We start from the raw sequence: 57,026 nt of genomic DNA, 5'->3' as shown, positions 1-57,026 counted from the left end.
GCCGCCGATCAAGAAAAACGAGGTCAACGCCAAGGTCCTGGTCAACGATGGCGAGACCATCGTCATTGGCGGTGTTTTCTCAAATACTCAGAGCAAGGTTGTAGATAAGGTGCCATTTCTTGGCGATGTGCCGTATCTTGGCCGCCTTTTCCGGCGCGACGTGGTTTCGGAGAAAAAATCCGAGCTGTTGGTGTTTCTCACTCCGCGTATCATGAATAACCAGGCGATTGCTGTGAGTCGTTGATTCTGTGCGAAATTTGATACTTGTAGGACCGATGGGGGCTGGAAAAAGCACCATCGGCCGATTGCTGGCCAAAGAGTTGCGCTTGCCATTCAAAGATTCCGATAAGGAAATTGAATTACGCACGGGCGCCAATATCCCATGGATCTTCGACAAGGAAGGCGAACCGGGCTTTCGTGAGCGCGAGCAGGCAATGATCGCCGAGCTGTGCGATTACGACGGCGTGGTGCTGGCGACCGGCGGCGGGGCAGTCATGCGCGAAGCCAATCGTCGGGCGCTGCGCGCCGGCGGACGGGTGGTCTACCTGCATGCCTCTGTCGAGCAGCAGGTCGGCCGCACGTCCCGCGACCGCAATCGGCCATTGCTGCGCACGGCCGATCCGGCCAAGACCCTGAGGGATCTGTTGGCGATCCGTGACCCCCTGTATCGGGAAATTGCCGATCTGGTGGTGGAAACGGATGAACGACCGCCGCGAATGGTCGTGCTCGATATCCTGGAGCGTCTGCAGCAATTGCCGCCCCGTTAAAGCGCCGCCCGAAATGCGCTATCCTCGGCGTCCAGCCATGACCGCTCAAGGTTGTGGCGAACGGCCGACGAACGGCGTCACACAACAGTGGCCGTAGACATTCGTTAACTCAAGGCAGGTTGCCTGATTCCATCTTCACTGTGGGGACACATGCAGACACTCAAGGTCGATCTAGGCGAGCGCAGCTACCCGATTCATATTGGCGAAGGTTTGTTGGACCAGCCCGAGCTGCTGGCCCCGCATATTCGCGGACGGCAAGTGGCGATCATTTCCAATGAAACCGTCGCGCCGCTCTACCTTGAACGTCTGACCCGCAGCCTTGCGCAGTTCTCGGTGATTTCCGTGGTGCTGCCCGACGGCGAAGCCTTCAAGACCTGGGAAACCCTGCAGCTGATCTTCGATGGCCTGCTGACCGCGCGGCATGATCGACGCACCACGGTGATCGCCTTGGGTGGCGGCGTGATTGGCGACATGGCCGGTTTCGCGGCGGCTTGCTACCAGCGCGGTGTCGACTTCATCCAGGTTCCGACCACGCTGCTGTCCCAGGTCGACTCTTCGGTGGGTGGCAAGACCGGGATCAACCATCCGCTGGGCAAGAACATGGTCGGTGCCTTCTATCAGCCGAACGTCGTACTGATCGACACCGCCTCCCTCAATACCCTGCCGGCACGCGAGCTGTCCGCCGGCCTGGCCGAAGTCATCAAGTACGGGCTGATTTGCGACGAGCCGTTCCTCACCTGGCTCGAAGAAAACGTCGACCGCCTGCGCAATCTGGATCAGCAAGCCCTGACCTATGCCATCGAGCGCTCCTGTGCGGCCAAGGCGGCCGTGGTCGGCGCCGACGAGAAGGAGACCGGCGTGCGGGCAACGCTCAACCTGGGTCACACCTTCGGTCACGCCATCGAAACCCATATGGGCTATGGTGTCTGGTTGCATGGAGAGGCAGTGGCTGCTGGCACTGTAATGGCTCTGGAAATGTCCGCGCGCCTGGGATGGATCACCGAACAGGAACGCGATCGCGGCATTCGCCTGTTCCAGCGCGCCGGCCTGCCGGTCATCCCGCCGGAAGAAATGACGGAAGCTGATTTTCTCGAACACATGGCAATTGACAAGAAAGTGATCGACGGTCGTTTGCGCCTGGTGCTGCTGCGCCACATGGGCGAAGCGGTGGTGACCGACGATTATCCGAAAGAGGTTCTACAGGCCACGCTGGGAGCGGATTACCGCGCCCTGGCTCAGCTTAAAGGTTAATAAGAACGCGATGACTAGTTTGCATGCCGACGAGGCTTTCCTCGGCCACTACCAGTTGAGTCATGACCCTTTTGCTCCACGGGTTCCTGGCTTCAAATTTTTCCCAGCCCAGCGCAAGCCGGTGCTGGGGCAGTTGCACCATCTGGCGAGGTATAGCCAGTTGCTATTGGTGGTTACAGGTCCACATGGCAGCGGCAAGACCCTGCTGCGTCAGGCCCTGGTGGCCAGCACCAACAAGCAGACCGTGCAGAGCGTGGTGGTTTCCGCCCGTGGTGCCGGTGATTCGGCTGGCCTGTTGCACCAGGTCGCCCAGGCACTGAACGTTGCCCAGGCCGAGATCGGTGCAATCCTCAAACAGGTGGTGCAGCTGGCTCTCACCGGGCAGGAAGTCTATCTGCTGGTCGATGATGCCGAGCAGCTCGACGTGTCCGCGCTCGAAGCCTTGATGGCCCTGGCCGCGGGTGCGCCGGAAGGCCGTCCACATGTGTTCCTGTTCGGCGAGTCGTCGATGATCGCCCAGCTCGAGGCTTTGCAACTCGAGGAAGAGCGCTTCCACGTCATCGAGCTGCAGCCTTACACCGAAGAGGAAACCCGCGAATACCTCGACCAGCGGCTCGAAGGCGCTGGCCGGGGTATCGAACTTTTCACCGCAAATCAGATCTCTGATATTCACGAAAGCTCCGAGGGTTGGCCTGGCAACATCAACCAGGTTGCCCGCGATGCGATGATCGAAGCCATGATTGCCAGCCGCTCCGCGGTTAAGCGTCCAAGTATGGGGTTCAATATGCCGAAGAAACACGTATTGGCGATTTCCGCCGTCGTTGTGGTCGCGGTAGCTGCCGCCTGGTTGATGCCGGGTCGCAGCAAAGCACCGACCACGGGGGCGCCTGCCAACGAACAGGCGCAACTGCCGCTCGGCCAGGGTTCGCCACAAGCGGGTGGTGCTCCGGCCGTTGAATTCGCCGGCAACACGCAGCCAACGCCATTGCCGTTGGTCGGCAATTCGCAACCGGTCATGCGTGAGCCGCTGGCCGAAGCGGCGGGTGGCATCACCGAGGGCGATGACGGCGTGCCGGTCGAGGGTTCCAGCGCGACACCGCCGACCGTGACCACCATTGCACCGCCAGCAGGCGTTCCGGCCGGTCCTGCGCCAACGCCAACCGCCAAGCCGACGCCAGCGCCGACCCAGGTCGCTACCGCCAAGCCAGCGCCAGCACCGGCTGCCAAGCCTGCTCCGGCCCCAGCGCCGGCCAAGCCAGCCGCCGCTGCCGCCAAACCGGCCGAGAAACCAGCGACCGTCGCCAAGGCAGCCGGTGGCACCTGGTACACAGGTCAAGCGCCGGGTAACTACGTGGTGCAGATCCTCGGCACCAGCTCCGAAACGGCCGCGCAAAGCTTCGTCAAGGAGCAGGGCGGCGAGTACCGTTACTTCAAGAAAGTCCTCAACGGCAAACCGCTCTACGTGATCACCTACGGCAGTTTCGCCAATCGTGATGCAGCCGTTTCCGCCATCAAGGCCTTGCCAGCGAAGGTTCAGGCTGGTAAACCTTGGCCACGCTCTGTCGCCAGCGTCCAACAGGAACTGGCAACAGCTCGCTGAAGATTCGGCGGCCTTACCCAGGCCGCCTCTCCAAGCACCTCAATATTTCTGCACGGCATGCCGCCTCTACAGGCCGCGTGCCTTGTGGTGTCTGCGTCACAGTAGTCTTTGAGTCGTTGCGGTCAAAATTAAAAAAGTTTTGACTAGCACAGCGGATCGCTTTAAACCTTTCACAAATGCGACATAGATTTGCGACATTTCGTCGCCAAATTTGTGAGGCCAAGTGTCGGTGTGTACAATGACCTCCCTTTTGCCCCCGCAAAGCTGGCGTACGTTCGGCGCGGATGGTAAGTGGTTGAATTGAAAAGAAATTTGCCTCGACAAGAGGCAGCCTGGTGAGAAAGTGTCTATGAAAGCAGGTCTGTACCAACCAGATGAATTCAAGGATAACTGCGGTTTCGGCCTGATTGCCCATATGCAGGGCGAGCCCAGTCATACCCTTTTGCAAACGGCCATCGAGGCCCTGACCTGCATGACCCACCGCGGTGGGATTAATGCTGACGGCAAGACCGGTGACGGTTGCGGTCTGCTGATTCAAAAGCCGGACGTATTCCTGCGAGCCATCGCCCAGGAAACGTTCGGCGTCGAACTGCCCAAGCAATACGCGGTGGGCATGGTCTTCTTCAACCAGGACCCGGTCAAAGCCGAGGCTGCTCGCGAGAACATGAACCGCGAGATCCTGGCTGCCGGCCTGTCCCTCGTCGGCTGGCGCAAAGTGCCGATCGACACCAGCGTCCTCGGCCGCCTGGCCCTTGAGCGCCTGCCACAGATCGAGCAGGTGTACATCGGTGGCGAAGGCCTGAGCGACCAGGACATGGCCGTCAAGCTGTTCACCTCCCGTCGTCGTTCATCGGTGGCCAACGCCGCCGATACCGACCACTACGTCTGCAGCTTTTCGCACAAGACCATCATCTACAAAGGCCTGATGATGCCGGCGGACCTGACCGCCTTCTATCCAGACCTGAGCGATGAGCGCCTGCAAACTTCGATTTGCGTGTTCCACCAGCGCTTCTCCACCAACACCCTGCCGAAATGGCCGCTGGCTCAACCGTTCCGCTTCCTGGCGCACAACGGCGAAATCAACACCATCACCGGCAACCGCAACTGGGCCGTGGCCCGTCGCACCAAGTTCAGCAACGACCTGATGGACCTGGAAGAGCTCGGCCCGCTGGTCAACCGCGTCGGTTCCGACTCCTCGAGCATGGACAACATGCTGGAGCTGATGGTCACCGGTGGCATCGACCTGTTCCGTGGCGTGCGGATGATCATTCCGCCTGCGTGGCAGAACGTCGAGACGATGGACCCGGACCTGCGTGCGTTCTACGAATACAACTCGATGCACATGGAACCGTGGGACGGCCCGGCCGGCGTGGTAATGACCGACGGTCGCTACGCGGTGTGCCTGCTCGACCGTAACGGTCTGCGTCCGGCGCGTTGGGTCACCACCAAGAACGGTTTCATCACCCTGGCGTCGGAAATCGGTGTCTGGAACTACCAGCCTGAAGACGTGATCGCCAAGGGCCGCGTTGGCCCGGGCCAGATCTTTGCCGTGGACACCGAAACCGGTCAGATCCTCGACACCGATGCGATCGACAACCGCTTGAAGTCCCGTCATCCGTACAAGCAATGGCTGCGCAAGAATGCCCTGCGCATCCAGGCGACCATGGAGGACAACGACCACGGTTCGGCGTTCTACGACGTCGATCAGCTCAAGCAATACATGAAGATGTACCAGGTCACGTTCGAAGAGCGCGACCAGGTGCTGCGTCCACTGGGCGAGCAAGGCTACGAAGCCGTAGGCTCGATGGGCGACGATACGCCGATGGCCGTGCTGTCCCAGCGCGTGCGTACGCCGTACGACTATTTCCGCCAGCAGTTCGCGCAGGTGACCAACCCGCCGATCGACCCGCTGCGTGAAGCCATCGTCATGTCGCTGGAGATCTGCCTCGGTGCCGAGCGCAACATCTTCCAGGAGTCGCCGGAACACGCTTCGCGCGTGATCCTCAGCTCGCCGGTCATTTCCCCGGCCAAGTGGCGCTCGCTGATGAACCTCGATCGTCCGGGCTTCGAACGCCAGAAAATCGACCTCAACTACGACGAAAGCATCGGTCTGGAAGCTGCGATCCGCAACGTTGCCGATCAGGCTGAAGAAGCCGTGCGCGCCGGTCGTACGCAGATCGTCCTGAGTGACCGTCACATTGCCCCGGGCAAGTTGCCGATCCACGCCTCCCTGGCCACCGGTGCGGTACACCACCGCCTGACCGAGAAGGGCCTGCGTTGCGACTCCAACATCCTGGTGGAAACCGCAACCGCGCGTGACCCGCACCACTTCGCCGTGCTGATCGGTTTCGGCGCCTCTGCCGTTTATCCGTTCCTGGCGTATGAAGTGCTGGGCGACCTGATCCGTACCGGTGAAGTGCTGGGCGACCTCTACGAGGTGTTCAAGAACTACCGTAAAGGCATCACCAAGGGCCTGCTGAAGATCCTGTCGAAGATGGGTATCTCGACCATCACGTCGTACCGTGGCGCTCAACTGTTCGAAGCCATCGGCCTGTCCGAGGAAGTCTGCAACCTGAGCTTCAAGGGCGTACCGAGCCGCATCAAGGGTGCGCGTTTCGTCGATATCGAAGCCGAGCAGAAAGCCCTGGCCACCGAAGCCTGGAGCCCGCGCAAGCCGATCCAGCAGGGCGGCCTGCTGAAATTCGTCCACGGTGGCGAATATCACGCCTACAACCCGGATGTGGTCAACACCCTGCAAGCCGCTGTGCAGCAGGGCGACTACAGCAAGTTCAAGGAATACACATCGCTGGTGGACAACCGCCCGGTGTCGATGATCCGCGACCTGCTGAAAGTCAAAACCCTCGACACGCCATTGGATATCAGCGAGATCGAACCGCTGGAGTCGGTGCTCAAGCGCTTCGACTCCGCCGGTATCTCCCTGGGCGCCCTGTCGCCTGAAGCTCACGAAGCCCTGGCCGAAGCCATGAACCGCCTTGGTGCGCGTTCCAACTCCGGTGAAGGCGGCGAAGACCCGGCGCGCTACGGCACCATCAAGAGCTCGAAAATCAAGCAGGTTGCCACCGGCCGTTTCGGTGTAACCCCGGAATACCTGGTCAACGCTGAAGTGCTGCAGATCAAGGTCGCCCAGGGCGCCAAGCCAGGCGAGGGCGGTCAGCTGCCAGGGGGCAAGGTCAACGGTCTGATCGCCAAGCTGCGTTACGCAGTACCGGGCGTGACCCTGATCTCGCCGCCACCGCACCACGACATCTACTCGATCGAAGACTTGTCGCAGCTGATTTTCGACTTGAAACAAGTCAACCCGAAGGCGCTGGTCTCGGTGAAGCTGGTAGCGGAAGCGGGCGTCGGCACCATCGCCGCCGGTGTGGCCAAGGCCTATGCGGACTTGATCACCATCTCCGGCTACGATGGCGGTACCGGTGCATCGCCGCTGACCTCGATCAAATACGCGGGCGCTCCGTGGGAACTCGGCCTGGCCGAAACCCACCAGACCCTGCGCGGCAACGACCTGCGCGGCAAAGTCCGGGTGCAGACCGACGGCGGCCTGAAAACCGGCCTCGACGTGATCAAGGCGGCCATCCTCGGCGCTGAAAGCTTCGGCTTCGGCACCGCGCCGATGATCGCCCTGGGCTGCAAATACCTGCGCATCTGCCACCTGAACAACTGCGCCACCGGCGTCGCGACCCAGAACGAGAAGCTGCGCAAGGATCACTACATCGGTACCGTCGACATGGTGGTGAACTTCTTCACCTACGTCGCCGAAGAAACCCGTGAGTGGCTGGCCAAGCTGGGCGTGCGCTCCCTCGAAGAGCTGATCGGCCGTACCGACCTGCTGGAAGTCCTTGAAGGCCAGACCGCCAAGCAGCATCACCTCGACCTGACTCCGTTGCTGGGCAGCGACCACGTGCCGGCGGACAAGCCACAGTTCTGCGGCGTGGAGCGCAACCCGCCGTTCGACAAGGGCCTGCTGGCCGAGAAAATGGTCGACATGGCCACCTCGGCGATCAACGACAAGAGCGGCGCCGAATTCGCCCTGGATATCTGCAACTGCGACCGTTCCATCGGCGCGCGGATCTCCGGTGACATCGCGCGCAAGCACGGCAACCAGGGCATGGCCAACGCGCCGATCACCTTCCGCTTCAAAGGCACGGCCGGTCAAAGCTTCGGTGTGTGGAACGCCGGCGGCCTGAACATGTACCTGGAAGGTGACGCCAACGACTACGTCGGCAAGGGCATGACCGGCGGCAAGCTGGTGATCGTTCCGCCCAAGGGCAGCATCTACAAGACCCAGGACAGTGCCATCATCGGCAACACCTGCCTGTACGGCGCCACTGGCGGCAAGCTGTTCGCCGCCGGTACCGCGGGTGAGCGTTTTGCCGTGCGTAACTCCGGTGCCCACACGGTCGTGGAAGGCACTGGCGATCACTGCTGCGAGTACATGACCGGTGGTTTCGTCTGCGTCCTGGGCAAGACCGGTTATAACTTCGGCTCTGGCATGACCGGCGGTTTCGCCTACGTGCTCGACCAGGACAACACATTCGTTGACCGGGTCAACCACGAACTGGTGGAAATCCAGCGGATCAGCGGCGAGGCGATGGAAGCCTACCGTAGCCACCTGCAACGCGTGCTGAACGAGTACGTCGAGGAAACCGACAGCGAGTGGGGTCGTGAGCTCGCCGAGAACCTCGATGATTACTTGCGTCGTTTCTGGCTGGTCAAACCTAAGGCGGCGAGTCTGAAATCTCTGCTCTCCAGTACTCGTGCGAATCCGCAGTAAACGACGCAGCAGCAAGCGGCAAGCTTCAAGCCGCAAGTTAACAGCAGTGCGCGTTGTGCCTGCCACCGTGATTGTCTTGCAGCTTGAAGCTTAGAGCTTGAAGCTGTCGTGTAAGAGGTTTTGAAGATGGGCGAACGACTCAGCAACGACTTCCAATTCATCGAGGTCGGGCGCAAGGATCCGAAGAAGAAACTGTTGCGTCAACGCAAGAAAGAGTTCGTGGAAATCTACGAACCGTTCAAACCCCAGCAGTCGGCCGACCAGGCCCACCGCTGCCTGGGTTGCGGTAACCCGTATTGCGAATGGAAGTGCCCGGTGCACAACTTCATTCCCAACTGGCTGAAGCTGGTGGCCGAGGGCAACATCCTCCAGGCCGCCGAACTGTCGCACCAGACCAATACCCTGCCGGAAGTCTGCGGCCGGGTGTGCCCGCAGGACCGTCTGTGCGAGGGTGCCTGCACCCTCAACGACGGCTTCGGCGCGGTGACCATCGGTTCGGTGGAGAAGTACATCACCGACACCGCGTTCGCCATGGGCTGGCGCCCGGACATGTCCAAGGTCAAGCCGACCGGCAAGCGTGTCGCGATCATCGGTGCGGGCCCGGCGGGCCTGGGCTGTGCCGACGTGCTGGTGCGCGGCGGCGTGACTCCGGTGGTGTTCGACAAGAACCCGGAAATCGGCGGTCTGCTGACCTTCGGCATCCCCGAGTTCAAGCTGGAAAAGACCGTGCTGAGCAATCGCCGCGAAGTCTTCACTGGCATGGGCATCCAGTTCCGCCTCAACACCGAGGTGGGCAAGGACGTGACCATGGAGCAACTGCTCGAAGAATACGATGCCGTATTCATGGGCATGGGCACCTACACCTACATGAAGGGCGGCTTCGCCGGTGAAGACCTGCCGGGCGTGTACGACGCGCTGGACTTCCTGATCGCCAACGTCAACCGCAACCTGGGCTTTGAAAAGTCGCCGGAAGATTTCGTCGACATGAAAGGCAAGAAGGTCGTGGTACTGGGCGGTGGCGACACGGCGATGGACTGCAACCGAACCTCGATCCGCCAGGGCGCCAAATCGGTGACCTGCGCCTATCGTCGTGACGAAGCGAACATGCCGGGCTCGCGCAAAGAGGTGAAGAACGCCAAGGAAGAAGGCGTGAAATTCCTCTACAACCGCCAGCCGATCGCCATCGTTGGCGAAGACAAGGTCGAAGGCGTGAAAGTGGTCGAGACCCGTCTCGGCGAACCGGACGCCCGTGGCCGTCGCAGCCCCGAGCCGATCCCGGGCTCCGAAGAGATCATCCCGGCCGACGCCGTGGTCATCGCCTTCGGTTTCCGCCCAAGCCCGGCGCCGTGGTTCGAGCAGTTCAGCATCCAGACCGACAGTCAGGGCCGCGTCGTCGCTCCGGAACAAGGCCAGTACAAGCACCAGACCAGCAACCCGAAAATCTTCGCCGGTGGCGATATGGTGCGCGGTTCCGACCTGGTGGTGACGGCGATCTTCGAAGGCCGTAATGCGGCTGAAGGGATTCTGGATTACCTGGGCGTCTGATCAACTTCCAATCCTGGAATGCAATACCTGTGGGAGCTGGCCTGCCGGCGATGCAGGCACCTCGGTTTATCTGACAAACCGAGGTGTCTGCATTGCCGGCAGGCCAGCTCCCACAGTGTTTTGGGGTGCTGCAAAGCCTGCATTTCAGCGCGACAAATTGACCCGATAGACAAAAGGCTGACCTGCATCCGTGCCTTTTACGTCCGGCTCTGAGAAAATGCCCGCACTTTTTTTCCGGATGCCGACATGACTGCCCTGAAGAACGACCGTTTCCTGCGCGCCCTGCTCAAGCAACCCGTAGACGTCACCCCCGTGTGGATGATGCGTCAGGCCGGTCGCTACCTGCCTGAATACCGCGCCAGCCGTGCCAAGGCCGGCGATTTCATGAGCCTGTGCATGAACCCGGCGTTCGCTTGCGAAGTCACGATGCAACCGCTCGACCGCTATCCGCAGCTGGACGCGGCGATCCTGTTCTCCGACATCCTGACCATTCCCGATGCCATGGGCCAAGGCCTGTACTTTGAAACCGGCGAAGGTCCGCGCTTCAGGAAAGTCGTCAGCACCTTGGCCGACATCGAGGCCCTGCCGATTCCTGATCCGCACAAGGACCTGGGCTATGTGATGGACGCGGTCAGCACCATCCGCCGCGAACTGAACGGCCGCGTGCCGCTGATCGGCTTCTCCGGCAGCCCGTGGACCCTGGCCACCTACATGGTCGAAGGCGGCTCGTCGAAAGACTACCGCAAGACCAAAACCATGCTCTACGACAACCCGCAAGCCTTGCACCTGCTGCTGGACAAGCTCGCGCAGACCGTCACCAGCTACCTCAACGGCCAGATCATGGCCGGTGCGCAAGCGGTGCAGATCTTCGACAGCTGGGGTGGCAGCCTCTCGGCGGCGGCGTACCAGGAATTCTCCCTGGCCTACATGAAGAAAATCGTCAGCGGCCTGATCCGCGAGCACGAAGGCCGCAAGGTGCCGGTCATCCTGTTCACCAAGAATGGTGGCCTGTGGCTCGAAAGCATCGCCGACGCTGGCGCGGATGCACTGGGCCTGGACTGGACCTGCGACATCGGCAGCGCCCGTGAACGTGTCGGCAGCAAAGTTGCCCTGCAAGGCAACATGGACCCAACCGTGCTTTACGCCAAGCCGGAAGCGATCCGCGCCGAAGTCGGACGCATCCTCGCCAGCTACGGCAAGGGCAGCGGCCACGTGTTCAACCTCGGCCATGGGATCACCCCGGAAGTCGATCCGGAACATGCCGGCGCCTTCCTGCGCGCGGTGCATGAGTTGTCGGCGCAGTATCACGAATAATTGCGTTCAAATTGTATATAGCCCGTCCGGCCTGGTGCCGGGCGGGCTTTTTTATACTAAGTTTTTCTCTCCAATCTAATGGTTGCCTCTTGTAAGATTTTTTTCATTTTGTGTCAGATAAACAATTAAATGGAAAAGTCCTCGTGTAAGTAGCGATTTTCCCTACATATAAATCGCTTTCATCCAAGTAGATTTACAGATCAGTGCTCACCATTGTTGAGCTCAATTGCATTTAACGGCGCAAGCAATACGCGCCCTGATCTTCGATAAGCAGTCTGGAATTTATTGGATGAAAAATACTAACTACAAGGGAAGTGCATCGGCCGCCTGCACTTCTTCAATGATCCTGTTATCGGCAATGTTGGCGTCACAAAGTGTTTCCGCGCATGGCTATCTGGAAGTACCGCCTTCCCGTGCACTGCTTTGCCAAAAAGGCGTGAATACCAATTGCGGTGGCGCCCAATACGAACCTCAAAGTGTCGGTGAAACCTTCAAGGGTTTTCCTGCAGGTGTTGGCGGCGCGCCTCTGCAAGGGCCGGTCGATGGCAAGATCCCGAGTGGTGGTCACTCGTTGTTCTCGGCGCTGGACGCCCAATCGGCCACCCGTTGGCAGATGACGGAAATCAAGGATCGCAACATCGATTTCCAGTGGCGCTACACGGCTGTGCATCCGGCCACCAAACATGAGTATTTCATCACCCGCAACGGCTGGAACCCGAACGAAGCACTCAAGCGGGCAACGTTCGAAAGCACGCCGTTCTGCACCATCGATGGCAGCAACCAGAGGCCGGAGTCGGGTGCCAAACACAACTGCAACATCCCCAACGACAAAACCGGTCAACACGTCATCCTGGCGATCTGGACGGTCGGTGATACCGATGCAGCTTTTTATAATGCCGCGGATGTGAACATCCTTGCCGAGCCGGAACTTCCGGGCGGTTGGTCTTCCGTGGGCAGTATCGCGCCGTCAACCTCGTTGCTGGTCGGTGACAAGGTCAAGGCCCGCGCGTTCACCGCTAATGGCGAAAGCCCCGACTACAGCGTTGAAATCTCCATCAATAGTGCAGAGGAAGGCGCGCCAAACAACTGGTCGTTCAAGTTGGCAGAAGCCATCAACAAGGCTCATGCCCTTATCCGTGCGGGCGTCCGAGATGAAAACGGCACGATCGAACCGGTCAAGGGCAACAACAGCGTGTATGCGCAAAAAGACAGCGGCGTAATACGCTACGAAGTGCAGTTGAAGATGCAGGAAGATGCTGCGGCTCGACTGTCGGTCGCTTCCCGGCAAGCTGAGTATCTGTTGGAAAAAGGTGTGGCCAGGATCGATTTCAGTATCCTTTCCAATCGCAAGATGAACGTCGAAGCGACGCTGTTCGATGAGGGCAACAAGCCGGTAGGTTCCACTTCCGCGCAAGCGGACAGCGGCTCGTCCTGGCTGGCCATCGATGTTCGCAGCAACCCCGGCAAGCACACCCTGACGCTGGTCGGCACGACCCTGGATGGCCGGACCATCCGCCAGGATACCCAGGTGACCCAACTGACCGGTGAAGGCGCCGGTGCCGACTACGACTTCGTGTTCCCGGAAGGCCTCAGCGAGTACACCGCCGGTACCAAGGTGTTGCAGCCGAAGACTAATGAAGTCTTTGAGTGCAAGCCATTCCCCGCGTCCGGTTATTGCAAGCAGTACAGCCCGTCTGCCAATGGTTTCAAACCTGGTACTGGCATCGGTCCGCATTGGCACATGGCCTGGGACAAACTCTAAGTCCCTCGCAGTACTTCAGGTGACCTGAAAAGGTTGCCTGAAGCTTCACTTTTTTATCGAGTTGCAAATGACGGTTTCGGGTTATCGAACGGCTCGAGTGAGCCACTCGTGAAGAATTCGGGGAAGGTGATGAGCCGTCTTGGCCTGCTGGTCATGCCGCTGGGTTATGCAGCGCTGCTGATCTGGCAGGAGTGGCACTTTCGTGAGCGCCTCGCCTCGCCGCCGCTGCCGGTGGTGGCGCCAGCCTCTGTTCCCGCCCCTGTAGCGCTGGATGCTACTGCGGTGGCAGCGGTGCTGGGGCTGACGCAAGGCACCTCATTGCTGGCCAGTGCCGAGCCGCTGACCTTGCAGGCCAGTTTTATCCTCAGCAACGGTTTGTCCAAAGCGTTGCTCGCCGATGCCCAAGGCTCGCGTATGTACCTGGTGGGCGAACGCTTGCCCGGTGGCAGCGTCCTGCGTCGCGTCGAAGCCAATCAAGTGGTGCTGTGGAACAAGGGGCGGGAAGAGCGATTAACGCTGCAACCGCCTGTCGCGCGTTTCCTTCGCCGACTCGGGTCGCCAGGCGACAGCCAGGCTTCGGCTATTTCTACGCGTTATCTACGCCCGGTTTCCGGGCCGTCAGAGTGATCAACATCATGAACTGTTTCATTGGCGTGCAGGCCTTGCGCTCCATGCTTGTACTTGTCGTTCTGGCGAGCCTGGCCTTGTCGGGTACGTCGCAGGCGGCGCAAGAAAAGTGGCAGCTGGCGATGAACAACGCCGAGCTGCGCGACATCGTCGAAGAGATCTCCGGCATTTTGGGAACCACCGTGGTGCTTGATCCCAGGGTCTCCGGACGCATCACCGTCATGTCTCAACAAGCCCTTGATCGCGAAGGCGTCCGCCGCTTGTTCTACGGGGTGCTCGACGCCCACAACTTCACGGTGATCGATGAAGGTGACCGGATCCTGATCACGCCAGTAACCGAAGCCAGGACGCGCGCCGGCACCAGCCCTGCAAAAAACGCAACGCCCTCGCAATTTGTCACCCGGGTGATCGAGCTCAATAACAGCAGTGCCGCCGACATCGCCGGGCTGGTCCGGCCATTGGTCTCGGCCAACGGTTATGTCGGACCGTCCGTTTCGGCCAATGCGGTAGTGGTCACGGAGACGGCGGCCAACGCGCATCGCATCGTCCAGGTCATCCGCCAGCTGGATTCCGGACAAGGCAACATGCACGCGGTGGTGCAATTGCGCCACGCCCGGGCCAGTGACGTGGCCCCCGTGATGGAAGCTTCCCTGGGCAAGCGCACTGCCGAGAGCGCGATCCAGGTATTGGCCGACAGCAGAACCAACCGCCTGATCCTGATTGGCCCGTCAGCCGTTCGCCAACGCTTGGCCGAGTTGGCACGCGGTCTCGATGTTCCTGCCACGGCGACTACGGACAATGCCCGGGTGATCCGCCTGCGTCACAGCGATGCCAAGCAATTGGCGGAAATTCTGGAAAGCATGGGACAAGGCCGAAAAGCGCCTCCAGCCCTTGGCAGCAGCAAGGACACAGCGCCTGGCACGGCCTTCATGATCAAGGCCGACGAAAGCCAGAATGCGCTGGTGCTGATCGCCGAGCCGGAGCAGGTCAGGACCATCGAAAGCATCGTGCGCCAGTTGGACCAGCCGCGCGCGCAGGTACTGATCCATGCCGCCATCGTCGAGATTTCCGGGGACATCGCCGAGGCCGTTGGCGTGCAATGGGGCTTTAGTACGGGGGATGCGAAAGGCTTCATCAATTTTCCCGGCACCGATATCCCGATTGTTGGCGGCTTGAATTTCGACGAGAAAAAATCCGCACCCGAAGGCGCGATTTTGCGCCTGGGCAGTGATCGCTTTGGCGCGTTGATTTCGGCCCTGGCCAGCAACACACACAGCAACCTGCTTTCTACACCAAGCCTGTTGACCCTGGACAACCAGGAAGCGCACATCATCGTCGGCCAGAACGTCCCGTTCAAGACCGGCTCCTACGCCACCAACAGCAACGGTGCGGACAATCCGTTCACCACCGTCGAACGCAAGGACGTGGGCATCAGCCTGAAGATCAAGCCTTACATCAACGAAGGCTCGACGCTGCGGCTGGAGGTCGAGCAGGAAGTGTCGGACATCGCACCCTCGGTATCAGGCATCGACTCTTCGGACCTGATCACCAACAAGCGCGCCCTCAAGAGCACCATCCTGGCCGACGATGGCGAAATCATCGTGATTGGCGGGTTGATCAGGGACAGCGTCAGGACCCAGAAAAGCGGGGTGCCGCTGCTGCGGGATATTCCCTACCTGGGCGCTCTGTTTCGCTGGAACCGGGACACCCAGAGCAAAAGCAATCTCATGGTGTTCCTGCGGCCCACGATCGTGCGCAGCAAGGAAGACCTGAGCGGCATCAGCCAGCAACGTTACAACGCGCTGCGTGATTTGAGCCAGTCGGGGGCGCTGGATAACAACTCGTTGCTGCTGCCGGCGGATTCACGTCAGCTGTTCGAACCGGTTTCCGATGCGCCGATGTTCGACCTGCGCAAGCCGGCGCCGAACACGCCATGACCCAACTGCCCTTTGGTTTCGCCCGTCGGTTCGGTGTGCTGCTGGAGTGCGAAGGCGGCGAATCGAGCCTCGCGGTGCGGGCCGATACGCCGCTCACCGCTTTGGCGGAAGCCCGCCGGGTATGTGCTCGCGAGCTGCCGCTACGGGTGCTGGCCTCCGAGGTATTTGCCACACGCCTGGCGGCCGCCTACCGCGAGGGCCAGAGTGCCGCCGAGCAGGTGGCCCAAGGGCTCGACGAAGAGCTGGACCTGCTCAGCCTGGTGGACAAGGTGCCGCAAACCGCTGATCTGCTGGAACAGCAGGGCGACGCGCCGATCATCCGCTTGATCAATGCGCTGCTCAGCGAGGCCATGCGCGAGCACGCTTCCGATGTGCATCTGGAAACCTTCGAGCAGTACCTGTCGGTGCGCATGCGGGTCGACGGACAATTACGGGAAATGCTCCGGCCTCGACGCGAATTGGCGACGCTGCTGGTGTCGCGCATCAAGGTCATGGCGCGCCTGGATATCGCTGAAAAACGCGTGCCCCAGGATGGCCGGATGGCCTTGCGCCTGGCCGGGCATGAAGTCGATGTGCGGGTCTCGACCCTGCCCTCGGCACACGGCGAACGGGTGGTACTGCGCTTGCTCGACAAACAGGCCGGGCGCCTTGAACTGTCGCGGCTGGGCATGCCGGAGGACATCCTGCGCGACCTGCGTCACTTGCTGGGCAAACCCCACGGCATTCTGCTGGTGACCGGGCCCACCGGTTCCGGCAAGACCACCAGCCTGTACGCCGCGCTCAACAGTCTGAACGACCAGACCCGCAACATCCTCACGGTCGAAGATCCCATTGAGTACCACCTGCCGGGCGTAGGGCAGATGCCGGTCAACCCGAAAGTCGACATGACCTTTGCCCGGGGCTTGCGAGCGATCCTGCGTCAGGATCCGGACGTGGTGATGGTCGGCGAAATCCGTGACCGCGAGACAGCTGAAATTGCCGTGCAGGCTTCCCTGACCGGTCACCTGGTGCTCTCGACGCTGCACACCAACAGTGCGGTCGGCGCGGTGACGCGCCTGGTAGACATGGGGGTCGATGCCTACCTGCTGGCTTCGTCGCTGGTGGGGGTTTTGGCCCAGCGATTACTGCGCACCTTATGCCCTCATTGCAAGGCGCCTTATAGCGCGGATGCGACTGCCTGCCAGCGTCTGGGGCTGGGCGCGGCGCCGTTGCAACTGTTCCGCGCCGTGGGCTGTGAGCAGTGTCAGCACGGTTATCGCGGGCGCGTTGGCATCTATGAACTGATCAGCGTGACCCCGGCATTGGCCGCGCTGATTCACCAGGGCGCCAGTGAACAGGCCTTGGCCAACGAGGCGCGCCAGATGTCGCGCAGTCTGTTCCAGGACGGTCGCCAACGGGTGCTGGACGGGCTGACCAGTCTCGACGAGCTGCTGCGCGTGACTCGGGAGGACTAGTCAGTGCCGACATTCGATTACCGGGCCGATGACTATCAGGGCCGCCGGCGCAAGGGGCGGCTGGAGGCCGATAATCCCCGGCATGCGCGGCAACTGTTGCGTGAGCGCGGGTTGTGGCCGCGCGACATCAAGGAAATCCGCGTCGCTGCTGGCGACAACAGGCCTGGGCGGTTGAGCACCGCCGACCTGGCACTGCTGACCCTGCAGTTGTCCACGCTGGTGCAGGCCGGTTTGCCCCTGGAAGAGTCCCTTGAGGCCGTGGCTAAACAGAGTGCCAAGCGCCGGGTTGCCAGTCTGCTCTCAGCGGTCAGGAGCCGGGTCATGGAAGGTCATGCCCTGGCCACTGCATTGGAGCAGTTTCCCAAGGCGTTCCCCGAACTGTTCCGCGCCACCGTGGCCGCCGGCGAACGTTCCGGTCATCTGGGCCATGTACTGGAGCAATTGGCCGCGTATACCCAGGCCCGCCAGGCCTCACGGCAAAAAATCCAGATGGCGCTGGTGTACCCGTTGATCCTGATGTTGGCAAGCGTAGTCATCGTTGGCTTTCTGCTCGGCTACGTGGTGCCGGACGTGGTGAAGATTTTCGTCGACAGTGGCCAGGCGTTGCCGTGGTTGACTCGGGCGTTGATCCGCACCAGTGACGGCTTGCGCCACCATGGCCTGTTGTTGATCGTCGCGCTGGCGCTGTTGATCGCCCTCTGGCGCTGGAGTTTGAGGCAACGGGCCTGGCGCCTGCGCTGGCATCGCCTGGCGTTGAACCTGCCGGTCTGTGGCGACGTGCTGCGCGCGATGGAAGCCGCACGATTTGCCAGCACCCTGGCCATCCTCGGCAAAAGCGCCGTGCCCCTGGTCGATGCACTGGAAATCGCTGCTGCGGTGATCGGCAACCTGACCATCCGCGCGCGCATGGCCGATGTCGCCCGCTCGGTCCGCGAGGGTGGAACCCTGACCCATGGCCTGGAATTGAGCGGCGACATCCCGCCGATGATGCTGCACATGATCGCCAGTGGTGAACGGGCGGGCGAACTCGATCGCATGCTGGCCCGTGCCGCCGAACAACAGGAAAGCAGTCTGGCAGCGCGTATCGCCCTGGTGGTGAGCCTTTTCGAGCCGGCCATGCTCGTGCTGATGGGCGGCGTCGTGCTGCTGATCGTCCTGGCCATTCTGCTTCCGATTCTCAGCCTCAACCAATTGGTGAATTGACCCATGAATGCTCTGCGTCACAGAACGTCCCAGCACGGTTTTACCCTGATCGAGATCATGGTGGTGGTGGTCATCATCGGCATCCTGGGGGCCATCGTGGTGCCGCAGTTTATGAGCCGTCCCGATCAGGCCAAGGTCACCGCCGCCAGAATCGATCTACAGGCCATCGGCACCGCCCTGGAAATGTATCGCCTCGACAATCTCCACTACCCCTCCACGCAACAAGGGCTGGAGGCCTTGAGCAAGCGTCCTTCCGGGGTGCCGACGCCGCGGAGCTGGAACCCGCAGGGTTACCTGAAAAGCTTGCCCGTTGACCCGTGGGGCACGCCCTATCAGTACCTCAATCCCGGCGTGAAATCGGACGATGGCGGCTATGACCTGTATTCCCTTGGCTCCGATGGCGTAACGGGTGGCGAGGGGCACGCGGCGGAAATCGGCAACTGGGGTGGTTGAAGCATGCCACGCCGATGTCGGGGATTTACCTTGCTGGAAATGATGATCGTGATCGTCCTGATCGGCGTGCTGGTGGGCATGGTGAGTCTGGCTGCTGGCGTTAACCCGGCTCAGCAAGCCAGGCAGGAAGCGGGTGCGCTTGCTGGTTTCATCCGCCAACTGCGTGAACAGGCAGTGCTCGAGGGGCGGGAATACGGTGTGCGACTGAGCGTCGAAGGATACCGGGCAATGCGCCTCGATGGGCGTGGCTGGGAGCCGCTGGCAGCCTTCTACCGATGGCCCGACGGCTTGCGCCTGAGCCTTGAACAGGAGGGCTATTCCATGAGCCTGGGCGCTGATGCCGGTCAACCCCAGATTCAGCTGTACAGCAGCGATGAAACCAGCACCTTCTCCCTGACGTTTGCTGGCAAAGACAGAGTCTGGGCGAGCCTGTCCAGCGATGGCGTCGGCGAGGTCATGATCGATGACTGAGCCATCGCGCATGGGTGGCTTCACCTTGCTTGAAGTCATGGTGGCCCTGGCGATTTTCGCAACCCTGGCCACCGCCGTGCTGTCCGCCAGCCAATACGTGGTGAGACAGGCGGGCGCTGCCGAGGAGCGCCTTCTCGCGGCCTGGGTGGCGGACAACCAACTGAACGAGTTGCGCCTGCAATCGTCCCCGGTGATTTCACAGTCCCAACGGGTGGTGAGCATGGGAGATCGCGACTGGGTTGTACGTCAATCCGTACGTATGGCGAGTGATCCGCATGGGTTGGCGGTCGAGGTCGAGGTCGGCCTTGCCGGTCGTGACCACAGCCTGTTCCGCGCCACCGGCTGGATGGCCAATCGGCATGAATGAGCAGGGCGGATTCACCCTGCTGGAACTGGTTATTGCCATTGCGATTTTCGCATTGCTGGGGCTGGCCAGCTGGACGCTGTTCGACAGTGTGGTGCGCGTGCAGCAGGGCACCCAGAGCCACGAACGAGAACTCAGAAAGCTGCAACGCGCCGTGGCAGTGATCGAACGCGACCTGCTGCACATCGCCCAACAGCCTGTGGTGCCTGACCCGACGCAGCTGCAACTGGTGCGCAGCAATTGGCGTAATCCACTGGACTTGCCACGCAGTGAGCGCCAGGTGCTGACCTATCGACTCGACAACGGCGTGCTGTGGCGCGACAGCCGGGCAGAAGGGGCGCAGAGCGTACAGCGACAAAAACTGCTGGACGATGTTCGAGACCTGCGTTGGCGCCTGTACGACAGTCAGGTTGGCTGGCGCGCTGATTGGCCGACCGGGCCGAACCAGAAGGCGCCCCTGGCGGTGGAAATGCAGGTGTCGGCAGGGCGTTTCGAAGCGATACGCCGAGTGCTGTCATTGCCGGGGTCATTTCCATGAGGGCCAATCAACGCGGCGTTGCATTGATCAGTGTGTTGCTGGTCATGAGCCTGGCGCTGTTGATCATCGGCGGCATGCTGCGCAGCCATCGCGCGTTACTGCAAAGCACCGGGCAACAGCTGCAGCAGATGCACCTGCGGCAACTTGGCGTCGCCGGGGAAACCTGGGGCCTGGGCTTGCTCGAGGCCCAGCAAAAAGATAGCGACCCGATTGCTCAGCCATCCAGCGCTTTCGCTATTGAAGACGCGCAGATCCTTGTCGATATCGAGGACCTGGCCGGGCGCTTCAACGTCAATGCCCTGTTGATTCAGGGCCAGATCGACCAAGTCACGCTCAATCGCTGGATGCGTTTGCTGGTGCTGCTCGAACTGCCGCCGCTGCAACTGGAGCAAGTGGGGGCGTTGCGCGAGCTCAGCCAATTGCGACTGCTTCCGGGTGTCGACGGTGAGTTGTTGAGTCGCCTGGCGCCCTGGGTCGCGCTGTTGCCGGTAGAGGCCGCGACGAACATCAACACGGCACCGGCGTTGGTGTTGCGCGCGCTCGACGGTGTCGAGAGTACAACGGCCGAAGCCCTGGTACGCCAGCGTTCCACGGCAGGCTGGCCAAACGTTCAAGCGTTTACCCAGGACCCGCTGTTATCCGGCTTGGGCTTGAGCAGCCATGGCCTGGGCGTTGACAGCCGCTGGTACCGGATCACCGTGCAAGTGACCCAGGGCCAGGGCCATCTGCGTCTGGCCACCGATGTCGAACGCGACCCGAAGACGCGACAACTGAACATCCTGCAACGGCGTGTCCTACCCTCGACCCTCAACGAGATACCGCAATGAAAACCTGGCTTTACCTGACGGCCGAAGGCTTGGCCCTGCCCACGCTCGCCTGGCCTTGTTGCCTATGGACCTCGACCGGCGAACGGCAGCTCTTGCCCTTGGACCAAGCGGCACAGGCACTGGTTGGGCAGGAGGTCGATGTGTTGCTGCCCATGGAGCTGTGCAGTTGGTTAATCAGTGATCCATGGCCGTCCAGGCGCCAGCCTGATGCCCAAGCCATCGCCTTCGCCGTCGAAGAGCAACTGAGCGAAGCCCTGGAAAAGCTGCACCTGAGCACCGGTGCGCGCGATGCACAAGGTCGCTACCCGGTGATGGTGATCGACCGCGAACGATTCGCCGCCGTGCTCGCGCTGCTTGCCGGTGTGGGTGTTGTAGTGCGATCCGTGTTTGTCGATGCCGATGTGTTGCCCCGTGACCAGGCGCTCGGTATCCGCTGGTTTGGCCGCTGGTTGCTCGGGGGCGGCTTGCCGGCTCGCCTGACCTTGTCGGATGAGGATTTGCTGGCGCTCAAGCCGGGCTTGCCCATGGACGTGCAGTGGCGCGATGAGCGTCAGGACTGCCCTGATATCGATCAATGGCTGGCCTCGGTGCATGGACAGGCAATCAATCTGTTGCACGGTGATTTCGCTGCGCGTCGCAAGCGCCTGCCCTGGCGGCTCGGCGGACTGGCGCTGTTGCTGCTCGACTGGGGCGCCAGCGCGGCACGTATCGGTTTTCTCGAAAACCAGACCCGTCAGCTATACAGCCGCAACGAGCAGCAATTCAAGGCGTTTTACCCGGACCAGACCCGCATCGTTGACCTGGGGTTACAACTCAAGGCCTTGCAAAGCCCGAATGCGGCCTCCCAGGATGGTCATATCGCCGGGCTGGTCAAGCTCGTCGAGCAAGTCATCGGTGCCAGCAACGTCGATGTCCAGCGCATTGAGTTTCGCGAAAGCGATGGTTGGAAAGTCCAGCTGACCGCCAACAGCTTTACCGAACTGGAGTTACTGCGCGAGCGTGGCCGTCAGCAAGGTTTGCCTGTGCGACTCGACAGCGCGAGCAAGGAAGGCGATCGGGTGCGGGCGACCCTGACCCTGGAGCAAGGCGCATGACTCTGAATGGATTGATCCCATGGCTGGCGCTCCCGCAGCGCTGGCAACGCCTGTCGCTGCGCGAACGTCGGCTGTTGCTGATGTTGGGGGTGTTTGTCTTTGGCGTCGCGGCATTCAGCCTGGTCTGGCAACCGACACAGCAGCGCCTTGCGACTGCCGAGCGTCAGTACCATCAGCAACTGGCACTGGCGGCGCAACTGCAGCTGGCGCGTCCGCGCAGCACACGCGAACCTGTCACCCAGCCGCTGTCGCTGCACGTCAGTGAAAGCGCCACCGAGGCGGGGCTGGAACTGCATCAGGTCAACACCGACGGCGATCAGTTGCGCCTCAGTCTCAGCGGTGATGCCAAGGCCTTGCTGGCCTGGCTGGACCGCATCGAACGCAATGGCACCGTGTTGCAATCCTTGACCCTGGAAAAGCGCAACACGGTGCTGGAGGCGCGGATGGTACTCAGATAGTCGCGCCGGCTCCCGGCAGCGGCGGCAACTTCGCCAGTTTCAACGCCACCAGCAACGCCACCACCAGCAGCCCACCAATGAACAGACCGATGCCATTCCAGCCGCCCAGGTGCCAGAACACGCCGCCCGCCGTACCGGCAATGCTCCCCCCGGCGTAGTAGCAGAACAGGTACAAGGACGATGCCTGGCCCTTGGCCTTGATGGCACGGCGGCCGATCCAGCTGCTGGCGACCGAGTGGGCGCCGAAGAAACCGAACGTGAAGATCAGCATGCCGATGATCACCAGCGGCAATGGCGTGAACATCGTCAGGGCGAGACCGCCGAGCATCAGCGCGATCGTGCTCCAGAGCACTTTGCGGCGGCCGAGCCGGTCGGCCAGCGAGCCGATTTTCGCCGAGCTGTAGATACCCGAGAGGTACACCACCGAGAGCAGTCCGACGAAGGCCTGTTCCATGTGATAGGGCTCGGCCAGCAGGCGGTAGCCGACGTAGTTGAACAAGGTGACGAACGCCCCCATCAGCACAAAGGCTTCGAGGAACAGCAGCGGCAGGCCGGCGTCGCGAAAGTGCATGGTGAAACCGTCGACCAGGCTACGCGGGTGCAGTGAGCGGGGGCGGAAGTTGCGTGATTCGGGGAGGATTTTCCAGAACACCGCTGCCGCCATCAGCGCCAGGCCGCCGATCACCAGCATTGCCGTGTGCCAGCTGACGAAGTCGATCAGTACGCCGGTGATAAGACGCCCGCTCATCCCGCCAATGGCATTGCCGCCGATGTACAGGCCCATGGCGAGGCCGATGTGCTGCGGGTGAATCTCTTCGCTCAAATAGGTCATCGCCACCGCTGCCAGCCCGCTCAACGACAAACCGATCAGCGCGCGCATGACCAGCACGCCGTGCCAGCTCGGCATCATCGCGCTGGCCATGGTGCACAGTGCGGCGGCGAACAGTGCCGCCACCATCACCGGTTTGCGGCCGATGCGGTCGGATATGGGGCCCGTGATCAGCAGGCCAATGGCAAGCATGCCTGTAGCCACCGAGAGGATCAGGCTGCTCTGCGCCGCGTTGATGGAATATTCGTGGGACAACAGCGGCATCATCGGCTGCACGCAGTAGAGCAGGGCGAAGGTGGCGAAGCCGCCGCAGAACAGCGCCAGTACCGTGCGCATGAACGCAGGCGTGCCTTTTTCGATGTAGATCTCCGCCAGCTCGGCGACGACTTCGCCCTGTGCGGCAGGTGGAACTTCATGGGCGAGTGGAGCAACAGCAGTTTTCACGGTGGACCTCGGAGGAGCGCAGCCGGTCAGGCAATGAAAAAAGCATATAGCCGGCTAATGATTCAATCCAATATATTGTTCGACCTGTTTGATAGCTTTAACGACCTAATGGGGTATTCATGGAATTGCGTCATCTGCGCTACTTCATCGCCGTCGCCGAAGAACTGCACTTCGGCCGCGCCGCGCAGGTGCTTGGCATCTCGCAACCGCCGCTGAGCCAGCAGATTCAGGCGTTGGAGCAGGAAGTCGGCGCACGCTTGTTCGAACGTACCAATCGTCGGGTCGAGCTGAGCGAGGCTGGTCGGCTGTTCCTGGAAGAGGCGCGGTTGGTGCTGGCGCAAGTGGACAAGGCGGCGGATGTCGCGCGGCGGGCACAGCTGGGCGAGTTGGGTGAACTGAAAATTGGCTTCACCTCTTCGGCACCGTTCAACTCGACCATTCCCCAGGCGATTTTTTCATTTCGCCAGCGTTTTCCGGCAGTGCACCTGAACCTACGGGAAATGAGTAGTACCCAGGTGGCCGATGCGCTGGTGGATGAGTCGATCGAAGTCGGCATCATGCGCCCGCTCGGGCTGCCCGATTCGCTCAGTGTGGTCGAGCTGATGCGCGAACCGCTGGTCGCCGTTCTCAGCGCCAAGCACCCGTTGGTAGAGGGCAGCGAGGAGGGCTTGTTTCTGTCAGCCCTGGCGCTTGAGCCCTTTGTGTTTTTTCCGCGCAGCTACGGCAGCGGCCTGTACGCGCAACTGCTCAGCCTGGCCCGGGATGCCGGCTTCAGCCCTCACTTCGCCCAGGAGGCCGGCGAGGCGATGACCATCATCGGGCTGGTAGCGGCGGGGCTCGGTGTTTCGGTGCTGCCGGCGTCTTACCAGCGAATGCGTATTGATGGCGTGATCTATCGACCACTGCTCGATCCGGCGGCGGTGTCGGCGGTGTGGCTGGTGCAGCGCAAGGACCAGAAATCGCCGATGGCTCGGGCGTTTGTTGAACTGCTCACACGCAAGGTTGAACCGCTGTAGGAGCGAGCTTGCTCGCGATGAACCAAAGCACACTGCGTGCACCCAGGAACCCCACGTCATCGTTAACGACCATCGCGAGCAAGCTCGCTCCCACAGGCTCAGATTTTTCGCCGCTGCTCGTGGGACATTTCTGAACTATCCCGGAGAGGCTACAGCGCCTTGCGGCGTTGCCTACAACTACTCCAGAATCGGCCGGCTTGTGCGTTTTGAGGGCCATCGGTAGCTTGAACGGGGTCACTGATTGTCAGTGATCGGGTTTAGTAGCCCTTAGCAAATCGAAGTGCACATGCGCTCCTGATAGGCAGGTATGTCCATACCTGCCCTTGACGGTAGCTGTGCGCAGGGCGCCTTCGGGCGCGCCGGTTTTCGCTTTGCCCGGTCTACTAACCTGCGTACAGCTGCCACCCTTTTGATCAGTAGCGATTCGGTGTGGCCCCCACTGTCAGGACGCTGAATCATGACCAATAGCTCAAACCCACCGGATTCCGACCCAGACACTCCACACCAACCCAGCAATATCTTCCTCATCGCCCCCGAAATCGACAACCACACCCTGCTGGAGTACGCCTGCGTTTCACTGGCATCAGCCAATGTCATGGCGAGCGACTTCGCGAGGAGCCTGAACGCCACGCAGAGCCACACACTGCTGGGGATTCAGCAATCGATCATGCTGGGGGAACTGGCGGTGAATCGGGTCCTGGATAACCTCGATCCACCCTGAAAAAACCATATTGCACGTTAGAAAAGATCGCAGCCTGCGGCAGCTCCTACAGGTGTACACCATTCCCTGTAGGAGCTGCCGCAGGCTGCGATCTTTTGATTTTGCTTACGCCCAGCGCTTGAAAATCAACGAAGTATTCACCCCGCCAAACGCAAAATTATTGTTCATCACATACTGATTACTCATCTGCCGGAACTCGCCCCGCAGGTAATCCAGTTTGCCGCAGTGCGGGTCGACCTCATCAAGGTTCAGCGTGTGCGCATACAGGTCGCGGTTCATCATTTCGATGCTGAACCAGGACTCCAGTGCGCCACAGGCGCCAAGGGTGTGGCCGAGGAAGCTCTTTTGCGAGCTGATCGGCATGTGTTCGCCGAACAGGCTGCTGGTAGCCAGGGTTTCGGCGATGTCGCCCTGTTCGGTGGCCGTGCCGTGACCGTTGACGTAGCCGATGTCGGCAGGGCTCAAGCCCGCGTCTTCCAGGGCCAGCTCCATGGCCCGGCGCATGGTGACTTGCTCCGGTCGGGTGGTGTGTTGGCCGTCGGCATTGCTGCCGAAGCCGACGAGTTCGGCATGGATACGGGCACCCCGCGCCAGGGCGTGTTCCAGTTCTTCGAGCACCAGCATGCCGCCGCCTTCACCGATCACCAGGCCGTCGCGCCCTTTGTCGTAGGGGCGTGGGGTGGTGTGCGGGGCGCTGTTTTTCAGGCTGGTGGCGTAGAGCGCGTCGAAGACCATGGCTTCGGTGGGGCACAGTTCTTCGGCGCCGCCGGCGAGCATCAGCGGCAGGCGGCCGAACTTGATGGCTTCGTAGGCATAGCCGATGCCCTGGCTGCCGCTGGTGCAAGCGCTGGAGGTGGGGATCAGGCGGCCGGTGAGGCCGAAGAAAATGCTGATGTTGGCCGCCGTGGTGTGCGGCATCATGCGCACGTAGGAATTGGCGTTCAGGCCTTCGGCCACCGAGTTGAGCAGCATGTTGCCGAATGCCTTGATCTCGTCGGTGCTGCCGGTCGAGGAACCGCAGGCGACGCCCATGCGCCCGTCCTTGATCGATTCGTCACCGAGCAGTCCGGCGTCGGCCAGCGCCTGTTCCGCCGCGCCGACGGCCAGCCGTGAAACACGGCCCATGCTGCGCAGTTGTTTGCGCGTCCAGTGGCTCGGCACCTTGAAGTCATCGATGGGCCCGGCCAGGCGCGTATTGAGTTCGGTGAAGCGGTCCCATTCATCCATTCGACGAATGCCGCTGCGGTTGGCCACGAAGTGGCCAGCGATGGTTTCCCAGTCGCTGCCCAGGGAGGTGATGCCGGCCATGCCGGTGACGACGACGCGCTTCATCAGCACAGGCCTCCATTGACGGCCAGAACCTGCCGGGTGATGTACGAGGCTTCCGCCGACATCAGGAAATTCACCGCGCCGGCCACCTCTTCAGCGGTGCCCATGCGCCCTGCGGGGATCATTTTCATCAGTTCATCCACCGGCACGTTTTCATCGAGCATGGCTGTGTCGATCAGGCCGGGTGCGACACAGTTGACGGTGATCTTGCGCTTGCCCAGCTCGATCGCCAATGCTTTCGCCGCGCCGATCAAGCCAGCCTTGGAGGCGCTGTAGTTGACCTGGCCGCGATTGCCGATCAAGCCCGACACCGACGTGATGCAGACAATCCGCCCGGCGGCGCGACGACGAATCATCGGCATCATCACCGGGTGCAGCACGTTGTAGAAACCGTCGAGGTTGGTACGCATCACCACATCCCAATCATCCTCGCTCAGCGCCGGAAAAGCACCATCACGCGTCAGCCCGGCGTTGAGCACCACGCCGTAATAGGCGCCATGGGTTTCGACGTCGGCTTCAAGCTTGGCCTTGCAACCGGCGCGGTCGGACACGTCGAATTGCAGGATGCGCACAGTGCGACCCAGGGCCTCGATCTCGCCTTGCACGGCTTGGGCGTCCGCCAGGCCACTGCGGCAATGCAGCACGATGTCATGCCCGGCCCGTGCCAGGCGCAGGGCGATGGCGCGGCCGATGCCACGGCTGGAACCGGTGACCAGTATGGATTCAGTCATGACTGGACTCCTTCGGATTCATGAAGATATTGAGCCGCCTGAGGCGGGCGATACACGTTCAGCCGGGCGCTGGCATGAATGCCGGGTGCGTTGATGTGGCACTCGAACACGCCCATGCCGTTGTCGTCTTCCAGCGAACGGATGCCGTGCAGGGTCAGCTCGGTGCCGGCGGGGAAACGGTCGACGTTGCATTCGAACTTGCGCGAACCGAGCAAAAAGCCCAGCTCCACGGCATCGCCGCGCTGGCGCGCATGGCAACCGGCGAAGGCCGCGACGCTCTGGGCCATCAGCTCGATACCGACCCAGGCGGGCAGGCTGCCGTCGGGCAGGTTGAACAGGCCGTCGGGCTTGACCCTGAGGCGGGTATGAATCTGTTCTTCATCGAATGCCAGGATCTGCTCGATGAGGATCATGTCGCCAGCATGGGGCAGCAGTTCGGCGAGCGGCCAGTCAATCATGGGGCGTCTCCGATAATCAGGCTGACGTTGTTGCCACCGAAGGCGAAGGAATTGCTCATCAGGTAGCGAGGTCCAGTGGACGCCAGGCGATCGGCGGGAGTCACCCATTTCAGGGCCGGCAGTTGCGGGTCGGGCTGGCCGTCCCAGACATGCGGCGCCAGACGGTGCTCGCGGTTGTCGCTGCTCAGGCTCAACCAGCAGAACGCGGCTTCCAGCGCGCCGGCCGCGCCAAGGGTATGACCGGTCATGGGTTTGCTCGAAGAACAGGGCACGCCGGCCGGGAACAACGCCGCCACCGCGTGGCTTTCCATGGCGTCGTTGTGTTGGGTGGCCGTGCCATGCAGGTTAAGGTAGGCGATCTGCTCAGGCTCAAGTCCGGCCCGGCTCAACGCCTTGCGCATCGCCTGCTGGGCGCCACGGCCGGTGGGTTCCGGGGCGGAAATGTGGTGCGCATCGGAACTGGCGCCACTGCCCAACAGGGCAATCGGCTGGGTGTCGCCAGGCTGTTTGCTCATCAGGAACAGCACGGCTGCTTCGCCGATATTGATGCCGTTGCGGTTCACCGAAAACGGATTGCAGCGTTGCCCGGACACCGCTTCGAGTGCCGAGAAGCCGTTGAGGGTCAGCTTGCACAGGGTGTCGACACCTCCGCACAGCACCACGTCGCAGATGCCCAGGTCGAGCAGGCGCTGGGCACTCATCAACGCGCGTGCGCTGGAGGTGCAGGCGGTGGAGATCACATAGGCCGGGCCGCTCAATTGCAGCCAGTCGGCGAGAAAATTCGCCGGCGCGCCGAGTTCCTGTTGCTGGTAGTCGTAGTCGGCGGGGAATTGCTGTTCGCGCACGTAACGCGCCAGGCCCTGGCTGGCTTCGTCGATGCCCGAAGTGCTGGTGCCCAGCACGATACCGATGCGCTCGCGGCCGTAAGTCTGGATGGCCTGGTCGATGTCGTGGCGAATCTGCAGCGCGGCCTCCATCAGCAGTTGATTGTTGCGGCTGCGTTGGCAGCGCAGTTCTTCGGGAATAGCCACGAGCTCGCCCGTGACTGCACCGACCGGTAATGACCGCTCCCCCACCCAGCCGGCCTCGCTGCGCATGCCGGAGCAATCGCCGGCAAACAGGTTGCGGGCGACTTCGTGCTTATCGTGGCCCAGGGCGCAGACGACCCCGAGGGCATTGAGGTAGGCCGTCATGGCGTGTCACCGCTCAGGGACGTGATTTGATATTTCGGGCCTTTGGGCAGGTTCAATTCGAAGCTCAATGGTTGTGAATAACGGACATCCCAGCGCTCTGGCAGCGAGCGTTGTGCGCCATGTTGCCACGCGTCCGGGTAGTTGCCAGACAGCTCATCCCTGGGGGTCAGCGCAAACAGCAGTGCGGCGAACAGCTCCCGGGCTTCCGGGTTCGGCGGCAACAGGCCATCGGCGTGCCAATGGCCGTCGATCAGTTTCTGACGGGCCTGGGGAATGCCCAGCAGGTCCATCATCGACCAGCGTATCGCCGGGCCTTCACGCTGGATGACCAATACCCAGTCCTGGCGCTGTTCGGCCTGCAGGCGCTGGATGTGCAATTGCAACGGCAACGCCACGCTCGGGGTCTGCTCGGGCAGCGGCGCCTGGCTGGCGCAGGCACTCAGCAGCAGGAGGCAACCGAGCAGCAGGCATCGAATCATCAGACGCACCCTTCAACGGGCTGGCGCACCATGTTGCTCATGTCGCATCCCTTGCACAGAGTTCTGACAACATCCGCAGCCGGCGTTTCGGTTCAGCGACGAATGGATTGCGCTCGTCCCAGGCATAACCGGCGAGGATCGAGCTGATCATGCGGCGGATTTCCGGATTGCCATCCGGGTAGTAGATCACGTCCTGGAAAGTCCCGGCGTACCAGCCCTCGACGTAGCAGCGGAACGTATCGACCCCGCGCTTGAGCGGTTCGGCGAATTCACGCTGCCAGTCCACGGACTCGCCTTGCAGCTGGCGGTGCAGGACGCTTGCGGCCATGCTCGCCGAGCGCATGGCGATGGTCACGCCGGAGGAAAACACCGGGTCGAGAAATTCCGCGGCATTGCCCAGCAAGGCGAAACCGCGACCGTGCAAGGTTTTGACGTTGGCCGAGTAACCGCCGATGGTATTTGCCTTCGTATCCCACACGGCGTTGTCCAGTACCCCGGCCAGGCTGGGAGTCTCGGCAATGAAACCGCGCAGACAATCGTCGAGGTTATCGCTGCGACCCTCGAAATGCTCCGCAGCGGCCACCACGCCGACCGAGCAGCGGCCATTGCTGAACGGAATGGTCCAGAACCAGACGTCACGCTGGGTGGGATGGGTGGTGATGAGGATCTTGGTGCGATCGAAGTTCGGGTGGTCGATATGGTCTTCGACATGGGTGAACACCGCCTGGCGCACCGGGAAATTCGACGGTGCTTCAAGGTCGAGCAGGCGCGGCAGGACACGGCCGTAACCGCTGGCGTCGAGCATGAAGTCAGCCTCGATGCGGTACTCGCTGCCGTCTTCGCGCCGTACGCCGAGCAACGGCTTGGGCTGTTCGATATCGACGCTGACGATGGTTTCGCCATAGCGGATTTCCACGCCCTGCAGCGCTGCCTGGTCAGCCAGCAGTTTGTCGAAATCGGCGCGCTGGACCTGGAAAGTCGTGGGTTTGCCCTGGGTGAAGGTGTCGCCGAAATCGAAGGTGCTGTAGCGCTCGCCCCAGGCAAACGCCGCGCCGGTTTTCAACTGAAAACCCGCCGCATTGACGGCGTCGAGCATGCCCGCTTCCTCGACGAAATCCAGGCAGTGGGACAACAGGCTTTCGCCGATGGAAAACCGCGGGAAATGCTGGCGTTCGATCACCAGTACGTCATGCCCCTTGCGCTTGAGCAGCGCGGCGGCGATGGCCCCTGAGGGACCCGCGCCGATGACCACGATCTGACGACGTTGCGTTTCAACGGTTGGCATGGGGGCTCCTTGCCTGGGCGGCAGCTATCAATGGGATCCGGTGCATGCCGGCCAATGCCGGCAGCAGGGTCGCGACCAGGCCCATCAGCATCAGCGCAAAGTACAGCGCCGGGCTGATGAGCTGTTGTTGCAGCAGCAGGTTGAGAAAGACGATTTCGCTCAAGCCGCGAATGTTCAGCAATACGCTTTCGCGCCAGCGACTGGCGCCCTGGAACGAGGCGCCGGCCCAGCCAAGGCCGAGCCAGTTGCCCAGCAGCTTGCTGGCGATCGGCAACAGCAGCAGGGCCGCCAGCTGCACCCAGCCGAGGCTGTCCATGGCGCTGTGCACGTTGATCTGCACGATACCGAAGGTGAGTATCAGCGGAATGGCGATGTACGTCTGCAAGCGGTTCATCCAGATCGCCGGCAATGGCAGCACCAGCGGCGCCTTGAGCGCCGCCATGACCAGTACATAGCCGATGCCGAAAATCAGCGCATTGAGCTTGTAGTGTTCGGCGACCACCAGTAACGCGAAAAAGCCCAGGCTGTAGAGCCAGGTTTGCCGCAGGCCCAACAACCGCAGCAGCACGGGCAGGCAGGCGCCGGCCAGGGGCAGCAACAGGCTGCTCAGGTGCAGGCTGCCCTGGGCGATGGCGAACAGGGTCCAGCAGGCCAGGTCGATGATGATCGCGGTCTGCACCAGTCGCCGGGTGGCGCTGTGCGGGTAATTAATATGCCGCAGGTACAGGTATAACACCGGGATCGCGGTGATGGCGAACAGCAGCCCGACCGCCAGCGAACTGATCCAGGGTTGCGGCGGCAACAGCCAGATGGCCGTGGCCAGGCCGCACGCGAACGGAATGCAGAAACTCGGCAGGGCGATTTTCAAGCTCTGGCGGTCCAGTTGCAGATCGATCACATCGCTGAGGATATAGCCCAGCAGCAGGGCGAAACTCAGGCTGTAGAGGTTTTTCAGCCAGCCCGGTGATACCAGTGCTGCGCCGCTCAGTTGCCATTGTGGTTCGATCCAGAAGTACATCAGCAGGGGCAAGCCGAGGGTCGCCAGCAGCAACTGGCTGACGATGGGGATCAGGCCGCAATGGCGCCCGACCCGGGTCGCTACGGCGAACAGTACCAGGGCCATCGCCCAGAACAGCCCGATCATCATTGAGTTGGCTCCGTGAGGCTGGCGGCGTGCACCTGGCGACCGGCCCAGGGCGCGAGCAGGAAGCTGAAAATCAGCCCCAGGCTCACCGACAGGCCGAAGTTGCTCACCGCTGGCGTGCTCGATACCGCCAGCAGGCCGAACGACAGCCAGGTGGTCAGCGCGGCCAGCAAGGTGCCCAGCAGGCTCACGGCGGCGCCGCCAACCTGTTCGCGCATGAGGATGGCGTAGTCGACGCTGATCGCCGTCACCAGCAGCAGGCCGAACAGGCTGAACAGGGTCAACGGCTGCCCCAGCCAGCCGAGGCTGGCCAGGCTGCACAAGGCCGCCAGCAAGGGCAGGGAGACGATGCGCAGTGCGCCGCCAAGACCGAACGGCAGGATCAGCACCAGCACGATCAGCACGCAGGAGGCGAGTTTCAGTTCGGCGGCGCTGATCTGGGTGGCGGCGAACACGCTGTTCAACTCGCCCAGTCGGTCCACCAGTTTCACGCCTGGCAAATCCTCGGCCTGTACCCGCAACAGGGCAGGATTGTTCAGGCCTTGCAAGCTGACCATCGCTGCCACGCCGTCAGCGGTCGGCCCCAGCCACAATAGGCGATACGGCTCGGCCAAGGGACCGGCCAGCGCGCTGTCGATGTCTTCGACGGGCAGCGCCTGCAATTGGCTCAACTCCGCCTGCAGCGCCTGAGCCGGGACGCCGACATCGAGCAACGGCTGCCAGAAAGCCGGCAATTTGCTCAATGCCTCGCGAACCTTGCGTTGTTCGCTGGGCGGGCTGACCAGTTGATTGAGTGACAGGTACCCCTGGAGTTTCTCCAGGCCAACCAATTGATCCAGGCGTTCACTCAGGGCGCCCTGGCGTTCGAGTAATTGCTGTTGGTCGGCCGCCTGCACCAGGAAGAACTGGCTGGTGGGTTGATAGCCGGTGATTCGCGCAATGGTCTGCGCTTCGTCGGTCAACTGCTGCGGCGCGCCGACCCACTGGCGGATGTCGTTTTTAGTCTGGAGCTGCACCAGGCCGCCGGCACAAAAAGCGATCAGCAATGCCAGCAATACCGGCGTGCTCAAATACCGCAGTAACGCTTCGCGGCAGCCCAGTAAATATTCGCAAAGCCGCAGTGGCCATTGCGCCGGGCGCAGCTCGGCACCCTTGAGCAGCGCCGGCAGCAGGCACACCGCGGATAAATAGGCACCCAGCAGGCCTGCCGCCGAAAACACGGCGATCTGGGTCAAGGCCGGAAAGGGCGTCCAGGCCAGGGCCAGGTAGCCGATGGCGCTGGTGACCAGGCTCAGGGTCAGGCCCGGCAAGGTCAGGCGCAGCGCCGGCCAGCTGTGCCAGGGTTTCAGGCTCCAGCTCTTGGACAAATAATGCAGGGGGTAATCGACGGCGACACCGATCAGGCTCGAACCCAGTACCAGCGTCATCACATGCATGTGGCCGAACAGTGCCACGCAGGCCACCGCGCCGAACAGCATGCCCACCAGCACCGGAACGAACGCCAGCAGGACACGCCAGCGGCGGAAGGCCAGCAACAGCAACAACAGGATCCCGACGGTGGCACCGCCCCCGACCCAGGTCATCTCCCGGGACGCCTGGCGCTGGCCGTTGGCTGCGTACAACAAGCCACTGGCGGCGAGCAGTTGCACGTCGGCCCGGGCGGCTTCATCGCGGCTGTGCTGGAGCAGGTCGGCCACTTGCAGCGGCAGGTTCATGTCGAAGGCGTTGCCGGTGGCCCGCGCCCGCAACAGCACCCAGTGCTTGCCATCGGCCTCGGCGATCAAGGCGCCACTGCCAATGTCCAGTTGCACGGCACCGTGCTGTGGCTGGCTGTTCTGGATGCGCCCGGTCAGGCCCAGCCAGTCATCCTGGCTCGGCACCAGGCTGAAGCCGGTGAAGGGGTCGAATAGCGCCTGCACCCGTTGCTGGATAAAGGCGTCGGGGTGGTCGATCAATTGCTCGCGATCGTCGGCCGCGAGCATGGCCAGTCGGCCTTGCAGCAGTTGCGTGCGCAACGCCGGCAAGTCGGCTTGCAGGTTCCATTGGACCTTTTCGAACAGGCCGCTGGCTTGCCACTGATCCCCCAGCGTTTGCGCCATGGCGATGGCTTGCTGGCGATCGGTGTGGCCAACCAGCACCAGCATGTCGCGGTTCAGCGGCTCCTGCATGCGTTGTTCGGCGCGCAGTTCCAGCGCATCCGGCGCGGTGCCGGGCACCAGTTCCATCAGGTTGGCCGACAGTGGGGCGCCGTTGCGCCATTGCCAGCCGGCGAGCGCCAGCACTGCCACCAGCAGGATCAGGAACAGCCACGGCAGCCTGCGTTCACTCGGCAAAGTCATGCTGCTCCGTGTCGCTCAAGGGTTGCGCGCTGGTGCTGTCCTGCATGCGCAACAGGGTGCTGTCGCCCTGGGTTTCCAGCAACTCGATGCTGTGCACCAGTTCGCCGCCGGTGATGTTGATCTGGTTGAACACCTGCTTGAGCAGCATCGAGCGCGGCGTCAATGTCAGTGTCCAGTTCTGCGCGTCGCCCGCGAGAGACAGCTCGAAGTCCCGTTGCAGCCCGCTGCTGTCGCCTTGCAGGACGGCCAGGAACAAGCGGTTCTGCTCGGCGCCGGCACTCTTGCCCGGCAGCATCTGCCAGCCGCTGGCGTCACGTCGGGCAATGCCTGCGGAGTTGATGCGGTAGTCCTGTTGCAACGGCGTTTTCAGCAGCCACAACAGGCCATGATTTTTCGCCAGGACGAAAGTGCCCTTGCTGGTCAGTGGCTGGGGCAGGGCGCGCAGGTGTTTTTCCTGGATGAAGTTGCCGTGGATCACCTCGGGCTTCGCCAATTGATCGCTGAGTTGCTGCAGGTCGAAGGCGTTGGCCAGCCCTGGAATGCCCAGCAACACGCAAAACACTGTAGGAGCGAGCTTGCTCGCGAAAAACCTGAGAGCACCGCGGAGTGTCAGGTGCCCAGCGTCATCGTTAACGACCATCGCGGGCAAGGCCGCTCCTACAGGGGACACAATCATGGTAGAGCCCTCGCTACGGCATCGGTGAACACCTTGGGCGAAGCCAATTGCATTTCGCGATTGCTCATGTCGACGGCGACCTGCACGGACACGGCGCGAGTCAGGCGCTCGCCGGTTTCCAGGTCACTGATCAGGTAGTTGATCTTTAACCGGTTCTCCCATTCCACCAGATTGGCGCGCACGTTGAGCTTCTGCCCGAACTCCGCACCGCGTACGTAGCGCAATTGCAGGTCGATCACCGGCCACGCATAACCCGACTCGGACATCGCCGTGTAGTTGTGGCCGATCTTGTCGAGCAATGCGCAGCGGGCGATTTCCAGGTATTTGACGTAATGACCGTGCCAGACGACGTTCATCCGGTCGACGTCGAAGAACGGCACGACGATTTGTGTATCGGTGTGAAGCACTCCCTTGCTACGCATGCAGCCTCCAGTGTTGTGCGGCGATTCGTTGCAGACACAGGCGCAATTCGCCTTCCAGCGCGCGGTCTTCGATGACCGGCGGAAAATCCTTGGCCAGTGCTTCGTGCATGGCCGCCAGGGCCGGTGGCAGCGGCCGTGCATCCTCGGCCTGGGCGCGCAGCCACACGCCTTGATTGGCGGCCAGCAAGGTCGCGGCGGCGACCTGCTCGGTCAGCTCCAGCACGCGGATCGCATCACGGGCCGCGATGGTGCCCATGCTCACTTTGTCCTGGTTATGGCACTCGGTGGAGCGCGAGAACACGCTGGCGGGCATGGTGTTTTTCAGTGCTTCGGCGGTCCAGGCGCTGGTGCCGATCTGCACGGCCTTGAAGCCGTGGTTGAGCATGGCGCGGTCGGCCGTGGCGCCGGACAGGTTGCTCGGCAAGCCGTGGTTGTAGCGCTCATCCACCAACAGGGCGAGTTGTCGATCGAGCAGGTCGGCGACGTTGGCCACGAGGTTTTTCAGGCTGTCCATGGCGAACGCGATGTGCCCGCCGTAGAAGTGCCCGCCATGCAGCACGCGCTCGGCCTCGGCATCGATGATCGGGTTGTCGTTGGCGCTGTTGAGCTCGATTTCAATGAACGAGCGCAGCCAGTTCAGGCTGTCGGCCAGCACGCCGAGTACATGGGGCGCGCAACGCAGCGAGTAGCGGTCCTGCAGGCGATGCAGCGGCGCGGTCGGTGCGTCGATGGCCAGGTCCTTGCGCAGCCACGCGGCGACTTGCATCTGCCCCGGGTGCGGTTTGGCGGCGAACAGGCGCTCGTCGAAATGCTCCGGGTTGCCTTGCAGCGCCACCACATTCAGCGCGGTGATGCGCGTGGCCAGTTGCAGCAGGTAATCGGCGCGGGCGTAGGCCAGGCAGGCGAGCCCGGTCATCACCGCGGTGCCATTCATCAGCGCCAGGGCTTCCTTGGGCCGCAGCACCAGCGGCTGCCAGCCAAGTTCGCGGTGCACATCGGCGGCTTGCCGGCGCTCGCTGCGATACATCACTTCACGCTCGCCGGACAGTGTGGCGGCGACGTACGACAGCGGCGTCAGATCGCCGCTGGCGCCCACCGAACCTTCTTCCGGGATCAGCGGCAAAATGTCGTGTTCAAGGAACGCCTGCAGGCGTTCCAGCAGTTCCACGCGCACCCCGGACACACCCTGGCAAAGCGACTGCAAACGGGCCGCCAGCACCGCGCGGGTGGCCTGCGCGTCCAGCAGCTTGCCCAGGCCGCAGCCGTGGAAGGTGTACAGATGACGCGGCAAGGCCTCGACGTGATGCAGCGGCACCGCGACCACGCAGGAATCACCGTAGCCGGTGGTCACGCCGTAGATCACGCCTTCCTTGTCCAGCAGGGAATCGAGGAACTGCGCGCCTTTGGCGATGCGCTGGCGGAACGGCGGGTCGCCCTGCAATTGCGCCGGCGCCTGGCGGTTGGCCAGGGCCAGCACATCGTCGATGCGCAAAGGGCGTTCGCCGAAGATTACAGGCTCAAGCGTTGGCGTCGTCATCGGTCTTCCAGAAAGGGTAAAAGTTGAACCATTGCTGAGGCGCTTCGAGGCAATAGTGACTCAGGCGCTCGGCATAGCGGGAGGCCCACTGATGAATGACCTGTTCACGGTCGCTGCGTTTCCAGGCGATCGCGTCAGCGAAGGGCTCGAGGGTCAGTCGATAGTCGCCATCGGGCTTCTTCAGGCACAGCAGCAGGTTGACCGGGCATTTCAGCAGCCCGGCCAGCAGCCACGGCCCTTGCGGGAATTTTGCCGGGTGACCCAGGAAGTCCACCGTCACACTACGCCCGCCGTGCAGCGGCACGCGGTCGCCGGCAATCGCCAGCCATTCGCCGCGTTCCAGGCGTTCGTGCAGTTGCAGCATGATCACCGGGTCCAGCTCACTGACCTGGATCAGCCGCAGATTGGTCGCACCGGCTTCGCCCAGCAAGCGATTGAAGCGTTCGGCATGCTTGGTGTGCACCAGCACGTTCATGGTGACACGTTCGCCGATCTCCGCCAGGGCGCGGCAGACTTCGAGATTGCCCAGGTGAGCGCCCACGAGCATTTGCCCGCGGGTGCCGCGCAGCTGGTTGCGCAGCAGCGCCGGGTCGATGATTTCGATCTGCTCGATGCTCAGCTTGCCGTTCCACACGTCGAGCTTGTCGAGCAGGGAGTCGGCGAAAGCCATGAACTGGCCGAACACTCGCCAATGGCTCGGGCGCAGTTCGTCGCGACCGCTCCAGTCGGCGAGCCGTTGCTGGTACTGCCAGGCACTGTGGCGGGCACTGCGGCCGAACAGGAAAAAGTACAGGACGATGCCGTACAGCAACGGGCTCAGCAGTCGACGACCCAGCAGTTTGGCGGCGACGGCGGTGAATTTCATCAGCCAGAAGCTGCCGCGTTCCTCGCGATCGGCCCAGTGCTCCTTATTGACGCTCATGGGCGCCACCGTCGCCAGAGAATCACCGGCGAGCGCAATAACATGCCGAAGAACAACCGGGTGTGCATGCTCGAAATCAGCACGTTGTCGTGGAACATGCGGAAATGTGAAACACCGTCCATCGGGTAATGCACCCTGGTTTGCAGCCATAACATCGGCAGTCGGCGCCAGGCCAGGCGGACCAGGATGTCCGAGTCGAAGTCCATGCGCTTGCCGATCTTCGCCGATTCGATCAGCGCCAGCACCGGCGGCAAGGGATAGACGCGATAGCCGCACATGGAATCGCGAATCTGCAACGACAGGGTGTTGATCCAGACCATGACGTGGGTCAGGTAGCGGGCGTACAAACGACCCTTCGGCACGCTGTCATCGTAGAGCGGATAGCCACAGACTACGGCTTCGGGATGGGCGCGGGAGCGTTCGATAAAACGTTGCACATCCTGCAGGTCGTGCTGGCCGTCGGCATCCACCTGCAAGGCGTGGCTGAAACCCAGGCGCGAGGCTTCGCGAAAACCGGTCATGACCGCTCCGCCCTTGCCCTGGTTGGCGGCGAGGCGGACCAGATGCACGTTGTCGCGCTGCGCCAATTGATCGAGCACCCTGGCGCAGGCCGGGCTGCTGGCGTCGTCCACCAGAATGCACGGCAGGTGGCTGGCGAGCAGCGCATCGACCACGGTGGTGATCGCGGTTTCGTGGTTGTAGACCGGCACCACGGCGCAGGGATTATGCATGCGCCGCCACCAGCAGGATCCGCCCGCTGGAGCAGGTGGCGGTTTCGTTGCGATAGGCGAAATACAGTTTGCCGCGGCTCGGGTCGAAGCGCAGGTGCAACTGGACTTCATCGCCGGGACGGATCAGTTGCTGGAACTTGAGCACTTCCATGCCGGCGAATGTCTCTGGCAGGTTCATCAGCTGTTGGCCCAGATGCATTGCCCACTCCACCTGCACCACACCGGGCAGCACCGGCGCGGTAGGGAAGTGCCCGCTGAAATAGGCAAGGTCCGGGGGTACAGCCAGTTGCAGGCTCCACTCACCGTTGGCTTCGACCTGTTCGAGCACCACAGGTGCCTTGGGGCGCGGCGCCAGCAGCAGGGCTTCGACGTCGGCCTGGGGCAGTTTGCCCTGGGCGTTGAGCGGCAGTTGTTGCAGCAGGCGCCAGCGCCTTGGCAAGGCCAGGGTTTCGCAATGCAGGCTCAGGTGTTGCCGCAATTGTTCCGTGAGTGTGCGTCGTCCTTGATTGCGCAGTACATGCAGGCCCGCGTCAGTCAGGACCACCAGCGCGCCCAACGAGGCGCGGTTTTCCTGAACGACACCCAGGCGCGCTTCGGCCACCCAGTCGTGGGCCATCAGCGCCTGCTCCAGCATCGGCAGCGAGATGCGTTTCTCTTCCAGCTTGACGATCCGATCCAGGCGTCCGAGCAGTTCGAAGCGGCCGTCAGCCGCAATTCGCGCGGCATCGGCCGTGTGCTCGATATGGCCGTCAGGCAAGTAGGGCGAGGTGATGAGCAAGGCCCCCTGGTCGTCCTGGCTCACCTGAACGTTGGCAAAGGGCTGCCACAGGGACTGACCCTGGCGCCAGGCGATGCCGCCCGTTTCCGAACTGCCGAAAATTTCCGTCGGCCATTGGTGAAGGCGTTGTTGCAGGCGCTGCGCGGCCTCGGCTGGCAGTGCGCCACCGGAGGAAAATACCCGACGCACCGCGCTCAGCGCTGCCCAGTCGAGGTTGTCGCCCATGCGCTTGAGCAGGGCCGGGCTGGCCACCCAGGCGAAGGCCGGGTACTCGCGACTGGCGCGCTGCAGGTCTTCCGGGAAGGCCAGTTGCCTGCGCACGAACGGGCGCCCCGCGCACAGTGGCCACAGTACCCGAAACAGCAGGCCATAGATGTGCTGGGTGGCGACGCTGCCAATGATGCAAGCCGAACCCAGGTCGGCGCCCCACAGCTGTTCCAGGGCCTCAACTTCATTGACCAGTTGGCCCAGGTTTTTTTCGATGCGCTTGGGTTCGCCGCTGGAGCCGGAGGTGCACAGGCTCAGCGAGCAGCCTTCAAGGTCGAGGGCGGCGGCGCCAAGGGGGGAATCCTGGTAATCGCCCAGGTGTGCATCGTCCGGCTGATCGGTGAGCCATACATCCACTTCACCGGACCAGCGCTGGCGGGTCTGCGGTTGCAGGTCGGCCGGCAGCAGCACGCCTACCCCGGCACGCCATGCGCCCAACAGGGCAATCGCCAGGTCGGCGGCGTCTTCAAGGTGCACGGCAATGCGCCGCACACCGCGGTTTTGCAGGTTGGCGGCCAGGCGCAGGGCCTGCTCGCGCAATTGTGTGTGATCGAGCTGCGGTTCGGCCGTCACGGCACGCTCCGGCTCGGCCTTGAGCAGCAGGTGCTCAAGTTTTATCCAGTTCATGGGCGGCCTCGTACCCGTTGTCGTATCAGCCATTCAATGGCAAACATCAGGCCTATCAATCCGTAGGAGATCAGGCCGGTGTACAGCATCCACCAGCTCAGCGGCGCCCACAGTGTCAGGGCTGCAGCGCAGATCCCGTTGCACAGGAAAAAGACGCACCAGGCGATAGTCACCTGGCGGGTATAGCGGATGGCCTTGACCGGCAAATGCGCTTCGCGCAGGCGGGCCAGGCGTTCAACCATCGGCGGGCCGTATTTCAGGCTCAGCCCGAACAGTCCCAGCATGAACCCACTGATCAGTACCGGATACCAACGCAGCAGCGACGGACTGTCGAACAGCGCCAGCAACAGGCAGAACAGGATGGCCACGCATGCCATCCACAAGCTGCCCGGTCGTCGCTTGCCGGTCAGCGCGCGGGCCAGCCACAGGCTGCCCAGCAGCAGCCCGAACTGCCACGGCGCGAAATGCTCCATGCCGAAATACACCGCAAAAGGGTATAGCAGGCCCGCCAGCAGCAGGCTGAGGCCGATCAGTCGACTCATGCGGCCGGTTGAACCAGACGGTAGACCGCCTCGACCACGTCGCTGACGGTACGCACCGATTTGAATTCTTCGGCCGCGATCTTCTTGCCGGTCTGGCGCTTGATGTGATCGATCAGGTCGACCGCATCGATGCTGTCGATTTCCAGGTCCTGATACAGGTTGGATTCGAGGCTCACCCGTTCGGGGTCCAGTTCGAACAGCTCGACCAAGGCATCGCGCAGGGTTATGAAAATGTCGTCACGAGTTTGCATGGTCCGGTCTCAAGCTGCCTGTTTTGCGGTGACGAAGGCCGCAAGGCTCGCCACGTTACTGAAGTGATTGCGCGTGTCCTTGGCGTCGGCATCGATCTTGATGCCGTATTTTTTCTGGATGGCCAGGCCGAGTTCCAGGGCATCCACCGAGTCCAGGCCCAGGCCTTCGCCGAACAGCGTCTGCTCGTCGCCGATGTCGTCGGCGCTGATGTCTTCGAGGCCGAGGGCGTCGATGATCAGGGTTTTTATTTCCAGCACCAGGTTATGAGTCTGCAGATCGCTCATCTTTGGCGAGCTCCTTAGTAAAATAGGTATGCAAGTAATCGTTGAGCTTGCGCGAGGCCTGAGGGGCAGGGCCTAGCGCTGCGAAAGTCTGGGGATCCATATCGGCCCCGACGCGAATACTGAAGTGTACGCGGCGCTTGGGGATCCGATACCAGGGTTCGGCCTTGGTCAGTGTGGTCGGGCTGACCTTGATCACCACGGGGGTGAGAATTTTCGCACCCCGCAGGGCAATTGCCGCGCCCCCCCGATGAAAGGCGGGTGCCTGGCCCGGCTGGGTGCGGGTGCCTTCGGGAAAGATGATCAGGGGCTGGCCTTGTTTGAGCGCATCGGCGGCGGCATCGAGCATGTCCATGCTGCCGTCGTTGCTGATGTATTCGGTGCGACGCAGGGGGGTGCGAGTGAACGGGTTATCCCAAAGGCTTTGCTTGACCACGCAGTTGGCGTGGGGGACCAGCCCGATCAGGAACACCACATCGATCAGCGATGGATGATTGGCGATGATCATCTGGCCCGGTCGCCCGAGTTTGTCCGCACCTTGAATCTCGTAGGTCAGCACGCCAGTGCGGGCCATGAACCGGACGAACAACCAGAAGCAGCGGCTGACGGTTTGTCGCGCGCGCAACCGGTGGGTCCGGGCATCACCCGGCAGGCAGGCCAGCAGCGGGAAAACCACCAGGCGCAGGCACAGGCCGCCCAGCCCGAACAGGGCAAAGCTCGCGGCCGTGGCCAGCAGCCGCCAATAATAGGCATCGCGGTTTTTTTCAGTCACAGGCTGCGTTGCCAGGTCCATACACGATTTTTCCAGGCATGTTGGCAGGTGGTTTGCGGGCCGAGCAGCGTGCACAACAGATTCAGCGCGTGAGGCCAGCGAGCTTTGGACAACGCATCCGTGGCGCTGTTCAGGGTCAACTGCCAGTCATTGCCCGGGGTAATCAGCAGGCCGACGGCATAGGGGAAGGGCACATCGTCGATCCAGGTCGAATAGGCCTGCGGTGGCTGCTCTTCGGTGATCACCAGCAATACCGCGGGTGCGCCTTCAGCCAGCAGGGCCGCGGCCTCCAGCATGCCGTGCTCCAGGCCGTCGCCAGCGGCGGCCAGGGCAGTCATTTCGCTGGTTTCACCGCGCATGATCGACCACAGGCCGATGATCGCGTTATGCACTGACAGGCTGAACTGGGTCGGCGACAGCGGCTGGTCGACGGCCAGGTCGCTGAGAATATCGAAGGTCCGTGGGGTTTCGCCGTGACGGGAAACAAAGACCAATGGCAGGTCCTGACGACCTTCGGCCAATGGCCAGCCGACACTGAAGGCCATCCGCGCCAGACGGCTGAGCCGCCGACGCTGCATGGCCGGCAGGAACGAGACATCGGGTGCGGCATCGCTGCCCGGCAACATCGAGGGTTGCCGGCACCAGGCCTGCCAGTCATCCACGCTTTCAAGCCCCGGGGCCCAAGCGCGCCACTGGGCGATGTTGAAATTGATCACAGACATTCAATCCCGCCCTTGCAGGCTTCCTGACGCGGTGAGTGACGCATTGGCACGGCACACCCTACGTGGCGCTTGGCGCCGAGTGGTGCGCATTATCCCGGTGCGGCGAACCTGTAGCAAATGCTGGTTACATTTTGCCCAGTGGGATTTACCGGTCAGTTCGCAAAAACTGAACGATTGGCAATCATTCACGTTTTCATGGGCCGTCTGTCGGCTTTGAACTCGGTTCAATAAGGCGCCAGCGGCTTTTTCAGCAGGAAAAGGCTGATGACCGTGTAGTCCCTGTGTTTGTGAGGTAGCGAAGCCATGCCGTGGACCACTACACTCGGTCATTCTTTGATACACGGAGGTTTTGCAATGCGGCGCGTGGTGTTCAATCAGAAAGGTGGCGTGGGCAAATCCAGTATTGCCTGCAATCTGGCGGCGGTCAGCGCCAGCGAGGGTTATCGCACCTTGTTGGTCGATCTCGATGCCCAGGCCAACTCCACTCAGTACCTGACCGGCCTCACCGGTGACGATATCCCGATGGGTATAGCCGATTTCTTCAAGCAGACCCTGTCCTCCGGGCCTTTCTCCAGGAAGAACCAGGTCGACATCTACGAAACCCCATTCGAAAACCTTCATGTCGTGACCGCTACTGCCGAATTGGCGGACCTGCAGCCAAAGCTTGAGGCCAAGCACAAGATCAACAAGCTGCGAAAATTGCTTGAAGAGCTGGACGAGGATTACGACCGGATTTACCTCGATACCCCTCCTGCTTTGAATTTCTATGCTGTTTCAGCATTGATTGCCGCCGATCGTGTGCTAATTCCTTTCGATTGCGACAGTTTCTCGCGTCAGGCGCTATACGGTGTGCTGGCGGAAATCGAAGAGCTCAAGGAAGACCATAACGAAGGGCTGGAAGTCGAGGGCATCGTCGTCAACCAGTTCCAGGCCCGCGCCAGCCTGCCACAGCAAATTCTCGATGAGCTGATCGCCGAGGGCCTGCCGGTGCTGCCGGTGTACCTGGCCAGCTCGGTGCGTATGCGCGAATCCCACCAGGCGAATACGCCGCTGATCCATCTCGATCCGCGGCACAAGTTGACTCAGCAGTTTGTCGAGTTGCACAACCTGCTGGAAAACACCTGATTCCATTGTTTACACAGAACCCATGTGGGAGCGGGCTTGCTCGCGAAAGCGTCCCCTCAGTCGACATCGTCTTTGACTGTAACGCCGCATTCGCGAGCAAGCCCGCTCCCACATTTTGAATGGTGGTGCGATCAGGATCGTTGTCAGATCCCTTGGCTACGCAGCCAGCTCAGCAACTGCGGTAACGGGAAGGCCCCACTCTGGCGGGCAACTTCCCGGCCGTTCTTGAACAGAATCAGGCTCGGAATCGAGCGTATCCCCAATTGCGTCGACAGTTGCTGGTTCGCCTCGCTGTCCAGCTTGGCCAGCCGGCACTTGCCCGCCAATTGCCCTGCCGCCTGCTCGAACACCGGCGCAAACGACTTGCACGGCCCGCACCAGTCTGCCCACACATCCACCAAAAGTGGCAGATCGCCCTTGATCTGACTGGCGTAATCGCCTTGCTTGAGTTCGAAAGGCTTGTTCAGCAGGAGTTCGGCCTTGCAGCGTCCGCATTTCGGATGGTCGTTGAGGCGCTCCGCCGGAATACGGTTCAGGCCGTTGCAGTGGGGGCAGGGGATGAGGAGTGGGTCGGTCATGAGGAAGGTCCTGTTGAGAAGCCGATCATTGCTATTTGGAGACGTTTGCTCATATTTTCAATTGTGCGGTGTCGCTCGATAAAACTAGGCTGAGTCGTACTAAGCGAGACCACTGGTCTGCTTTGGGTTATCGCATATTGCGATATTTTCAGTTTGTGATTAACTCACCATAGCGAAATGCGATAAGGATGTTGCATGCGAGTGTTTTCCGAAAAACGAATCTGGGATGCCAAGGAAAAGTGGCCGCAGGCGGCCAGTGCACTGGACCAGTGGTATCGAACGGTAAAGCGCGTCACGCCAAATGATTTTGCAGCAATGAAGTCTTCATTTCCCGCAACCGACAAGGTTGGTGAGCTTCATGTTTTCGATATTGGTGGTAACAAATTACGGCTGATCGCCTACGTTCGATATCGGCATCAAAAAATCTACATCAAGCATGTGCTGGATCACCGCGAATATGACCGCGGTAAATGGAAGGAGGGTAGGGTATGAGCATTCTGATAAAAAACGCAGCGGAGCATTGGGAGTTTGTAGCGCCATTGCTACGCAAACCCAAAAACGAAGACGACTATGACACGCTGGTGCAGGCACTCGACGAGTTACTCGAGATGACCGGAGTTGACGAGTCGCATCCTCTGATGAGTCTGGTGGACATCATCGGTGACTGGATTGAGGAATGGGATCACAAGCATCACCCAATGCCCCAAGCCACAGGTGCTGAAGTGCTTGGATACATGATGCGTGAACATGGTTTGACTCAAAGCGACCTGCCAGGCGTCGGGCCTCAGTCGGTCGTTTCCGAGATCCTGAGCGGCAAGCGCCAGCTCAACCTGCGGCAGATCCGCTGGTTGGCCGAGCGCTTCAATGTGCCGGTGGACGTCTTTATCTGACGCGTCTCACGACGAACAACTGATCTCCAGATGCTTGCCCCACTCCGGCGGCCGTTCGGCGTAGCTTTCCATCCCCGGCTGTTCCTCGAACGGCTTGCTCAGTACGGCGTGCAGTCGGCGAACCTCCGAGTAGTCGCCACTTTCTGCCGCATCGATAGCCTTCTGCGCCAGGTAGTTGCGCAGGATGTACAGCGGATTCACGGCATGCATCCGCTTGCGACGCTCCTCCTGATCCACCTCGCCTTCTCGGGCCACGCGCGCGACATAGAGCTCGCCCCAGGCATCGAAACCCTTGAGGTCGACGAAGTCATCGCGCAAACGGGCGATAGCCGCTTCGGGTGAGTCTTCACCCAGGCGCCGGAATAACAGGCTGTAATCGACGCCGCTGTTCTGCATCAATTGCAGCAGATGCTCCAGCAGCTTCTGGTCGTCGTCCTCGGCGGTGGTCAGGCCCAGGCGGCGGCGCATCAGGTCCAGGTAATGGGCCTGGAACAGCGGCAGGTACAGGCCCAGGGTTTCGCGCAGGGCTTCGACACTGATGAACGGTGTCAGGGCCTGGGCCAGGGCGCTGAGGTTCCACTGGCCGATCGGCACCTGGTTGCTGAATGAATAGCGACCCTGATCATCGGAGTGGTTGCAGATGAAATTGGCGTCGAAGTCATCGAGGAAGGCGAACGGGCCGAAATCGAACGTGATACCGAGGATCGACATGTTGTCGGTGTTCATCACCCCGTGGCAGAAGCCATAAGCCTGCCACTTGGCGATCAGTTCGGCGTTGCGCTCGACGATTTCGCGGAACATCGCCAGGTACGGTTCCGGTTGTTCCAGGCACTCGGGAAAGTGCATGGCCAGAACATGCTCACCCAGCACTTTCTGCTGCTCGGGGCGTTTGGTGTAGTAGAAATATTCGAAATGCCCAAAGCGCACATGGCTCGGTGCCAGGCGCAGGACCATGGCCGCGCGCTCCTGTTTTTCCCGCCATACCGGGGTATCGGAGCCGATCACGCACAGCGCCCGGGTGGTCGGGATGTTCAGGGCATGCAAGGCTTCGGAGGCGAGGAACTCGCGGATAGAGGAGCGCAGCACCGCGCGGCCATCGCCCATGCGCGAAAAGGGCGTCTGGCCGGCGCCCTTGAGGTGCAGGTCCCAATGTTCGCCGGCTTCGTTGTACACCTCGCCCAGCAACAGGCCGCGACCATCGCCCAGTTGCGGGTTGTAGGAGCCGAACTGATGACCGGAATAGACCATCGCCCTGGGAATCGCGTCGGCCCAGAGTTTGTGGCCGCTGAACAGCTCGGCGAACTCTGGGGTCTCGGCCACTGCGGGGTCGAGGTCGAGTAGGGCCATGGCAGCCGGGCTCGCGACTACCAAGCGTGGGTTATCGATAGGTTCGGGCAGCACGTGGGCGGAAAACGCATCGCCCAGGCGGTCGAAGCGGTTGTCGAAGGTCAGTTCGTCGAGGGCTTTCAAGGGCCGGCTCCAGCAGAATGTCCGAGCATTCTGCTGGGGATTGGCCGGTTAGTCGAGTTTGGCGGCGGGCGGTTCCTGCGCCGGCTTGCCGTCGACCATTGGCACGATGGTTTTCGTTTCCGGTTCGATCGGCACCAATTTATATTCCTGGCCGTGAAGGTTCTTGAGGTAGACCTCCATCTGGCGGAACGAGATGTTGATGTGCTGCTTCTTGAACTCGCGGTTGATGAAGCGGTTGACCTCATCGAGCACCGGGTTGCGGTCGCCCAGGTCGCGCACATGCATGCGCAGTTCGTGGTCGAGGGTGCTCTCGCCGAAGTTCAGGAAGTACACGTGCGGCTCGGGTTCCTTGAGCACCCGCGGGTTTTCCCGTGCGGCTTTCAACAGCAGTTCTTTCACCAGGTCGAGGTCCGAGCCGTAGTCGACCCCAAGCTTGAGGGTGACTCGGGTGATGGTATCGGTCAGCGACCAGTTGATCAGTTGCCCGGTAATGAACGTCTTGTTCGGGACGATGATGTCCTTGCGGTCGAAGTCGGTGATGGTGGTGGCGCGGATGCGGATCTTGCTCACCGTACCCGACAGGTTGCCGATGGTGATGGTGTCGCCAATGCGCACCGGGCGTTCGAACAGGATCATGATGCCGGAGATGAAGTTGGCGAAGATCTCCTGCATGCCGAAGCCAAGGCCTACCGACAGTGCCGCGACCAGCCATTGCAACTTGTCCCAGCTCACGCCGAGGGTCGACAGGGTCGAGACGAAGCCGATGCCGGCGATCACATAGGACAGCAGCGTGGTGGTGGCGTAGGCGCTGCCCTGGGCCAGGTTCAGCTTCGACAGCACGAACACTTCCAGCAGACCCGGCAAGTTACGCGCCAGGGCAAAGGTGATGCCGATGATGATCAGCGCGCCGAGCATGTCGCCGATGCTGATCGGCACCATGCTCATGTTGGCGCCGGTGCCGCTGGTGTATTCGTAGAGGGTGACGTTGTCCAGGTACGAGAACACCGTGATCAGGTCGGCCCAGACCCAGTAGAGCGCGGCGATGAAGCCGCCCAGCAGCGCCAGGCGGATCAGGCGCAGGGACTGTTCGTTGACCTTCTCGATGTCCATCGTCGGTTCTTCGATGACCGCTTCGCCATCGCCAGCTTCCTTCGCCGCCTGGCGTTTGGCCAGGGCGCGCTGGTAAGCCAGGCGGCGTGCCGCCACGCTCAGGCCGCGCACGAAAGTCGCTTCGATCACCAGCCAGAACATCAGCAGGTAAAGGGTGTTGATCAGCCGGTCACTGAGTTTCAGCGCGGTGTAGTAGTAGCCAAAGCACACGGCCACGAACAGCGCGATGGGCAACGCGGTAAACCCGATGCCCAGGACCTTGCGGAACAGCGAGGCGTTTTCGTGGGTCGGGCTGCTGATCAGCAAGCGGCTGAGCAGCCAGGTCATCAGTGCGTAGCAGATCAGCACCACCGGCATGCCGAGCACGTCATCGGCCAATGCCGCCGGTTGCAGCTCGGCAACCGCCACCACGGTGACCAGCGCCATCACTACCATGCCAAGGCGACGAACCCAGCCGCGGAGGAATTCGACCTGGGGTTTTTCCCAGCGGAAATGCAGTTCCGCTACGCCACCTGGCGCCAGGATGCGGTAGGCGGTGTAGAACACCAGCCAGGCCCCGGCCATTTGCAGCAACGCCGCGCCCATGCTCGCGTTCTGCCCGCGGGCGTCGATTTGCAGGGCCAGGCCACACAGGGCGAGGCCCAGCGACACCGGCATCGCCAACAGGATGTTGATCAGGATGGCCTGGGGCGTGTGCCACTGGCTGTCGCGCTTGAAGTGGCCGATGTCCTGGTGAACCTTGTTGAGGCGCGCATACAGCTGCTTGCGTCGCCACAGCAGTGCGCCAATCAGCAACGCCAGTGGCAGGAATAGCAGGGGGCGCTGGGTCAGGCCGTCGACCAGTTCACTCAGGCTCGAGGCCCAGGGCAGGGTGTCGACCTGACGGTTCAGGCGTTCCGGCACAGCCCGCATCCACTCGACATCCAGCGGCTTGTTGCTGGGAATCCAGAACATCTGCTCATCGAGGGTCGCGCGCAGGCTCTGCGCCGTGCTGAGCAATTGCTTCTGGTTCAGTTGCAGGGTGATGGATTCGTTAAGCACCGCGCTCAGTTCGCGGTTCAGCCGCTCCAGCAGGTCGGCGCGGGTGGTGGCCAGTTCCAGCAGGCTCTTGCGCAGCTGCGGCGTGACTTGTTCCGGCGGCTGGGTCGACAGCAGGTTGTCGACGTAGGCGGCCGGGTTGCTGAGCAATTCCCGTTGCTGGCTGACTTCGAACTGATACAGGCGAATGTCGGCGATCTGGTCCGCCAGGTCACGGTCGACCCGAAGGCGCGGCAAGGCCTGTTTCTGCTTGTAGAGAATCTTGGAGAGCAGCAGGCTGCCCTTGAGCACGTTGATCTGTTCGTCCAGGGCGGAATCGCTCTGGGTCAGGCTGTCCAGTTGTTGCTTGGTCTGCAGGTTTTTCTGGGTGACTTCGTTGAGGCGGTCGGTGCTTTTGAGCAGGTAGTCCGAGAGCTTCAGGTTGGCCGTGCTTTCGATGGCCAGCAGGCTGCTGCCGCCGGCCTTCTGGGCTTCGATCGATTGCTGGGTGACCGTTTCCTGGGACTGCGCGAGGCGCTTCTGGTTGATCAGGTTTTGCAGCTCTTGAATTTCCTGGTCCAGGCGATCTGATTTTTCCGACAGCAGATCATGCTGGCTGTTGCCCAGGTCTTGCAGCTGAGTGTTGCCCGCCAGTTCCTGGCGGCGCAACGGGATCAGGGCGTTCAAGGCCGCGAGCTCGGCATTGAGCTGGTCCCGTTGCTCGCCGCTCAGGGTCTTGCCGGCGTCTTTGCCGGCCTTGAGGATGTTGTTGATCTGCTGGATGCGCGTCTGGCTGGCGGAAATTTCCGCCTGTGCGCGTTCGGGGCGAGTCTGGGCGGTGATGATCAGGCTGTTGGCGTCGCCCAGGGCTTTTTGCAGATCGCTTTGCTGGGTTGCCCGTTCGGTGAGCATTTGCTCAAGCTGCTGGATCGACTCCTTGGCAAAGCGTTGCGCCACCGGCACCACGCTGCTGGCCTTCAGGCGGGCCAGTTCACGCTGGTTCTCGATGGTCAGTTTGGGCGCGGTCGCCAGTTGTTGCTTGAGGTCGACCAGCTTCTGCTCGTAGTCGCGCTGGTTGTTGAGCTGTGTCAGCGTGCTTTGCAGGACCGATTGCAGGGCCTTCTGGTCGGCTTCCGGCAGTTTGCGGTCGGCGATCTTGTCCAGGCTCGCCTGCACGGATTCGCGGTTCGGCGGTTCGGCGGCTTGTACTGTACCGACAGAGAGGCTCAGCCCCAAAAGGACCATGACGAAAAAAGTGCGCAGGCTTGACATAGAGACCGATCAAAAACAGGACGAAGAGTGGAGTTTAGAGGAAGAGTCCCGGACCCGGGCGACTTCCTTCGGGGAATCTGACGCCCACTTTGCCGATCTTGTTCCCCTCCATGACCGCGACGGTCCAGATGGTATTGTTCCATTCCACCTGGTCACCGACCACGGGTGCACCGCCAACTTTCTGGGCAATGAAGTGGCCCAGGGACATGTCCGGATCGATGCCTTCGACCTTCAACCCGTACAGGGCAGCAACCGCGGCCAGCTGGGCGTCTCCTTCGAGTACGAAGTCGCCGAAGAAGCGCAAATCGAGGCCGCGTTGCGGTGCCTGGCTGAACAGTTTTCCGAGGGCCGCCAGGTTGTGTTCGTGGCCGATAACACACAGTAAATCATCGACTTCGAGCACCGTACTACCCGACGGATGGAGCAGTTGCTGGCCACGAAACAGGGCGGCGATGCGCGTGCCTTCCGGCATTTTCAGTTCGCGAAGGGGCGAGCCGATGCACCATTTTTCGGCGCCAAGACGATAAACGAACAGTTCCCACTCGCTGGTGACGTGCACTTCCAGGGCGGAGCGGGAAATTGGCGCAGGCTCGGGTGGCACGGTTACCTTCAGGAGCTTGGCGATCCATGGCAGGCTAGTGCCTTGCACCAGCAGCGACACCAGCACGATAAAGAAGGCGAGGTTGAAGTACAGTTGGGCGTTGGGCAGGCCCGCCATCAGCGGGAACACCGCCAGAATGATCGGAACCGCACCGCGCAGACCAACCCAGGAAATAAACGCTTTCTCTCGCCCGTGGAAGGCCTTGAACGGCAGCAGGCCGACCATCACCGACAACGGCCGGGCAAACAGGATCATCCACAGCGCCAGTCCCAGCGCCGGCAATGCAATCGGCAACAGGTCGTGGGGCGTGACCAGCAGCCCCAGCACCAGGAACATGCCGATCTGCGCCAGCCAGGCCATGCCGTCGAGCATGTGCAGAATGCCATGGCGGCTGCGCACCGGCCGGTTGCCAATGACCAGCCCGCACAGGTACACGGCCAGGAAACCGCTGCCATGCAGGGCGTTGGTCAGGGCGAACACCACCAGGCCGCCGGCAATCACCAGGATGGGATAGAGGCCGGTAGCCAGGTTGATCCGGTTGACCAGTTGCAGCATGAGCCAGCCACCGCCGAGGCCGATCACACCGCCGATGCCGAACTCGCGCAGCAGGTGGGTCAGCAGGCTCCAGTGCAGGCCGGTCTGGCCACTGGCAAGCATGTCGATCAGGGTCACGGTGAGGAACACCGCCATCGGGTCGTTGCTGCCGGATTCGATCTCCAGGCTGGCGGTCACCCGTTCGTTCAGGCCTTTGCCGCCCAGCAGCGAAAACACCGCCGCGGCGTCGGTGGAGCCGACGATGGCGCCGATCAGCAGGCCCTGGATCAGGTTCAGGTCGAACAGCCAGGCCGCGGCCATGCCGGTCAGCCCGGTGGTGATCAACACCCCGACCGTGGCCAGCGACAGCGCCGGCCATAACGCCACGCGGAAACTCGACACGCGGGTACGCAATCCGCCGTCGAGCAGGATCACCGCCAATGCCAGGTTGCCGACCAGATAAGCGGTGGGGTAGTTGTCGAAGATAATGCCGCCGCCATCGACGCCGGCCGCCATACCCACGGCCAGGATGATCACCAGGATCGGGATGCCGAGGCGCGACGAGAGTGAACTCACCAGAATGCTCGCACCTACCAGCAACGCGCCGATCAAGAACAGGCTGTTGATGGTCGTCGCATTCAAAGGCAGTACTCCGGAAGGCTGGAAAGCGGGCACAAACTGACCATGCAGTCTGCGTGCCAGCGATTCTAACCTGTTGAAATGTGATGCTGTCAAAAAGCTTTGCACGGGCACACGGTCGATGCTCGTGGATTTGCACCATGGCGACGAAGTGCAGGAACCAGATCGGCCAATCACAGTCTCTACAGTTCGCGAGAATGGTCACCGGCCAGGAAAATCAAGGCCTTGCGCCCGCATAACCCTGGCATCCATCGTGACTTTTCTTTATCGTACGCGCCCTTTGAAAATGCCCGGAAAATCAAAATGTTGGAAGCATCCCTAAGCCAATTGGAACAACTGGTCAGCGACCTCGTGCAACAGAACCAGGCGTTGGTCGGCACCAACCAGGCCCTGAGCGCCGAACTGGCCCAGGCCAAGGACGAAAACGAAAGCCTGCAACTGAGCCTGATGGAACAGGAAGAGAAGCAAGGCGCCACCGTAGCACGCATCCAGGCCCTGGTTGAGCGCGTCAGCGCTGGCCCTGTCAACGCATGAGTTACGGCCCAGGTGTGAAAGTCGTCTCGATCCTGGGGGAAGACTATTCGATCAAGGCACCGGCCGGGGAAGAGCAGACCCTGCTGGACGCTGCGTTGATGCTGAAAGCTGCCCTGGCCGACACCAAAAAGAAGTACCCGACCCTGATCGGTGACCGACTGCTGGTGCTGGCGGCGATGAATCTGTGTTCCCAGCAGATCGAAATGCAAAAGCAGCACAAACAGGAACTCGACCGTTACCAAGAGCAAGTCAGCGCCACGGTTGAAGTGATCTCCAAGACGATCAATCAGGCCTGATCGGCTTTGTGCACAACCAAAGAATAAATTGTCGGTTTAGTTGTATACAATCGGCACGGCTGTTGCAGTGTTTCAGCCTCTTATTCTTTGGGGGTGCTCCATGCAGTTCTGGCGTCGCAGTATTCAGTGGCAATTGATCCTGAGCATGGGCACCGCCCTGCTGGTCAGCATCGTGATCGTGGTTGGCGTTTATACCCTCGTGGTCAACCGCCTCGCCCAGCGCTATCTGGTCGAACAGGCGCTGCCGTCGAGCATCGAAGCGATGCGCAACGACATCGAACGCATCCTCGTCCAACCCCTCACCGCCGCCAAGGACATCGCCAGCAACAGCATGGTGCGTGACTGGCTGGCTGCGGGTGAAGACAGTGCCCAGGTCGACACCTTTACTGCCTATCTCGAAGGCATCCGCGCCGAGCACAAGGCCTTTACCACGATTATCGTCGGTACCGCGTCCAATCATTACTTCAACGAAAAAGGCCTGGACCGGACCCTCAGTCGTTCCAATCCGAAAGACGCCTGGTTCTACTCGTTTCTCGACAGCAACCAGCCGCGCACGCTCAATATCGACAACGACACGGCCACCGGAGAATTGGCGCTGTTCATCGACCTTAAAGTCGAGAAGGCAGGAAAGGTGGTGGGCGTCGCCGGGCTGGGACTGAGCATGAAAGGGCTCTCGGAGCTGATTCACAACTTCAGTTTCGGTGAGCGCGGCAAGGTCTATCTCGTGCGTTCCGACGGTTTGATCCAGGTCCATCCTGAAGCGCAATTCAGTGGCAAACGCACCTTGGCTGAGCAGGTGGGTGGCCCTGCGGCGCAAGCGGTCATGAGTCAAGGAAGCGCAGCGAGCAGCAACTTCCAGCGCGATGGCGAAGATTTCCTGGCATTTAGCCTGCCCCTGCGCGATCTCGGCTGGACCCTGGTGGCCGAAGTGCCACAGGCGCAAATCTACGCCGAGGCCCGTCGCGCCATGTGGATGAGCGGCGGTATTGGCCTGGCGGTGGCACTGGTGTGCCTGCTGCTGGTGGTGTTGCTGGCCCGTGGCCTGGTACGGCCGATTCGTCAGGTAACAGCGGCGCTGGTCGCCATCGGTAGCGGTGGTGGAGATTTGACCCATCGGCTGGATTCCAGTCGCGCCGATGAACTGGGCGATCTGGCGCGTGGCTTCAATCGGTTCCTTGATAGCCAGCGCGAAATGATCGGCGAAGTGCTGGCCACCAGCGAACGCTTGCGCACCGCAGTCGGCCAGGTGGCGCGGGTGGTGGACAACACCGCAGAGCGTTCCGGACGCCAGCAGGAGATGACCGACATGGTTGCCACCGCTGTTCACGAAATGGGCTTGACCGTGCAGGAAATTGCGCAAAACGCCGGCAACGCGGCAGTCGCTTCGCAAAACGCCCGGGATGAAGCCCTGCAGGCTCGGGAAGTGGTCGGCGGTTCGATCCGCCATATTGAAAGCATGTCCGACGAAATCGGTGTTGCCGCCAGCGCCGTGGGCGAGCTGGCCAATCAGGTGGCATCGATCGATCAGGTGCTGGCGGTGATTCGCGGGATTTCCGAACAGACCAACCTGCTGGCGCTCAATGCCGCCATCGAGGCTGCGCGGGCCGGGGACATGGGCCGCGGATTTGCGGTGGTGGCCGATGAAGTGCGCACTTTGGCTCGGCGTACCCAGGCTTCCACCGATGAGATCCAGCAGATGATCGGCAGCCTCAAACAGGGCGCGGAGAACGCGGTGTCTTCGATGCATTCCGGGCAAGCGGCCACGGGCACGGGGGTTGAGTCGAGCCAGCGCACCGGGGCCTCGTTGACGGCGATTACCGGGCAGGTCGAACGCATCAGCGACATGAACCACCAGGTGGCGACGGCGACTGAAGAGCAGTCGGCGGTGACCGAGGAAATCAATCGCAACGTGCAGGGGATTTCCGACCTGGCGCGGGCGACGGCGGGGGAGGTCAGGGCTTGCCGGGAGGATTGCCAGACGTTGCAGCGGTTGGCGGATGATCTGGCGCGGCAGATGGGTGGGTTTCGCTTGAGCTGATGGGTTGTCGGTGCGGGCCTCTTCGCGAGCAAGCCCGCTCCCACAGTGGATCGCATTTCAACTGTGGGAGCGGGCTTGCTCGCGAATGGATTTCAGCTGCACCTCAAGACTTGGATCAGAACCACTCATCCTGCATGTTCAAGCAAACATCATCCCGCGCCTCAAGAATCGCTAGTTCATGGTGGCAACCCGGCACTTCCCAGGTCAGGAAGTACCGTGCCGCCTGCAACTTGCCTTTATAGAAACTCACATCCGCCGCATTCCCCTTGGCCAGCCCTTCCTCGGCGCGAATCGCCTGTTCCAGCCAGCGCCAGCCAATCACCGCATGGCCGAACACTTTCAGGTACAGCGCGGAGTTCGCCAGGCTGCTGTTGACCTTGCCCTGGGCCAGGTCCGTCAGCAGGCCAATGGTCACGGTTTGCAGGCGCGCCACCAGTTTCTCCAGCGGCTCACGCAGTGCAGTCAGCGATTCATGGGCGTGCGCGCGCTCGGTGGTATCGGCGATCAGGCGGATCAGTTGCTTAAGCCCGGCACCGCCGTTCTGTGCCAGTTTGCGCCCCAGCAGGTCCAGCGACTGGATGCCGTGGGTGCCTTCGTGGATCGGGTTGAGGCGGTTGTCGCGGTAGTACTGTTCCACCGGATATTCGCGGGTATAGCCGTGACCGCCGAGGATCTGGATCGCCAGCTCGTTGGCTTTCAGGCAAAACTCCGACGGCCAGGATTTGGCGATGGGCGTCAGCAGGTCCAGCAGTTCATGGGCCTGCTTGCGTTCGGCTTCGGTGTCGAGGGTGGTGGTGTCGTCGAACAGGCGGGCGGTGTACAAACCCAGGTCGAACGAGCCTTCGACGTAAGCCTTCTGGGTCAGCAGCATGCGTTTGACGTCGGCGTGCTGGATGATCGCCACGGGCGCAGTGTTCGGGTCCTTGCTGTCCGGCACGCGACCCTGCGGCCGCTCGCGGGCGTACTCCAGGGAATACAGGTAGCCGGCGTAGCCAAGCATCACCGCGCCCATGCCGACGCCGATCCGCGCTTCGTTCATCATCTGGAACATGTAGCTCAAGCCATGGTGCGGCTTGCCCACCAGATAGCCGACGCACTCACCGTTATCGCCGAAGTTCAGCGCGGTAGACGTGGTGCCACGCCAGCCCATCTTGTGGAACAGCCCGGCCAGCAGCACATCGTTGCGCTGGCCCAGGCTACCGTCATCGTTGACCAGGAACTTGGGCACGATGAACAGCGAAATGCCCTTCACCCCGGCGGGTGCATCCGGCAGCTTGGCCAGGACCATGTGCACGATGTTTTCCGACAGCGGATGATCGCCGCCGGAGATGAAGATCTTGTTGCCCTTGAGTCGATAGGTGCCGTCCAGCGCAGGCTCGGCCCGTGTACGAATGTCCGACAGCGACGAGCCCGCATGGGGTTCGGTCAGGGCCATGGTGCCAAAGAAGCGACCGTCGATCATCGGTTGCAGGAAGCGGCGCTTCTGTTCTTCGGTGCCGAAACTTTCGATCAGGTTCGCCGCGCCCATGGTCAGGAAGGGATAGGACGTCGTCGCCGCGTTGGCGGATTGAAAGTGGGCGAAGCAGGCCTGGGACAGCAGGGTGGGCAGTTGCATGCCGCCGGCGTCGAAACTGCGTGCGGCATTGAGGAAGCCCGCTTCGAGGAAGGCATCCACCGCCGGTTTCACTTCGGGAATCAGGATCGCCTTGCCGTCTTCATAACGCGGCTCGTTCTCGTCGCCCTTGCGGTTGTGCGGGGCGAAAAACTTCTCGGCGATGTTGCGGGCGGTGCCGAGGGCGGCATCGAAGGTCTCGCGATTGTGCTCGGCGAAACGCTCACGCTGGGTCAGGCCCTCGGCATCGAGGACTTCATACAGCTCGAAAGCCAGATTGCGGGAACTGAGCAACGTCTCGGACATGGCGGCCTACCTTTTGTTGGGATGGGCCGAGTCTAGGCGTGGGAATA

At 61.8% G+C, this 57,026-nt stretch carries 52 protein-coding genes and 1 pseudogene (1 of these 53 only partly in view); 28 read left to right on the top strand and 25 right to left on the bottom strand.

Annotation, left to right across the window (positions count from 1 at the left end):
* From pilQ to gspM, 19 genes are all read left to right on the top strand, one after another.
* Positions 1-244 carry the 3' end of a type IV pilus secretin PilQ gene (pilQ, locus tag NPS56_RS19360; protein WP_274076094.1) on the top strand. The gene continues 1,802 nt to the left of window position 1, outside the view, so only the last 244 of its 2,046 coding nucleotides appear in the window; the start codon falls outside the window, past its left edge; it ends in the stop codon at positions 242-244.
* A gap of 4 nt (positions 245-248) precedes the next feature.
* Positions 249-767 carry a shikimate kinase AroK gene (gene aroK / locus NPS56_RS19355; protein WP_032831512.1) on the top strand — a complete coding sequence of 173 codons (519 nt, stop codon included), beginning with the start codon at positions 249-251 and terminating at the stop codon, positions 765-767.
* A gap of 150 nt (positions 768-917) precedes the next feature.
* A complete protein-coding gene (gene aroB / locus NPS56_RS19350) occupies positions 918-2,018 on the top strand; it encodes a 3-dehydroquinate synthase (RefSeq protein WP_274076093.1) in 1,101 nt (366 codons plus the stop codon).
* 10 nt (positions 2,019-2,028) lie between these two features.
* The gene (locus tag NPS56_RS19345; protein ID WP_274076092.1) at positions 2,029-3,618 is read left to right on the top strand and encodes an SPOR domain-containing protein; all 1,590 of its coding nucleotides are present in this window, start codon (positions 2,029-2,031) and stop codon (positions 3,616-3,618) included.
* 349 nt (positions 3,619-3,967) lie between these two features.
* A complete protein-coding gene (gltB, locus tag NPS56_RS19340; RefSeq protein WP_274076091.1) occupies positions 3,968-8,413 on the top strand; it encodes a glutamate synthase large subunit in 4,446 nt (1,481 codons plus the stop codon).
* 126 nt (positions 8,414-8,539) lie between these two features.
* Positions 8,540-9,958, top strand: a complete 1,419-nt coding sequence (locus tag NPS56_RS19335; RefSeq protein WP_274076090.1) for an FAD-dependent oxidoreductase — start codon at positions 8,540-8,542, stop codon at positions 9,956-9,958.
* A 246-nt stretch (positions 9,959-10,204) separates the two neighbouring features.
* Positions 10,205-11,272 (top strand): uroporphyrinogen decarboxylase, encoded by a 1,068-nt coding sequence (gene hemE, locus NPS56_RS19330; RefSeq protein ID WP_274076089.1) that lies wholly within the window; start codon positions 10,205-10,207, stop codon positions 11,270-11,272.
* Between the two features lie 289 nt (positions 11,273-11,561).
* Entirely contained in the window at positions 11,562-13,034 is a 1,473-nt protein-coding gene (gene gbpA, locus NPS56_RS19325) for an N-acetylglucosamine-binding protein GbpA (RefSeq protein WP_274076133.1), read from the top strand.
* Between the two features lie 129 nt (positions 13,035-13,163).
* Positions 13,164-13,661: a type II secretion system protein N gene (locus NPS56_RS19320; RefSeq protein ID WP_274076088.1), complete on the top strand. Its 498-nt coding sequence runs from the start codon at positions 13,164-13,166 to the stop codon at positions 13,659-13,661.
* Between the two features lie 8 nt (positions 13,662-13,669).
* On the top strand, positions 13,670-15,598 hold the full coding sequence (gene gspD, locus NPS56_RS19315; protein ID WP_274076087.1) for a type II secretion system secretin GspD: 1,929 nt from the start codon (positions 13,670-13,672) through the stop codon (positions 15,596-15,598).
* Positions 15,595-17,052 carry a type II secretion system ATPase GspE gene (gene gspE / locus NPS56_RS19310; RefSeq protein ID WP_274076086.1) on the top strand — a complete coding sequence of 486 codons (1,458 nt, stop codon included), beginning with the start codon at positions 15,595-15,597 and terminating at the stop codon, positions 17,050-17,052. The genes gspD and gspE overlap by 4 nt, the downstream gene beginning before the upstream one ends.
* 3 nt (positions 17,053-17,055) lie before the next feature.
* Positions 17,056-18,255 (top strand): type II secretion system inner membrane protein GspF, encoded by a 1,200-nt coding sequence (gene gspF / locus NPS56_RS19305; protein WP_274076085.1) that lies wholly within the window; start codon positions 17,056-17,058, stop codon positions 18,253-18,255.
* A 3-nt stretch (positions 18,256-18,258) separates the two neighbouring features.
* Positions 18,259-18,708, top strand: coding sequence for a type II secretion system major pseudopilin GspG (gspG, locus tag NPS56_RS19300; RefSeq protein WP_274076084.1), 450 nt, complete (start codon positions 18,259-18,261; stop codon positions 18,706-18,708).
* Positions 18,709-18,711: 3 nt separating this feature from the next.
* Positions 18,712-19,179 (top strand): type II secretion system minor pseudopilin GspH, encoded by a 468-nt coding sequence (gspH, locus tag NPS56_RS19295; RefSeq protein WP_274076083.1) that lies wholly within the window; start codon positions 18,712-18,714, stop codon positions 19,177-19,179.
* On the top strand, positions 19,172-19,546 hold the full coding sequence (gene gspI, locus NPS56_RS19290) for a type II secretion system minor pseudopilin GspI (protein WP_274076082.1): 375 nt from the start codon (positions 19,172-19,174) through the stop codon (positions 19,544-19,546). The genes gspH and gspI overlap by 8 nt, the downstream gene beginning before the upstream one ends.
* The gene (locus NPS56_RS19285; RefSeq protein ID WP_274076081.1) at positions 19,539-20,081 is read left to right on the top strand and encodes a type II secretion system protein GspJ; all 543 of its coding nucleotides are present in this window, start codon (positions 19,539-19,541) and stop codon (positions 20,079-20,081) included. Before gspI ends, NPS56_RS19285 begins: the two co-directional genes overlap by 8 nt.
* Positions 20,078-20,908, top strand: coding sequence for a type II secretion system protein GspK (locus tag NPS56_RS19280; protein WP_274076080.1), 831 nt, complete (start codon positions 20,078-20,080; stop codon positions 20,906-20,908). Before NPS56_RS19285 ends, NPS56_RS19280 begins: the two co-directional genes overlap by 4 nt.
* Positions 20,905-22,002, top strand: coding sequence for a type II secretion system protein GspL (gspL, locus tag NPS56_RS19275; protein WP_274076079.1), 1,098 nt, complete (start codon positions 20,905-20,907; stop codon positions 22,000-22,002). The genes NPS56_RS19280 and gspL overlap by 4 nt, the downstream gene beginning before the upstream one ends.
* Positions 21,999-22,460, top strand: a complete 462-nt coding sequence (gene gspM / locus NPS56_RS19270; protein WP_274076078.1) for a type II secretion system protein GspM — start codon at positions 21,999-22,001, stop codon at positions 22,458-22,460. Before gspL ends, gspM begins: the two co-directional genes overlap by 4 nt.
* On the opposite strand, the gene NPS56_RS19265 is transcribed toward gspM, so the two are convergent.
* The gene (locus NPS56_RS19265; protein ID WP_274076077.1) at positions 22,453-23,733 is read right to left on the bottom strand and encodes an MFS transporter; all 1,281 of its coding nucleotides are present in this window, start codon (positions 23,731-23,733) and stop codon (positions 22,453-22,455) included. The two genes, gspM and NPS56_RS19265, sit on opposite strands and share 8 nt — an antisense overlap.
* Before the next feature lie 119 nt (positions 23,734-23,852).
* Here NPS56_RS19265 and NPS56_RS19260 point away from each other — a divergent pair, with 119 nt between their 5' ends.
* Both NPS56_RS19260 and NPS56_RS19255 read left to right on the top strand, forming a co-directional pair.
* Positions 23,853-24,749, top strand: a complete 897-nt coding sequence (locus tag NPS56_RS19260; RefSeq protein ID WP_274076076.1) for a LysR family transcriptional regulator — start codon at positions 23,853-23,855, stop codon at positions 24,747-24,749.
* A 457-nt stretch (positions 24,750-25,206) separates the two neighbouring features.
* Positions 25,207-25,470, top strand: coding sequence for a DUF6124 family protein (locus NPS56_RS19255; RefSeq protein WP_274076075.1), 264 nt, complete (start codon positions 25,207-25,209; stop codon positions 25,468-25,470).
* Positions 25,471-25,575: 105 nt separating this feature from the next.
* Here NPS56_RS19255 and NPS56_RS19250 read toward each other — a convergent pair whose 3' ends face one another.
* From NPS56_RS19250 to NPS56_RS19160, 19 genes are read right to left on the bottom strand one after another with little or no spacing between them, the layout of a single operon-like run.
* A complete protein-coding gene (locus NPS56_RS19250) occupies positions 25,576-26,802 on the bottom strand; it encodes a beta-ketoacyl-ACP synthase (protein ID WP_274076074.1) in 1,227 nt (408 codons plus the stop codon).
* Positions 26,802-27,530: a 3-oxoacyl-ACP reductase FabG gene (fabG, locus tag NPS56_RS19245; protein ID WP_274076073.1), complete on the bottom strand. Its 729-nt coding sequence runs from the start codon at positions 27,528-27,530 to the stop codon at positions 26,802-26,804. Before fabG ends, NPS56_RS19250 begins: the two co-directional genes overlap by 1 nt.
* The gene (locus NPS56_RS19240; protein WP_274076072.1) at positions 27,527-27,988 is read right to left on the bottom strand and encodes a hotdog family protein; all 462 of its coding nucleotides are present in this window, start codon (positions 27,986-27,988) and stop codon (positions 27,527-27,529) included. Before NPS56_RS19240 ends, fabG begins: the two co-directional genes overlap by 4 nt.
* The gene (locus NPS56_RS19235) at positions 27,985-29,181 is read right to left on the bottom strand and encodes a beta-ketoacyl-[acyl-carrier-protein] synthase family protein (RefSeq protein ID WP_274076071.1); all 1,197 of its coding nucleotides are present in this window, start codon (positions 29,179-29,181) and stop codon (positions 27,985-27,987) included. Before NPS56_RS19235 ends, NPS56_RS19240 begins: the two co-directional genes overlap by 4 nt.
* Positions 29,178-29,660 (bottom strand): hypothetical protein, encoded by a 483-nt coding sequence (locus NPS56_RS19230; RefSeq protein ID WP_274076070.1) that lies wholly within the window; start codon positions 29,658-29,660, stop codon positions 29,178-29,180. The genes NPS56_RS19235 and NPS56_RS19230 overlap by 4 nt, the downstream gene beginning before the upstream one ends.
* A 37-nt stretch (positions 29,661-29,697) precedes the next feature.
* Complete coding sequence (locus NPS56_RS19225; protein ID WP_274076069.1) at positions 29,698-30,945, bottom strand: NAD(P)/FAD-dependent oxidoreductase; 1,248 nt, start codon at positions 30,943-30,945, stop codon at positions 29,698-29,700.
* Positions 30,932-32,092 carry a sodium:proton antiporter gene (locus NPS56_RS19220; protein WP_274076068.1) on the bottom strand — a complete coding sequence of 387 codons (1,161 nt, stop codon included), beginning with the start codon at positions 32,090-32,092 and terminating at the stop codon, positions 30,932-30,934. The genes NPS56_RS19225 and NPS56_RS19220 overlap by 14 nt, the downstream gene beginning before the upstream one ends.
* Positions 32,089-34,428, bottom strand: a complete 2,340-nt coding sequence (locus NPS56_RS19215; RefSeq protein WP_274076067.1) for an MMPL family transporter — start codon at positions 34,426-34,428, stop codon at positions 32,089-32,091. Before NPS56_RS19215 ends, NPS56_RS19220 begins: the two co-directional genes overlap by 4 nt.
* A complete protein-coding gene (locus tag NPS56_RS19210) occupies positions 34,412-35,104 on the bottom strand; it encodes an outer membrane lipoprotein carrier protein LolA (protein WP_274076066.1) in 693 nt (230 codons plus the stop codon). Before NPS56_RS19210 ends, NPS56_RS19215 begins: the two co-directional genes overlap by 17 nt.
* Positions 35,101-35,526, bottom strand: coding sequence for an acyl-CoA thioesterase (locus NPS56_RS19205; RefSeq protein ID WP_274076065.1), 426 nt, complete (start codon positions 35,524-35,526; stop codon positions 35,101-35,103). The genes NPS56_RS19210 and NPS56_RS19205 overlap by 4 nt, the downstream gene beginning before the upstream one ends.
* Positions 35,519-37,063: an HAL/PAL/TAL family ammonia-lyase gene (locus NPS56_RS19200; RefSeq protein WP_274076064.1), complete on the bottom strand. Its 1,545-nt coding sequence runs from the start codon at positions 37,061-37,063 to the stop codon at positions 35,519-35,521. The genes NPS56_RS19205 and NPS56_RS19200 overlap by 8 nt, the downstream gene beginning before the upstream one ends.
* Positions 37,044-37,985 (bottom strand): glycosyl transferase, encoded by a 942-nt coding sequence (locus NPS56_RS19195; protein WP_274076063.1) that lies wholly within the window; start codon positions 37,983-37,985, stop codon positions 37,044-37,046. The genes NPS56_RS19200 and NPS56_RS19195 overlap by 20 nt, the downstream gene beginning before the upstream one ends.
* Positions 37,982-38,716 carry a glycosyltransferase family 2 protein gene (locus NPS56_RS19190; protein ID WP_274076062.1) on the bottom strand — a complete coding sequence of 245 codons (735 nt, stop codon included), beginning with the start codon at positions 38,714-38,716 and terminating at the stop codon, positions 37,982-37,984. Before NPS56_RS19190 ends, NPS56_RS19195 begins: the two co-directional genes overlap by 4 nt.
* A complete protein-coding gene (locus NPS56_RS19185; RefSeq protein ID WP_274076061.1) occupies positions 38,709-40,388 on the bottom strand; it encodes an acyl-CoA synthetase family protein in 1,680 nt (559 codons plus the stop codon). Before NPS56_RS19185 ends, NPS56_RS19190 begins: the two co-directional genes overlap by 8 nt.
* Positions 40,385-40,930, bottom strand: coding sequence for a hypothetical protein (locus NPS56_RS19180; RefSeq protein WP_274076060.1), 546 nt, complete (start codon positions 40,928-40,930; stop codon positions 40,385-40,387). The genes NPS56_RS19185 and NPS56_RS19180 overlap by 4 nt, the downstream gene beginning before the upstream one ends.
* Positions 40,927-41,181, bottom strand: a complete 255-nt coding sequence (locus NPS56_RS19175; protein ID WP_046819912.1) for an acyl carrier protein — start codon at positions 41,179-41,181, stop codon at positions 40,927-40,929. The genes NPS56_RS19180 and NPS56_RS19175 overlap by 4 nt, the downstream gene beginning before the upstream one ends.
* 9 nt (positions 41,182-41,190) lie before the next feature.
* Entirely contained in the window at positions 41,191-41,466 is a 276-nt protein-coding gene (locus NPS56_RS19170) for a phosphopantetheine-binding protein (RefSeq protein WP_274076059.1), read from the bottom strand.
* Complete coding sequence (locus tag NPS56_RS19165) at positions 41,444-42,256, bottom strand: lysophospholipid acyltransferase family protein (protein WP_274076058.1); 813 nt, start codon at positions 42,254-42,256, stop codon at positions 41,444-41,446. The genes NPS56_RS19170 and NPS56_RS19165 overlap by 23 nt, the downstream gene beginning before the upstream one ends.
* Positions 42,232-42,957, bottom strand: coding sequence for a beta-ketoacyl synthase chain length factor (locus NPS56_RS19160; protein WP_274076057.1), 726 nt, complete (start codon positions 42,955-42,957; stop codon positions 42,232-42,234). Before NPS56_RS19160 ends, NPS56_RS19165 begins: the two co-directional genes overlap by 25 nt.
* A gap of 354 nt (positions 42,958-43,311) precedes the next feature.
* Here NPS56_RS19160 and NPS56_RS19155 point away from each other — a divergent pair, with 354 nt between their 5' ends.
* Positions 43,312-44,082 carry a ParA family protein gene (locus tag NPS56_RS19155; protein ID WP_274076056.1) on the top strand — a complete coding sequence of 257 codons (771 nt, stop codon included), beginning with the start codon at positions 43,312-43,314 and terminating at the stop codon, positions 44,080-44,082.
* 143 nt (positions 44,083-44,225) lie between these two features.
* Here NPS56_RS19155 and trxC read toward each other — a convergent pair whose 3' ends face one another.
* The gene (gene trxC / locus NPS56_RS19150; RefSeq protein WP_274076055.1) at positions 44,226-44,660 is read right to left on the bottom strand and encodes a thioredoxin TrxC; all 435 of its coding nucleotides are present in this window, start codon (positions 44,658-44,660) and stop codon (positions 44,226-44,228) included.
* Positions 44,661-44,855: 195 nt separating this feature from the next.
* Here trxC and NPS56_RS19145 point away from each other — a divergent pair, with 195 nt between their 5' ends.
* Both NPS56_RS19145 and NPS56_RS19140 read left to right on the top strand, forming a co-directional pair.
* Positions 44,856-45,152, top strand: coding sequence for a type II toxin-antitoxin system HigB family toxin (locus NPS56_RS19145; RefSeq protein ID WP_274076054.1), 297 nt, complete (start codon positions 44,856-44,858; stop codon positions 45,150-45,152).
* Positions 45,149-45,550 carry a helix-turn-helix domain-containing protein gene (locus NPS56_RS19140; protein WP_274076053.1) on the top strand — a complete coding sequence of 134 codons (402 nt, stop codon included), beginning with the start codon at positions 45,149-45,151 and terminating at the stop codon, positions 45,548-45,550. The genes NPS56_RS19145 and NPS56_RS19140 overlap by 4 nt, the downstream gene beginning before the upstream one ends.
* A 6-nt stretch (positions 45,551-45,556) precedes the next feature.
* Here NPS56_RS19140 and selO read toward each other — a convergent pair whose 3' ends face one another.
* The 3 genes from selO to NPS56_RS19125 are packed head-to-tail and all read right to left on the bottom strand — an operon-like array spanning position 45,557 to position 52,196.
* Positions 45,557-47,020, bottom strand: a complete 1,464-nt coding sequence (gene selO / locus NPS56_RS19135; RefSeq protein WP_274076052.1) for a protein adenylyltransferase SelO — start codon at positions 47,018-47,020, stop codon at positions 45,557-45,559.
* 48 nt (positions 47,021-47,068) lie between these two features.
* Positions 47,069-50,419: a mechanosensitive channel MscK gene (mscK, locus tag NPS56_RS19130; protein ID WP_274076051.1), complete on the bottom strand. Its 3,351-nt coding sequence runs from the start codon at positions 50,417-50,419 to the stop codon at positions 47,069-47,071.
* Between the two features lie 34 nt (positions 50,420-50,453).
* Positions 50,454-52,196: a potassium/proton antiporter gene (locus NPS56_RS19125; RefSeq protein WP_274076050.1), complete on the bottom strand. Its 1,743-nt coding sequence runs from the start codon at positions 52,194-52,196 to the stop codon at positions 50,454-50,456.
* Between the two features lie 300 nt (positions 52,197-52,496).
* On the opposite strand from NPS56_RS19125, the gene NPS56_RS19120 reads away from it, so the two are divergent.
* From NPS56_RS19120 to NPS56_RS31345, 4 genes and pseudogenes are all read left to right on the top strand, one after another.
* The gene (locus NPS56_RS19120; RefSeq protein ID WP_046819963.1) at positions 52,497-52,727 is read left to right on the top strand and encodes a hypothetical protein; all 231 of its coding nucleotides are present in this window, start codon (positions 52,497-52,499) and stop codon (positions 52,725-52,727) included.
* On the top strand, positions 52,724-53,023 hold the full coding sequence (locus tag NPS56_RS19115) for a cell division protein ZapA (RefSeq protein WP_046819903.1): 300 nt from the start codon (positions 52,724-52,726) through the stop codon (positions 53,021-53,023). The genes NPS56_RS19120 and NPS56_RS19115 overlap by 4 nt, the downstream gene beginning before the upstream one ends.
* Before the next feature lie 100 nt (positions 53,024-53,123).
* Positions 53,124-54,197 (top strand): annotated as a pseudogene (locus NPS56_RS31350) (HAMP domain-containing protein); the annotation flags it as partial.
* Between the two features lie 18 nt (positions 54,198-54,215).
* Positions 54,216-55,061, top strand: coding sequence for a methyl-accepting chemotaxis protein (locus NPS56_RS31345; protein WP_406591508.1), 846 nt, complete (start codon positions 54,216-54,218; stop codon positions 55,059-55,061).
* A gap of 115 nt (positions 55,062-55,176) precedes the next feature.
* Here NPS56_RS31345 and NPS56_RS19105 read toward each other — a convergent pair whose 3' ends face one another.
* On the bottom strand, positions 55,177-56,979 hold the full coding sequence (locus NPS56_RS19105) for an acyl-CoA dehydrogenase (protein WP_274076048.1): 1,803 nt from the start codon (positions 56,977-56,979) through the stop codon (positions 55,177-55,179).
* Positions 56,980-57,026: the final 47 nt, after the last annotated feature.

Source organism: Pseudomonas putida (assembly GCF_028682635.1).
GTDB lineage: Bacteria > Pseudomonadota > Gammaproteobacteria > Pseudomonadales > Pseudomonadaceae > Aquipseudomonas > Aquipseudomonas putida_AE.
The sequence above is the reverse complement of the archived record's forward strand: the minus strand, read 5'-3'. Positions and strand labels throughout refer to the sequence as shown.

Excerpts from the sequence above, each read along its gene's own strand:
- aroB (WP_274076093.1), top strand. The coding sequence starts at position 918 with ATGCAGACACTCAAGGTCGATCTAGGCGAGCGCAGCTACCCGATTCAT.
- NPS56_RS19345 (WP_274076092.1), top strand. The coding sequence starts at position 2,029 with ATGACTAGTTTGCATGCCGACGAGGCTTTCCTCGGCCACTACCAGTTG.
- gltB (WP_274076091.1), top strand. The coding sequence starts at position 3,968 with ATGAAAGCAGGTCTGTACCAACCAGATGAATTCAAGGATAACTGCGGT.
- NPS56_RS19335 (WP_274076090.1), top strand. The coding sequence starts at position 8,540 with ATGGGCGAACGACTCAGCAACGACTTCCAATTCATCGAGGTCGGGCGC.
- hemE (WP_274076089.1), top strand. The coding sequence starts at position 10,205 with ATGACTGCCCTGAAGAACGACCGTTTCCTGCGCGCCCTGCTCAAGCAA.
- gbpA (WP_274076133.1), top strand. The coding sequence starts at position 11,562 with ATGAAAAATACTAACTACAAGGGAAGTGCATCGGCCGCCTGCACTTCT.
- NPS56_RS19320 (WP_274076088.1), top strand. The coding sequence starts at position 13,164 with ATGAGCCGTCTTGGCCTGCTGGTCATGCCGCTGGGTTATGCAGCGCTG.
- gspD (WP_274076087.1), top strand. The coding sequence starts at position 13,670 with ATGAACTGTTTCATTGGCGTGCAGGCCTTGCGCTCCATGCTTGTACTT.
- gspE (WP_274076086.1), top strand. The coding sequence starts at position 15,595 with ATGACCCAACTGCCCTTTGGTTTCGCCCGTCGGTTCGGTGTGCTGCTG.
- gspG (WP_274076084.1), top strand. The coding sequence starts at position 18,259 with ATGAATGCTCTGCGTCACAGAACGTCCCAGCACGGTTTTACCCTGATC.
- gspH (WP_274076083.1), top strand. The coding sequence starts at position 18,712 with ATGCCACGCCGATGTCGGGGATTTACCTTGCTGGAAATGATGATCGTG.
- gspI (WP_274076082.1), top strand. The coding sequence starts at position 19,172 with ATGACTGAGCCATCGCGCATGGGTGGCTTCACCTTGCTTGAAGTCATG.
- NPS56_RS19285 (WP_274076081.1), top strand. The coding sequence starts at position 19,539 with ATGAATGAGCAGGGCGGATTCACCCTGCTGGAACTGGTTATTGCCATT.
- NPS56_RS19280 (WP_274076080.1), top strand. The coding sequence starts at position 20,078 with ATGAGGGCCAATCAACGCGGCGTTGCATTGATCAGTGTGTTGCTGGTC.
- gspL (WP_274076079.1), top strand. The coding sequence starts at position 20,905 with ATGAAAACCTGGCTTTACCTGACGGCCGAAGGCTTGGCCCTGCCCACG.
- gspM (WP_274076078.1), top strand. The coding sequence starts at position 21,999 with ATGACTCTGAATGGATTGATCCCATGGCTGGCGCTCCCGCAGCGCTGG.
- NPS56_RS19260 (WP_274076076.1), top strand. The coding sequence starts at position 23,853 with ATGGAATTGCGTCATCTGCGCTACTTCATCGCCGTCGCCGAAGAACTG.
- NPS56_RS19255 (WP_274076075.1), top strand. The coding sequence starts at position 25,207 with ATGACCAATAGCTCAAACCCACCGGATTCCGACCCAGACACTCCACAC.
- NPS56_RS19250 (WP_274076074.1), bottom strand. The coding sequence starts at position 26,802 with ATGAAGCGCGTCGTCGTCACCGGCATGGCCGGCATCACCTCCCTGGGC.
- fabG (WP_274076073.1), bottom strand. The coding sequence starts at position 27,530 with ATGACTGAATCCATACTGGTCACCGGTTCCAGCCGTGGCATCGGCCGC.
- NPS56_RS19240 (WP_274076072.1), bottom strand. The coding sequence starts at position 27,988 with ATGATTGACTGGCCGCTCGCCGAACTGCTGCCCCATGCTGGCGACATG.
- NPS56_RS19235 (WP_274076071.1), bottom strand. The coding sequence starts at position 29,181 with ATGACGGCCTACCTCAATGCCCTCGGGGTCGTCTGCGCCCTGGGCCAC.
- NPS56_RS19230 (WP_274076070.1), bottom strand. The coding sequence starts at position 29,660 with ATGATTCGATGCCTGCTGCTCGGTTGCCTCCTGCTGCTGAGTGCCTGC.
- NPS56_RS19225 (WP_274076069.1), bottom strand. The coding sequence starts at position 30,945 with ATGCCAACCGTTGAAACGCAACGTCGTCAGATCGTGGTCATCGGCGCG.
- NPS56_RS19220 (WP_274076068.1), bottom strand. The coding sequence starts at position 32,092 with ATGATGATCGGGCTGTTCTGGGCGATGGCCCTGGTACTGTTCGCCGTA.
- NPS56_RS19215 (WP_274076067.1), bottom strand. The coding sequence starts at position 34,428 with ATGACTTTGCCGAGTGAACGCAGGCTGCCGTGGCTGTTCCTGATCCTG.
- NPS56_RS19210 (WP_274076066.1), bottom strand. The coding sequence starts at position 35,104 with ATGATTGTGTCCCCTGTAGGAGCGGCCTTGCCCGCGATGGTCGTTAAC.
- NPS56_RS19205 (WP_274076065.1), bottom strand. The coding sequence starts at position 35,526 with ATGCGTAGCAAGGGAGTGCTTCACACCGATACACAAATCGTCGTGCCG.
- NPS56_RS19200 (WP_274076064.1), bottom strand. The coding sequence starts at position 37,063 with ATGACGACGCCAACGCTTGAGCCTGTAATCTTCGGCGAACGCCCTTTG.
- NPS56_RS19195 (WP_274076063.1), bottom strand. The coding sequence starts at position 37,985 with ATGAGCGTCAATAAGGAGCACTGGGCCGATCGCGAGGAACGCGGCAGC.
- NPS56_RS19190 (WP_274076062.1), bottom strand. The coding sequence starts at position 38,716 with ATGCATAATCCCTGCGCCGTGGTGCCGGTCTACAACCACGAAACCGCG.
- NPS56_RS19185 (WP_274076061.1), bottom strand. The coding sequence starts at position 40,388 with ATGAACTGGATAAAACTTGAGCACCTGCTGCTCAAGGCCGAGCCGGAG.
- NPS56_RS19180 (WP_274076060.1), bottom strand. The coding sequence starts at position 40,930 with ATGAGTCGACTGATCGGCCTCAGCCTGCTGCTGGCGGGCCTGCTATAC.
- NPS56_RS19175 (WP_046819912.1), bottom strand. The coding sequence starts at position 41,181 with ATGCAAACTCGTGACGACATTTTCATAACCCTGCGCGATGCCTTGGTC.
- NPS56_RS19170 (WP_274076059.1), bottom strand. The coding sequence starts at position 41,466 with ATGAGCGATCTGCAGACTCATAACCTGGTGCTGGAAATAAAAACCCTG.
- NPS56_RS19165 (WP_274076058.1), bottom strand. The coding sequence starts at position 42,256 with ATGGACCTGGCAACGCAGCCTGTGACTGAAAAAAACCGCGATGCCTAT.
- NPS56_RS19160 (WP_274076057.1), bottom strand. The coding sequence starts at position 42,957 with ATGTCTGTGATCAATTTCAACATCGCCCAGTGGCGCGCTTGGGCCCCG.
- NPS56_RS19155 (WP_274076056.1), top strand. The coding sequence starts at position 43,312 with ATGCGGCGCGTGGTGTTCAATCAGAAAGGTGGCGTGGGCAAATCCAGT.
- trxC (WP_274076055.1), bottom strand. The coding sequence starts at position 44,660 with ATGACCGACCCACTCCTCATCCCCTGCCCCCACTGCAACGGCCTGAAC.
- NPS56_RS19145 (WP_274076054.1), top strand. The coding sequence starts at position 44,856 with ATGCGAGTGTTTTCCGAAAAACGAATCTGGGATGCCAAGGAAAAGTGG.
- NPS56_RS19140 (WP_274076053.1), top strand. The coding sequence starts at position 45,149 with ATGAGCATTCTGATAAAAAACGCAGCGGAGCATTGGGAGTTTGTAGCG.
- mscK (WP_274076051.1), bottom strand. The coding sequence starts at position 50,419 with ATGTCAAGCCTGCGCACTTTTTTCGTCATGGTCCTTTTGGGGCTGAGC.
- NPS56_RS19120 (WP_046819963.1), top strand. The coding sequence starts at position 52,497 with ATGTTGGAAGCATCCCTAAGCCAATTGGAACAACTGGTCAGCGACCTC.
- NPS56_RS19115 (WP_046819903.1), top strand. The coding sequence starts at position 52,724 with ATGAGTTACGGCCCAGGTGTGAAAGTCGTCTCGATCCTGGGGGAAGAC.
- NPS56_RS31345 (WP_406591508.1), top strand. The coding sequence starts at position 54,216 with ATGATCGGCGAAGTGCTGGCCACCAGCGAACGCTTGCGCACCGCAGTC.
- NPS56_RS19105 (WP_274076048.1), bottom strand. The coding sequence starts at position 56,979 with ATGTCCGAGACGTTGCTCAGTTCCCGCAATCTGGCTTTCGAGCTGTAT.